The organism is Roseomonas sp. 18066 (genome assembly GCF_902706185.1).
Taxonomy (GTDB): domain Bacteria; phylum Pseudomonadota; class Alphaproteobacteria; order Acetobacterales; family Acetobacteraceae; genus Pseudoroseomonas.
Map to the genome: position 1 here is coordinate 1 of NZ_CACSJM010000007.1, position 54,704 is coordinate 54,704.

Sequence of the window (54,704 nt, forward strand, 5' to 3'; positions counted from 1 at the left end):
CCCTGATCGCCATCGCCCGCAAGCTGCTCACCATCCTCAATGCCATCCTCCAAAGCTCAACACCCTGGAGAACCACAACCTCCGCGAAGGAGCAGACCGCTTGACACCCAAGACAGTCGCTTCTTTTTTCTGTCAGTGCTGCCGCGCGCATCTGGTGAGGCGGGACACGGCACTGCAGCGAAGCGCGACCTTTAAGGGCGCGCTTTTTTTATAAAAATGGCGTCCCGCCGTGACGCCCGCGCGACGGTGCCGTCGAAGCGCAGGTCTGACCACGGCCGGTGATCAGAAAAAAGATGGGGGTCTGGGGGAATTCATTCCCCCAGCCTACCAATCCCTTAAGGCACCAACCCTTCCTTCAACCCGTGCACATGCTCGCAGATCGCCCCGGCCGTCGTGATCCAGACGGTATCGCGCTGGGCGGCGATGTGTTGCAGGGCTTCGCGGAGCGCGCGCAGGCGGTAGGGTTGGCCGACGATATAGGGGTGGAGCGCGATGCCCATCACCTGGGGGCGGTTGTCGCGCACCTGGCGGCGGCGTTCCTCGAAGTCGTTCAGGATCATGTTGGCGAATTGCTGGGCGCTGTCCTTGCGCGCCCCGATCGAGGGGATGTCGTTGATCTCCTGCGGGTAGGGGATCGACAGCAGGCGTCTTTCCTTGGTCTTCAGCCAGGTCGGCTGGTCGTCGTGGCACCAGTTGAGGGTGTAGCGGTAGCCGGCCTCGACCAGCAGCTCGGGCGTCGACAGGGTCTCGGCGATCCAGGGGGACAGCCAGCCGGCGGGGGGCTTGCCCTCGGCCTCGGTGATGGCGGCGGTGGCCTCGGCGATCAGGGTGCGCTCTTCCGCCTCGCTCATCAGCGACTGGCGTTCGCTGTTGCTGCGGCCATGGCCGGCGATCTCGTCGCCGCGGGCGCGGTGGGCGGCGACCAGGCTGGGGGCGTAGTCGTACATGGCGCTGTTCAGCAGCACGGTCGCCGGCAGCTTCAGCTCGTCCAGCATTTCCAGCATCCGCCAGGCGCCCACCCGGTTGCCGTAGTCGCGCCAGGCGTAGTTCAGCACGTCCGGCTGTGGCCCGCCCGGGGCCAGCGACATGCCGAGGCCTTCGCCGAAGGCGAAATGCTCAAGGTTGATGCCGAGATAGACCGCCAGCTTCTTTCCCGCCGGCCAGCCATAGGCCGCCCGGGAAGGCCAGGGGTGGTAGTCGTAGCGGCCATGGGTCGGCAGCATCGGCGGTCTCCTCGAGGTATCCGGTGCGGCGGCGAAGCAAGCGCCGGACCAGCCTGAACCAAGCTGGTTGCTGTGCGGTTCCCGCGGCGCCAGAAACCCGCTAGAAGCCGCTCATGTCCAAGCCCCCGCCGGCCGAGGCGGCGTCGGCGCGTGCCCTGCTCTCCGCCACCGCCCGTCAGGGCCGGTCGCGGCTGGCGCGCCCTATTCTGCTCGGCCTTGCCTCGATCGCCTGCGGCCTCGCCCAGGCCTGGTTCATCGCTGCCTTGCTATCGGCCCTGCTGGGCCATGGCGAGGCCGGCTGGCCGGAATTCTTCGCCGCCGCCAGCCTGGCGCTGCTGTCCATCGCGCTTGGCGTGGCGCAGGAGCGCGCCCAGGCCGCCGCCGGCGCCGCGGCGCGGGCCGATCTGCGCCGCCGCGCCTTCGACCGGCTGCTGGCGGCCGGCCCCGCGGATGACCGCCCGGTCGGCGAGCGCGCCGCCCTGGTGGTCGACCGCATCGAGGCGCTGGACGGTTATTTTTCCCGCTGGCTGCCGGCGGCGGTCCTCGCCGCGGCGGGGCCGCTGCTGATCGCCTGCGTGGTCGCGCTGGAAGACCCGCTGAGCGGGCTCATTCTTTTCGTGGCCGGCGCCATGGTGCCGGTGGGCATGGCGGTGACCGGCATCGGCGCGGCGCTGGCCAGCCGGCAGCAATTCGACGCGCTGCAGGCGCTGTCGGGCCGCTTCCTGGACCGGATGCGCGGGCTGCCCCAGCTGGTGCTGTTCCGCCGGCAGGAGGCCGAGGCCCAGGCGCTGGGCCAGGCCGCCGACGAGCTGCGCCGCCGCACCATGAAGGTGCTGCGGGTGGCGTTCCTGTCCGGCCTGACGCTGGAGGTGATCGCCGCCGCGGTGCTGGGGTGCCTCGCCTGGCGGCATGGCAACCTGCTGGTCGGCGGCCATCCCGACCCGGCCGCAGCACTTTTCTGCCTGCTGATGGTGCCGGGCTTCTTCGCGCCGCTGCGCGCCTTCTCGGCCGCCTATCACGAGCGGATGTCGGCCAATGGCGCCGCCGCGGCGCTCGCCCCGCTGCTGGCCGCCCCCGACTCGGAGCCCGGGCTGCAGCTCGCAGAGATCCCGCCGACGGTGGTGGTGACCTTCGAGCAGGTCGGGCTGACCTATGACCCCGCCCGCGGCCCGGCGCTCACCGATCTTTCCTTCCGCGTCATGCCCGGCGAGGCGCTGGTGCTGGCGGGGCCGTCCGGCTCGGGCAAGTCGTCGGTGCTGCGGCTGCTGATGGGCTTCTGCCGGCCGGATGGCGGGCGCATCGCGCTGAATGGTCGCGACGCGACGGCGCTGCGCCCCGAGGAGCTGCGCCGGCTGTCTTCCTATGTCGGGCAGAAGGCGCATCTGTTCCGCGACAGCATCCGGGCCAACATTGCTTTGGCCCGGCCGGAAGCCTCCGATGCCGAGGTCGAGGCCGCGGCCAAGGCGGCCCATGTCAGCGATTTCGCCGCCAGCCTGCCCGAGGGCCTCGACACGATGATCGGCGAGGGCGGCTACGGCCTGTCCGGCGGCCAGGCGCAGCGGGTGGCCATCGCCCGCGCCTTCCTGCGCAACCGCCCGCTGGTGCTGCTGGACGAGCCCACCGCGCATCTCGACCCGACGACGGAGGCCGAGCTGCTGGACAGCCTGCGCCGCCTCTGTGCCGGGCGCACCGCCGTCATCGCCACCCATTCCACCGCCTTGCGCGCCCGCTTCGGCCGGGTGCTGGAGCTGGAGAAGGGCCGCGCCGGCCTGCCGCGGATGGCCGGGGAATGAGCCGCATGATGCTGACCGACCTGACCCGCGTGCTCGGCCTGTGGCGCGAGCGCAGCACCTGGCTGTGGTCGGGCGCGATCGTCGCCGTGCTGGCGACGCTGGCGGGCGTGGCGCTGCTGGCCTTGGCCGGGCGCGGCGTCTCCGAAGGGCTGCGCACCGGGGCGCTGGCGGGGGTGGCCGTCGGCTCGCTGCTGCTGCTGCGGCCGCTTATTTTTCTGCGCCCGGCCTCGCGGTATTTCGAGCGGCTGGTGACCCATTCGGCCACCTTCCGCGCGCTGGCCGATACCCGCATCTGGTTCTTCCGGCGCCTCGCCGAGCGGCTGCCCGGCGGCATCGGCCATCGCGGCGCCGGCGACCTGCTGGGGCGCCTCGTCGCCGATGTCGAGGCGCTGGACGGTCTGTACCTGCGCGCCCTGGTCCCCGGCGTCGCGGCCCTGGCCGTGGTGGTGGCCGTCGCCGTGCTGCTCGGCTTCGCCGGTCCGGGAATCGCCGTGCTGGTGGCGCTGCCGCTGGCGCTGGCCCTGCTGCTGCCGCCGCTGCTGGCGCCGGGTGCTGCCCGCGCTGCCGGCGAGGTCGCCGAGGCGCAAGGCGCGCTGCGCAGCGCCGCCGTCGACCCGCTGCTGGGCATCGAGGATGTGCTGGCCGCCAATGCCGAGCCCCGCGTCGCCGCCCGCCTGGCCGCCAGCGGTGCCGCTCTGGCTGAAACACAGACAAGAATGTCGCGCCGGGCCGCCTGGGGTGGCGCCGCCGGCAGCCTGCTGGCCCAGTCGTCGCTCTTCGCCGCCCTCGGCTATGGCCTGGCCGGTGGCCCCGGCGCGGTTGGCGGCACGATCGTGGGCCTGTTCCTGGCGCTGGCCGCCGGCGAGGCCCTGGCCGGGCTGCCGCGCGCCGGTGCCGCCCTGGCCGCCGCCGGCGCCAGCGCGCGTCGCCTGTTCGACGCCGCCGACACCCCGCCGCCGGTCGCCGAGCCCACCACCCCGGCCGCAGCCCCGCGCGGCCATGCCCTGCGCGCCGAGGGCGTCCGCTTCGCCTGGGCCGCCGACCGCGAGCCGGTCTTTCTCGACCTGAATTTCGACCTGCCGGAAGGCGGGCGTCTGGCGCTGCTGGGGCCTTCGGGCGCCGGCAAGTCGACGCTGGCGGCGCTGCTGCTGAAGCTGGCGGCCCCCCAGGAAGGCCGGCTGCTGCTGGGCGGCGTCGATATCGCCACGCTGTCAGGCGATGCGGTGCGGGCGCGCATCGCCTGCCTGACCCAGGATGCGCGGCTGTTCGACGACAGCATCGCCGCCAACCTGCGGCTCGCAGCCCCCGAGGCCGATGACGCCGCGCTGTGGCAGGCGCTGGAGCGTGCCGGCGTCGCCGATGTCGTGCGCGTCCTGCCCGAGGGGCTGGACACCCGTTGCGGCGAGGGCGGCGCCCGCTTCTCCGGCGGGCAGGGGCGGCGCCTGGCCCTGGCCCGGGCCCTGCTGGCGCCCGCCGATATCCTGATCCTGGACGAGCCTGGCGCCGGCCTCGACCCCGAGGCCGAGCGCGCCTTCCTGGAAACGCTGGAAGCCGCCACCGAAGGCCGCAGCGTCATCCTGATCGCGCATCGCCTGCTGGGGGTGGAGCGGCCGACGCGGATCCTGCGGCTGATCGGCGGCCGCGCCATGGCGGCGATGGGCTGAATGGGCGCGGCGCTGGAAACGGCGCTGTTCGACGCGGCCTTCGCCGACCCGGCCAATGGCGCGGTGCTGGAGCGCCTTCGGGCGCTCGCCTTGCCGCAGGGTTTCCTGACCGCCGGCTGCCTGTTCCAGGCGGTGTGGAACCAGGTGGCCCGCCACCCGCCTGGCTGGGGCGTCAAGGATTACGACGTCTTCTACTATGACGCCGCGGACCTCTCCTTCGAGGCCGAGGATGCGGTGATCCGCCGCTGCGCCGAAGCCTTTGCGGGGCTCGGCGTGACGGTCGAGGTGAAGAACCAGGCCCGCGTCCATCTCTGGTACCGCGCCCGCTTCGGCGAGGACTATCCCGCGCTGGTCTCTGCCCGGGACGGCATCGACCGCTATCTGATCGACTGCACCTGCATCGGCATCGAGGCCGCGAGCGGCGCGCTCTACGCCCCCAGTGGGCTGGATGACGTCTTCGCCGGCGTGCTGCGGATCAATGCGCGCCACCCGCAGCCGGCGCAATTCTTCCGCAAGGCCGAGGACTATCGCCGCCGCTGGCCGCATCTGCGCATCGAGGCCTGATCAGGCGCCGAGTTTTTCGAATATCTGCCGCGACAGGGCCTGCAGCGCCGGTTCGGGCCTTTTGCTGAGCGCCTCGGCCATCTGCCCGAGGAAGCCGGGCGAGCCGGTGGCGGCGGCCTGGGTGAACCAGTCCAGCGCTGCCTCGGGCGTGGCGGCCAGCGTGCCCATGTTGAACTGCGCCCGGAAATCGCCCAGCGCCGCCGCGCGGGCATAGAGGGCATGGGCGCCGGCCGGGTCGCGCGGCGTCTCCCAGCCTTCTTCCAGATAGCGGCCGAGCACGGTCATCGACTTGGCATGGCCTTGCTCCGCCGAGGCGCGGAACCAGCGGAAAGCCTCGGCGCGCTGCCCGTCGCGGGCCAGCAGGCTGGCCAGGTTGTACTGCGCCCAGTCATAGCCGCGCTGCGCCCCCGCGGCGTAGATCGCCAGCGCCTTCGGCAGGTCGATGGGCGTGCCCCAGCCGAGCTCATGGCAGCGGCCGAGCATGGTTTCCGCCTTCACCGCCCCGGTGGTGGCCGCCGTCTTGAACCAGGCGAAGGCGGCGGCGGGGTCGGCGGGGACGCCACGGCCCTCGAGAAGAATTTGGCCGTAGAGGATCTGCGCTTCGACCATGCCGGCGCGGGCGGCGGCGGCGATCCAGCGGGCGGCCTCGTCGGGCGGGCCGGCGAAGGCGGCGGCCAGCTGCCCGGCGCTCGCCTCGCGCACCACGGCGGGGGCCAAAGGCGGCAGGGACGGCGCGGCGGGGGGACGGCGGCGGCGGAACATGCCGGCGGTTATGATGTTGCGATCCGCTCGCAACAAGAGCCGATCACACCGCCAGCAGCCCGCCCTGCTTGGCGCGGCCGGGCAGGGGGTGGCCGACCACCGCCTCCGCCAGGCGGCCGCATTCGGTCAGCGCCGCCAGGTCGAGGCCGGTCTCGATGCCGGATTCGGCGCAGAGCAGCGCCAGATCCTCGGTGCAGATATTCCCGGCCGCCCCGGCATGCTTGCCGAAGGGGCAGCCGCCGAGGCCGGCGATGGCGGCGTCGAAGCGGGCGACGCCGAGGCGCATCCCCTCCCAGGCATTGACCATGGCCATGCCGCGGGTGTCGTGCAGATGCAGCGACAGCTCCAGCTCCGGCCACTTGTCCCGCACCGCGCCGACGACCGACGCGATGCGACGGGGGGTGGCCCAGGCCATGGTGTCGGCGAGGGAAATGACCGGCGGCGCCAGGCCGACGCCGCCGGCCAAAGCGAGCACCGCGGCGACGCGGTCGATCACCGCCGCCACCGGCACCTCGCCCTGAAAATTGCAGCCGAAGGCGGCCATGATGGTGGCGCGCGCCAGCGGGATGCGGTGCTCGGCATAGAGCGCCATCAGCGCCGCGGCGGCGGCCAGGTCCTCCTCGCGGTCGCGATTCTGGTTGCGCTTGCCGAAGGCCCCGGAGGCCGAGACCGAGACGCTGCCATCGATCGTCAGATGCGGCGCCACCAGCGCGCGTAAGAACCCCTTGGCGTTGAGCCAGAGCGCGCCGAAGGCCACGCCGTCGACGTCGCGCAGCCCCTGGCAGACCAGCTCGGCATCGGCCATGCCGGGGACGCGGCGCGGATCGACGAAGGAGACGGTCTGGATCCGCTTCAGGCCGGTGCCGGCCAGCGCCTGGATCAGCCGCAGCTTGTCGGCGGTGGCGATCGGGCCCTTTTCGAACTGGAAGCCCTCGCGCGGGCCCTCTTCGCGGATCTCGATGCGGGGCGGCAGCTGGGTCATGCGTCGGGCTCCGCCTTGTCTGCGGGAAGGGTCAGGATGCCCTGCTCGGCCAGGGTTTTCTGTTCTTGCGCCCCAATGCCGATGCTGTCGAGCAGCGCCGCGCCGCCTTCGCCGATGGCGGGCGGCTGGCGGTTCAGGCGGATCTGCGCCGCCTCGAAATGCAGCGGCGTCATCGGCAGGGCCGCGGTGACGCCCTCCGCCAGCCGGGTGGCGCCCATGATGCCGCTGGCGGCCAGGTGCGGATCGTCGAACAGGTCCTCGGGATGGGCGACGGGGGCGCAGGGGATCAGCACCTCGGCGCCCAGCGCCTGCACCTCGGCCACCGTCATGCCGGCGAAGATCTTTTCCAGCTCCGGCATGATGCGGTCGCGCCCGGCGACGCGGCCGGCATTGGTCGCCAGCGTCGCATCGGCGGCGAGCTCCTGCAGGCCGAGGCGAGGGGCGAGGCGCTGCCAGTGCTGGTCGCTGGTGACGCCGACGAAGACCTGGCCGTCGCTGGCCTGGAAGACGTCGTAGATGCCCCAGGTGATGCGCCGCGCCGTCATCGGCGGCACGCGCTGGCCGGCGATGGCGCCGGCGGCCATGTGCTGGCCGACCATGAAGGCGACGCTTTCGAACAGCGCCGACTGCACCTTCTGGCCGAGGCCGGTCGCTTCCCGCTGCCGCAGCGCCGCCAGGATGCCGACCACGCCGAAGACGCCGCCCATGATGTCGACCACCGAGGTCCCGGCGCGCAGCGGCCGCCCCGGCAGGCCGGTCATGAAGGCCAGCCCCCCCTGCATCTGCACCACCTCGTCCAGCGCCGGCAGGTGCTCATAGGGGCCGGGCAGGTAGCCCTTCAGCGCGCAATAGACCAGGCGCGGGTTCTGCTCGCGGATCTGCTCCCAGCCGAGGCCGAGCCGCTCCATCGTGCCGGGGGCGAAGTTCTCGATCAGCACGTCGGCGGTGGGGATGAGCTTTTCCAGCACCGCCTTGCCGCGCGGGTCCTTCAGGTCGAGCGCCAGGCTGGTCTTGTTGCGGTTGTAGGTGGAGAAGAACCCGGTGCCGAAGCCGCCGAGGCGGCGGGTGCGGTCGCCCTCGGGCGGCTCGATGCGGATCACCTCGGCGCCGAGATCGGCCAGCACCACGCCGCAGCTCGGCCCCATCACCGTATGGCCGAAATCCAGCACGCGCAGCCCGGTCAGCGGCAGGGGGTTGGTTGACATCGGGACGTTCCGTCTGACAGAATTTCTTTTCGTCAGACAGAATGAGGGATATGGCCGATGGCCGTCAAGCCGGCAGCCCCGGAGGCAGGGGTGGGGGCGGTCGACCGCGCGCTGTCGATCCTGCTGGCCTTCCGCGCCGGCGAGGCGGCGCTGTCGCTGGCCGAGCTGGCCCGCCGCACCGGCCTGTACAAGAGCACGCTGCTGCGGCTGATGGCGTCCCTCGAGCGGGCGGGGATGCTGCTGCGGGAGGGAGCGGCGGCCGAATGGCGGCTGGGCCCGGCGCTGGTCGGCCTCGGCCTGCGCGCCGCCGCGTCCGAGTCGCTGCTGGAGGCGGTGCTGCTGCCCGTGCTGCGCCGCCTGGCGGAGGAAACCGGCGAAAGTGCGAGTTTCTACGTCCGCGACGGTGAAAATCGCCTTTGCCGCTTTCGGATCGAAGGGCGGCATGCGGTGCGCGACCACCTGCCGCCGGGCAGCCTGTTGCCGCTGGACCGGGGGGCGGCCGGCCATGTGCTGCGCGGCGCCGGGCTGACGGTGACGCTCGGCGAGCGCGACCCTGAGCTGGCGGCCATCGCCGCCCCGGTTTTCTCCGGCAACGGCGCGCTGCTGGGGGCGCTATGCCTCTCCGGCACGGCGACCCGCTTCGCCCGCAGCCAGGAGGCCCTGGCGGCGATCCTGACCCGGGCGCTGGCAGAGATCCGCGGGCTTTAGAGGGTCTTCGCCGGCGGCAGCACCTCGGTGATCAGATTCGAGGCGATCATGAAGGCGACGGTCGCGCGGTCGCGCAGCGTGACCCGCGTCTTGACGAAGCGCCCGTCGCGCACCGTCACGCAGACCGCCTCGCCGACCCGGACACCCGTTTCGGTCAGGGTTCCGGCAAGGGCGCGGCAGCGGGTGCTGCCCGGGCCGGAGGCGGGGCCGCCGGTCAGGATCTGGCTGGGCGGGCCGCCATTGACCTGGGCCGTGACGCTGCTGAGGTCGCGCAGGCGGCCGGTATTGGCGAAGGCGATGAGCTCGGCGGCGCTGTTCTCCAGCTCCTGCAGCGCCTGCGGATTGTCGGCGCCCTCCACGGTCAGCGTCAGGCCGCGGTCATAGACATAGACCGTGGCATGGCCGGGCAGGCCGCGGATGCCGACATAGCGCACCGAGGCGCCGAGCCCCGGCCGCCCGGCGGCCTCGTAGTCGACCGGCGCATCGGCGCGGCGCAGGAAGGGCAGCTCCTCGCGGAAGCCCTGCACCACGGCGAGCGGGCTGGGCCGGCCGGCGGGGGCGGCCGCGGCGATCCCGGTCTGCGGCGCCCCCGGCGCGGCGCAGGCGGCGAGGGTGAGCAGGAGGCAGGGCAGCAAGGCGCGCATCGGCGGTCGGTCCCGGAATGATCCGGCCCGCGGTTAGCCGCCCTGGCGCCGCGCGGCAAGGATCGACGGGATCACCCCTCGGCGCGCGCCGGCCGCCAGCCCAGCCGCGCCGTCCAGGGCGGCAGCACCGGCGCCAGCAGCCGGCCCCAAAGCCAGGCCGCCAGCATCGGCCCGGCGACGCCGATGGCGATGCCGAGCGCCACATGCAGCAGCGGGTCGCTGATGCCGAAGCCGCGCTGCAGCACCACCCGCAGCCCGCTGGCGGCCAGGATATGCATCAGGAAGATCGGCATCGAGGCGCGGCCGATCGCGAGCAGCCAGGGATGCGCGTGGCGGGTCAGCAGCATCGAGGCGCCGATGATGGCCAGGACGCAGGTGGCTGCGACCGCCAGCGTCTCCAGCCCGCGATCGGTGTAATGCAGCCCGAGCAGCCCGTGGAAATGCACCTGCAGCAGCACCGCCGTGGCCAGCGCCAGCAGCGTCACCTGCAGCGGCCGCGCCGAGAGCTGCGGCAGCACCCCCTGGGTCCAGACCCCCATGGCGAAGAAGACGAAATTGTCGGCCAGGAAGGCGACCTGCAGCTGCTCGGTGACAAAGGGCCGCAGCAGGTACAGCGCCAGGCCCAGCAGCGGCACCGCCAGCGACTGCCGCGCCCGCTGGTCGCGGTACAGCATCAGCCCCAGCAGCATCACCAGCGCCAGGGCGTAGAGAAACCAGAACTGCGCCCGCGGCGCCCAGAGCAGGGAGAAGACCTCGGCCCAGCTGGTGCGGCCATTGGTGGCGCCGGACAGCAGCACCTCGGCCGCGCCCTGCAGCAGCGACCAGATCAGGTAGGGCAGCACCAGCCGGTCCAGCTTGCCGCGGAAGGTGCCGGCCCGGCCATGCCGCGCCAGCGAGCCGTTGAAGAAGATGCCGGACAGGAAGAAGAACAGCGGCACGTGGAAGCTGTAGATGACGCTGTCCAGCAGGGTCAGGCCGGGCGAGGCGGCCAGGATGCCCGCCTTCTCCAGCCCGCGCAGCACATGGCCGGCGACCACCAGGGTGATGCCGATGGCCCGGGCATTGTCCGCCCAGAGACTGCGCTGCATGGGGCTGCGGTGCATGGGCCTCTCCCGGCGCTGGCGGGCGGGGCTTAGCGGCGGCGACGGCCCACCGCAACCCAGGCGTGCAGATTAGCGGGCGGGCTCGCGCTGGCCAATCAAGGGCGCGTGGGCCGGTGCCTCAGCGCCGCTCGCGCGACAGCCCGTCGGCCACCAGGCTGCAGCCGGCGACGGCGGCCAGGATGGCGAGGCCGGGCCAAAGGGCTGCCAGCGGCGCCTCGAACACCGCCTCCTGCGCATTGGCCAGCATATTGCCCCAGGAAGGGGCGGGCGGCTGGATGCCGAGGCCCAGGAAGCTGAGCACGCTTTCGGCCAGGATGGCGCCGGCCACCGCCAGCGCGCCGGCCACGGCCACCGGCGCGCGCAGCCCCGGCAGCACATGGCGCAGCAGCAGCCGCCGCTCGGAGACGCCGAGCGCGCGCGCGGCGCGGACATAGTCGCTGGCCAGGATGGTCAGGGCGCCGGCGCGGGCCAGCCGGGCCACGCCGACCCAGCCGAACAGCACCAGGATGGTGGTGATGCGGATCATGTCGGTCAGGGCCTCGCCGCGCGGCAGGCCGAAGGTCCCTGGGTCGATGGCGGCCAGCAGCACCAGGATGGGCAGCGCCGGCAGCGCCAGCAGCCCGTCGGCCAGCCGCATCAGCACCGCATCGACCCAGCCGCCGCGCCAGGCCGCCAGCAGCCCGATGCCCGTCCCCAGCAGCGTCGCCGCCACCGCCGCCGCCAGCCCGACACCCAGAGAAATCCGCGCCCCGTAGAACAGCCGCAGCAGCAGGTCGCGGCCGAGCTCGTCGGCGCCGAGCGGGAAGGCTGACCCCGGCGGCGCGTAGCGGGCGAACAGGTCGGGGGCGAGCGGGTCCCGCCCCAGCCAGGATGCCAGCCAGGGCGCGGCGGCGGCGGCCGCCGCCAGGAGAACGAGAAGAAGAAGGCCGAGGCGCAGCCGGGTCATCGCGCCTCGATCCGCGGGTCGAGCCAGAGCTGCGCCAGGTCGGCCGCCAGCGTCGCCAGCATGGTCACCAGCGCCACCAGCAGCAGCGCCAGCAGCGCCAGGTTGTAGTCGTTGCCCATCACCGCGTCGTAGAGCAGCTTGCCCATGCCCGGCCGGGCGAACAGCGTCTCGGTCACCAGCGCGCCGGAGACCAGGGCGCCGGCATCCAGCGCCAGCAGCGTCAGCAGCGGCACCCCGGCATTGGGCAGGGCATGGCGCCAGACCACCCGGGCCTCGCTGGCGCCGCGGGCGCGCACGCTGGTGATGAAGGGCTTCTGCAATTCGGCGCCGAGCGCGGCGGTGGCGTGGCGGGCATAGCCGGCGAGCTGGCCGAAGGCGATGGTCACCACCGGCAGCACCAGGAAGGGCAGGGCCGAATCGCCCGGCTCCGGCAGGCCGCCGGCCGGCAGCCAGCCGAGCTGCACCGCGAAGAAGATGATGAGCAGAATGCCCAGCCAGAAGCTGGGCACCGCCTGGCCGAGCAGCGCCAGCCCGTCGACGACCGCCGCCGTCCGCGGCCGCAGCGCCGCCAGCGCGCCCAGCGCCACGCCGATCACCGCGGCCAGCGCCACCGCCAGGCCCACCAGCACCAGGGTCGAGACCAGCGCCGGCGCCAGCACCGTCCAGACCGGCTGGGCGAACAGCCGCGAAAACCCCAGTTCTCCACGCAGCAATCCGCCGGCCCAGGCGCCGTAACGGGCGAGCAGCGGCTGGTCCAGCCCGTGCAGCGCCCGCAGCCGCTCGACATCCGCCGGGGTCAGCTTCGGATCGGCCATCATGGCCAGCGAGGCCGGGTCGCCCGGCATCAGCCCGATGGCGAACCAGGCCGCCAGCGACAGCAGGACGAGGGTCAGCGCGATCTGCGGCAGGCGCAGCAGCGCCAGCCTCAGCGCGCCCGCCACTCGGTCACCCACAGGGAAGAATAGTTCTGGTGGCCGGTCGGCCGCACCCCCTCCAGCCAGCGCGGCCAGACATGCGCGTCCGAGCGGTGCCAGAGCGGCAGCGCCGGCAGGTCGGTGGCGATGCGGCGCTGCAGCTCGGCCCACATCGGCCGGCGCTTCGCGGCATCGAGCTCGACCGGGATGGCCTCGATCAGCCGGTCGACCTCAGGGTTGGTGTAGCCGGTGTAGTTCTGGCCGGACCAGTTGCGCTCGGCGCGCGGGATCTCGTCGGAATGGAAGGTGCTGCGGGGGACGTTCTCCGGGCTGCTGACCCAGGCGAACATCGCCATGGCGTCGAAGCGGCGGCGGCTGACCGTCTCGGCGAAGAAGACGCGTGGCGGCTCGTTGCGGATCCGCGCCTCGACGCCGATCGTCCGCCACATGCCGGCCAGCACCTGCTGCACCGTCTCCCGCGCCCGGTTGCCGGCCGTGGTCATGAACTCGAAGGACAGTTTTTGCCCAGTCGCGTTGCGGCGAATGCCGTCCGGGCCCGCGGTCCAGCCGGCCTCCTCCAGCAGCGCCACGGCGCGGGCCGTGTCGAAGGGGTATTGCGGCACCTCGGCGGTGTAGATCGGGTCGCGCGGATGCACGCCGCCGGCGGCGACCTCCTGCCGGCCCTGGTACAGCCGCTCGACGATCTGCGCCCGGTCGGCGCCGTGCAGCAGCGCCTGGCGCACCCGGCGATCGGCCAGGATCGGGTTGTCCAGCTTCAGGTCGATATGCTCGTAGGTCAGGCCGGGGACATACTCCACCCGGAAGCGGTCGCCGGTGCGGCGCTGCAGCGCCACCGCCTGCTCCAGCGGCAGGCCGAGCTCGCCGGCCACCATGTCCAGCTGCCCGGCCAGCAGCTGCGCCTCCAGCGCCGCGCTGTTCTCCACCGTGCGGATGGCGATGCGCTCGAAGGCGGGGGCGGGGCCCGACCAATGCGCGTTGCGCTCCAGCGTCACGCCGGCGCCGGCCTGCACCGCGGTCACCCGGTAGGGGCCGTTCCATAGTCCGGGATTGGTGGTCTCGGTGTCATAGGCCGTGCGGCTGCGATAGGTCTTCGGGTCCGACTGCCAGCGCGGCCGCTCGATCCGCGACGGCAGCGGCTGGAAATCGCCCATGGCGGCGAAGTCATAGGTGACCTTGTCCAGCCGCAGCGTCACCGTGCGCGCATCGACCACGATCAGCTCATAGGCCGAGCGGTAGAATTCCGCCCCGCCGAAGCCGGTCTCGAAGCTGCGCCCGGCCTCCCAGGCGAAGCGCAGGTCGTCGGCCGAGACCGGGGTGCCATCGCCCCAGCGCTCGCCCGCGCGGATACGGTAGGTCAGGCGGATGCCATCCTTGCCGTCGGGCGTGCGCTCCAGCACCGCGTCGCCATTCTCCAGCGTCGGCAGCCGCTCGCAGGCCAGGCAGGTCAGCTTCCAGTCGGCGTCATAGGCGGTCAGCGGCCGGCGGGCGAAGCCCAGGATATAGGCCTTGGCCGCCATGGCCTCGATATTGGGGTGGAAGGTCGAGGGGTATTGCGCCAGCCCGATGGTCAGCCGGTCGCGCGGCGCCTGGGCCTGGGCAAGGGGCGCCAGGCCGAGAGCCAGGCCGGTGGCCAGAATTGCGCGACGCCAGGCATGACCCATCCAGCAAACCTCCCGCTTGCGGCAACCGCAGGCCGCGTTGCCCGCTTACCCGGATAGCGTCAGCGCCGAAGGAACGCCAAGCCCGAATGACCGCATCGCAACACAGGCGCTGGCTGCGCGCTGGCGTGGCCCTGGCCGGGCTGGTGCCCGTCAGCGCCGGACTGGCCGGGCTGGTGCTCGGCACCGCCATGCTGCCCGAGCCCGGCGGCCCGCCCGCCCCGGCGCTGGACAGCCACTATCGCTACCTGTCCGGCCTGCTGCTGGGCATTGGCCTGGCCTTCTGGTGGAGCCTGCCCCGCATCCAGCACCACGGCGCCCGCTTCCGGCTGCTGGGCTTCATCGTGTTCCTCGGCGGCATCGCCCGGCTGTTCGGGCTGCTCATCGACGGCAATCCGGGGGGCGGGATGCTGTTCGGGCTGGCGATGGAACTGGGGGTGACGCCCTTGCTCTGCCTTTGGCAGTGGAAGGTTAGTCAGATCAGTAGAGAAGAATGGGACAGGCCAGGGGAATGAATTCCCCTGGACCCCATCTTTTTTCTTTCGGACTGCCGTGTCCACGTGAAGACAGTACGTGAAACGGCCAATCCGAAGCGCGACCTGCGAGGGCGCGATATTATATTAAAACTGCGTCCCGCCGTGATGCCCTGGTGCCGTTGGTGTGGCAGCGCAGGTCACGTCACGGCCGGTGAACAGAAAAAAGATGGGGGTCTGGGGGAATTCATTCCCCCAGCCTGCCCGATCTCTTCGCTTCAGCCGGCTGCCTTGATCTCTTCCACGCTGCCGATCCCGCCGTGGTCCTTCGACCACCCCGTCGGGTTCTCCAGGAACTTGCGCACTTCCTTCAGGGCGCTTTCCGAGAAGTAGGGGCGTTCGCGGCAGACCTCGAGCACGTCCCACCAGGTGCAGAGGTGGATCAGGTTCAGGTTGATCTCCTTCAGGCGTTCCTGGCCGCCCGGGAAGACGCCGTAGAAGAACACCACGAAGGTGTCGTCGCAGATCGCGCCGGCGTCGCGCAGCGCCTGGGCGAAGCGGATCTTGGAGGCGCCGTCCGTGGTCAGGTCCTCGACCAGCAGGGTGCGCTTGCCTTCCGGCACGTCGCCTTCGATCTGGGCGTTGCGGCCGAAGCCCTTGGGCTTCTTCCGGACGTAGGACATCGGCGCCATCATCCGGTCGGCGATCCAGGCGGCGTAGGGGATGCCCGCGGTCTCGCCGCCGGTCACGGCCTCGATGGTCTCGTAGCCGATGTGGCGGCCGATCTTCTCCACCGCCAGGTCGCAGATGCGGTTGCGGGCGCGGGGGAAGGAGATGATCTTGCGGCAGTCGATATAGACCGGGCTTTTCCAGCCGGAGGTGAAGGTATAGGGCTCCTCGGGCCGGAAGTTGACGGCCTTGATCTCCAGCAGGATGCGGGCGGTGGTGAGCGCGGCGTCGCGGTCCCAATCGGAGGCGTGGGTCGAGGACATGGCAGGGTCTCCTTTGGTCGGGGTTGGTAACGCCGGGCGCGCGGCGCGTCCATGACGGAAGCGATTTCGTGCCCCGAGTCGCGCCTCTGGGTTCTGGCTGACCCGCGGGCCGGGACCGCCGCCCAGGCGCTGGGCATCGCCGAGCGGCTAGACCGCCCTTTCACCACCGTGCCGCTGGACTGGGGGCGGCTGGCCGGGCTGCCCTGGCCCTGGCCGACGCGGATCGGCCTGACCGGCGCGGCGCGGGCGCGGCTGGCGGCGCCCTGGCCGGACTTGGTGATCTCGGCGGGGCGGCGCTCGGTGCCGGTGGCGCGCTGGCTGGGGCGGCGCGGGGCGCGGCTGGTGCATTGCATGCGGCCCGGCACGGGGGCCGCGGATTTTTCCCTGCTGGTGCTGGGGCGGCATGATGCGCCGCGGCCGGCGGACAATGTCTTTCCCATCCTGGGCGCCTGCCACCGGGTCTCGGCGGCGGCGCTGGCCCGCGCCCGGGTCGAATGGGCCGAATTGGGCGACCTGCCGGGGCCGCGGGTGGCGCTGCTGCTGGGCGGCGCGGTGAAGGGGCGGGGCCAGGGGCTGGACCCGGCCTTGGCCCATGCGCTGGCGGCGCAGGCGGCGGGCTTCGGCGGCAGCGTCATGGCCACCACCTCCCGCCGCAGCGGCGCGGCTGCGACGGCCGCGGTGGCGGCGGCGCTGCAGGGGGTGCCGCACCGGCTGCATGGCTGGGGGGCCGCCGGGCCGAACCCCTATATGGGCTTCCTGGCCTGGGCGGATGCCATCGTGGTCACCGGCGATTCGGTCTCGATGCTGAGCGAGGCGCTGGCCACCGAGGCGGCGCTGTTCATCGCCGAGACCACCGACGCGCCGCGCCAGCGCCGGCTGTGGCAGAGCCTGTTCGACAATGGCCAGGCGCGGCCCTTCGGCGCCGCCGCCGCGCTGTTCGACCGCGCGCCGCTGGACGAGCCGGCCCGCGTCGCCGCCGCGATCCGGGCGCGCGGCTGGGCCTGAGCACGGCAGAAACTGCTGTCGGCGGCGGGAGAGGGGACCTTGCCCTGCTGGCGGGGCGCAGTACCTTCGCCGCCTGATTTGGATCGGAGGGAAGCCCGCATGTCGCGCAAGTACCGCATCGCCGTCGTGCCCGGAGATGGCATCGGCAAGGAGACCGTGCCGGAGGGCCTGCGCGTGCTCGACGCCGCCGCCCGCCGCTTCGGCTTCGAGCTCAGCCTCAGCCATTACGACTGGTCGTGCGAGACCTATGCCCAGACCGGCCGGATGATGCCGGAGGATGGCATCGACCAGCTGCGCGACAGCGACAGCATCTTCCTCGGCGCCGTGGGCTGGCCGGGCGTGCCGGACCATGTCTCGCTCTGGGGCCTGCTGATCCCGATCCGCCGCGAGTTCGACCAGTATATCAGCCTGCGCCCCTGCAAGCTGATGCCCGGCGCCAAGACGCCGCTGGCCAACCGCACCCCGGCCGAGATCGACTTCTACGTCGTCCGCGAGAACACCGAGGGCGAATATTCGGCCTCGGGCGGCAAGATGTTCGCCGGCACCGAGCGCGAATTCGTGACGCAGGATGCCGTCTTCACCCGCAAGGGCGTCGACCGCGTGTTGAAATACGCCTTCGAGCTGGCGCAGACCCGGCCGCGCAAGAAGGTGACCAGCGCGACCAAGTCGAACGGCATCATCCACACCATGCCGTATTGGGATGACCGCTTCGCCGAGATGGCGAAGAACTACCCGGGCATCACCACCGACCAGTTCCACATCGACATCCTCTGCGCGCATTTCGTGCAGCATCCGGACTGGTTCGACGTCGTCGTCGGCTCCAACCTGTTCGGCGATATTCTTTCGGATCTGGGCCCGGCGGTGGCCGGCTCGATCGGCATCGCGCCGTCCGCCAACATCAACCCTGAGAAGGCGCATCCCTCGATGTTCGAGCCGGTGCATGGCTCGGCCCCCGACATCGCCGGCAAGCACATCTGCAACCCGATCGGCCAGATCTGGTCGGGCGCCATGATGCTGGAGCATCTGGGCGAGAAGGAAGCCGCCGACGCCATCACCCGCAGCATCGAGACGCTGCTGGCCGAGGGCGGCCCGCGCACCCGCGACATGGGCGGCCAGGCTTCGACCTCGGATGTGGGCAAGGCCCTGGCCGAGGCGGTGGCGAATGGCGGCTGAGCCCGCCGGCTGAGTCGCCCTTGTCGTTCAAGGCCTTGGCGGGGAGGGGGAGAGCAACCTTGTACCCTTCCCCGGATGGGCCTATAAAACGGCGGGATGAGTTGCGAGTTATTCTCAATTGGCTCGCAACTGCAGGAGAATGCGGATGGGCAACGACTTCAGCCACATCACCCGCCGGTGCGAGCGGGCTGTGGTGACGGCGTACCGCGAGCTGCGGGAGACCGGGAACAACGACCTCTCGTCGTTCCGGGCCTGCACGGCGCTGTATCGAATTCACCACCCCGAGGCCTCGGTCAACGAGGCGCGGCGGCTGGTGTCCGAATGGATCGACCACCACGTGGTGCGGGGCGAGCAGGGGCCGACCGACGGCTGCGAATGCCCTTGAGCTGAGGCTTGGGGCGCGCCCTGCCGGCCGCCCTGGCACCAGCGACGACCGAACCGCCCGCGAGGGCGGTTTTTTCGTGGGCGGGTTCCCGTCAATGCCCCGGCGCCGGGCGCAGCAGAAAAGAACGCAGCCCGGTATCGGCCACCGCATCGGCCAGGGCGGCGAAGGGATAGACGGCGATCGACCAGGGCCCGGCCCCGGTGAAGGCCAGCAGCCCCGGATAGATGGCGAGGCGATAATACAGCAGCGCCCCCGCCACCGGCGCGGCGAGCAAAAAAATCCGGCCGATCAGATGGCCGAGCAGGATCGGCGCCAGGTGGTCGGCCAGCGCGAAGGCGGCGCGGTCCGGCGTCAGCCCGAGCTTGCGCTCCAGCACCACCAGCGTCTCCTGCAGCACCTGGGCGCCGAAGCCGTCGCGCGGCAGCTCGTCGCGCAGCTCGCGGTGCTGGGCGCGGATCAGCTGGAACAGCAGCAGCCGGGTCTGCGCCAGCGGCGGCAGCCGGGTGACCAGCCAGAAGCGCAGCTGCGGCCAGGCCAGGCGGGCCGCGGCCACCAGCCCATAGGCGGTCCAGGCGAGGGCGGCGAAGACCACCAGCCCGGTGCAGATCCGCTCGATCTCCGGCAGGCCCATGGCCACCGTGGTGCCATGCAGCAGCAGCAGCGCCGCCAGCAGCGCGAAGGACGGCCACAGCGCGCCGACGATCTGGTCGACCACCGCCGTGTCCAGCAGGGCGCGGGCCAGCGGGCCGGTCAGCCCCTTGCCGTTCTCGAAGGCCTCTTTTAATTGCCCGCCCCAGCGGGCGGCCAGCCAATCGCCCAGCTGCCGCCCGGCCGCCGCCGCTGCCGCCCCGGTCACCGCCCCGCCTGTCGCTGGTGCTTCCGCCATGCCGGCTCCTCGACCTTTCGGGGTAGTTTGCTAGCCTGTGCCATGAACGCAACCGGGCGGCCGATGGATCATCCTGCTTCGCTGCTGCTCGACCTGCCCGGCCTGTTCCTGGCCGTCTCCGCGGCCGCCCTGGCCCCGGTGGAGGAGGCGCTGCGCCGCCTGGCGCCGGACCCTGCGCATCCGCCGCCGCCGCCGGGCATGCCGCACCTGCTGGCCGAGGCGCTGGAGCAGCTGGGCCGCAGCCTGGCCGGGCCGGGCGGCTTCGGCGAGCCGCAGGCGGACCTGGCCGCCGCGGCGCTGGCCGCCGGCGACCACCCGGTGCCCGGCAGCGCCACCCTGCCGGAGCTGGAGGGCGAGGTGCTGGCCCGCCTGGCCGGCCCCGACACGGCGCCGCTCGGCGCGCTGGCGCTGGCGGTGGCGCGGCTGCGGCACGACCGGCTGCGGCGGGCGCAGCGCCTGGGCATCGCCCCCCCCTCGCCGGTGCTGCGGCGGCAGGGGGCGGTGGCGCGGCGGCTGCCCTCGGCGGCGACCGTCTTCGACGCCTTGCGCGGGCTGGTCGGCAACAACCTGCTGTTTGCGGACTTCCAGAAGCAGGCCGAGGAGGAGCGACGCCGCATGGGACGGGTGAATATCCTGATCGCCGGCAAGACCGGGGTGGGCAAGAGCACCCTGGTCAATGCCGTCTTCGGCGACCAGGTGGCGCTGACCGGCATGGGCCGCCCGGTCACCCAGGACATCGCCTGGTACGAGCCGCCGCAGCTGCCGCTGCGCCTCTGCGACACCAAGGGGCTGGAGATGGCGGATTTCGCCGCGACCCTCGGCGCGCTGGGGCAGGAGATCGAGAAGGGCAATGCCAGCGGCGACTTCGACCAGCGGCTGCATGTCCTGTGGCTCTGCATCGCCGAGCCCGGCGCGCGGGTCGAGCAGGGCGAGCGCGCCGTGGTCGAGCTCTGCGCCCGGCATGGCATCCCGGCGCTCGTCATCCTGACCAAGGCGATCGGCCCGCGCGCCTTCGAGGAGGCCGTCCGCCGCGAGATCCCCGGCCAGCGCGGCATCGTCCGGGTGCTGGCCGAGAACTGGGACGACCGCGCCCCCTTCGGCCTCGACGTCCTGATCCAGGCGACCGAGAGAATATTGCCCGAGGCGCGGCAGGCGGCCTTCATCGCGGCGCAGCGCGTCGATGTGGAGCGCAAGCGCAAGCGCGCCATGAAGATCGCCGGCGGGGCGGCGGCCTCGGCGGCGGCGGCGGCGGCGGTGCCGATCCCGCTGGCGGATGCCGCCGGCATCTTCGCCATCAATGTCGGCATGGTGGCCGGCATCGCGGTGGCCATGGGCGTCTCGATGGACCGCGACAGCATGATCGCCATGGCGGCGAGCCTGGCGGGCGCCCTGGCGACCTCGGCCGGCGGGCGGATGATCGCGGGCCAGGTGCTGAAGCTGGTGCCCGGCATCGGCAGCATCGCCGGCGGCGCCATCACCGCGGCCGTCGCCGGCAGCGCGACCTATGGCCTGGGCTACGGCTTCACCGAATATCTGTGCCGCTTCCATGCCGCCCAGGGCCATATGCCGGCCGGCGACGAGCTGCGCGACGGTTTTCGCCGGTTCTGGGAAAACTGGAAGGACAAGGAGAAGTCGCCGCCGCGCGGGTGAAGCCGTGCTAGGCTCGCTTCCCTGGGGCCTGGAAAGCATGGCGCCAGACGGAGGCTTCGGTGACGGTCGAGGTCCAGGATTCCGCGACGATCCTGCGCGCGGTGCTCTCGCTGGGGCGACGGCTGCGGGCGGCGCAGCCGGCCGGGGGCATCTCGCTGTCCGGCATGGCGCTGCTCGGCACGCTGAGCCGGCAGGGGCCGATGCCGGCGGCGCGCCTTGCCGAGGCGGAGGGGCTGCAGGCGCAGTCGCTGACCCGGCTGATCGCGGCGCTGGAGCGCGCCGCCTGCATCGCCCGCCGCCGCAGCGAGGCGGACCGGCGGGAAATCGTCATCACCCTGACCGAGCGCGGCAAGGCGGCGCTGGCCGAGGACCTGCAGGCGCGGCGGCTGTGGCTGGAGCGCGCCATGGCCGAGGCGCTGGGCGCGGCCGAGCGCGGCGCGCTGCAGCAGGCGGCGGGGGCGATGCTGAAGCTCGCCACCCACCGGTCGGCGACGCTGGCTCAGGAAAACAGCGCGTAGAACATCCGCGCCGCGGTGATCGCCAGGAAGACGGCGAAGGCACGCTTGAGCATCAGCGGCGGGATGGTATGCGCCAGGTGCACGCCCCAGGGCGTCGCCAGGATCGAGCTCGGCACGATCAGCGCGAAGCCGATCAGGTTGACGTAGCCGATCGAATAGGGCGGCAGGTCCGCCACCCCCCAGCCGCCATAGAGGAAGCCCAGCGTCGCCGGGATCGAGATGATCAGCCCGAAGACCGAGGCGGTGGCGACTGCCGAGCGGATCGGCGTGCCGAACATCGACAGGATCGGCACGCCGACCGTGCCGCCGCCGATCCCCATCATCGCCGAGACCGTGCCGATGAAGCCGCCGATGCCCCAGAGCCCGGGCCCGCGCGGCGTGGTGTCGCGGATTTTGAAGTCGACGCCGGTCAGGCCCATGTTCAGCGCCACCAGCAGCGCGATGGTGGCGAAGACCGCCGACAGCGCGTCGCCCTTCAGCCAGATCGCCAGGATGGTGCCCAGCACCACGCCGAGGATCATCGACGGCCAGATGGCCTTCAGCAGCGCCGTGTCGATGGCGCCCTTGGCATAATGCTTCCGCGCCGAGACGATCGAGGTCGGGATGATGGTGGCCAGGCTGGTGCCCACGGCCAGCTTCATCTGCACCGCCTCGGGGATGCCGAGGATGGGGAAGACGTTGAACAGCACCGGCACGATGACGATGCCGCCGCCGACGCCCAGCAGCCCGGCGAGGGTGCCCGACAGCAGGCCGGTCAGCGCCATGGCGAGCGCGAGCCCCGCGAGCCAGAGCGGGTCGGACATATGTTCCATGCAGGGGATACCTTGGCGGCGGGGTCTGGACGTTGCAGCTTTATGGTTCGCGGGCGGCGCCGCCGTTTCTGCTTACACCCCTGTCCCGGTTCCGTCAGCCCGTGCCCCTGTTGATCACCGATCCCTGGTTCTATGCCCTCGCCATCCCGGCGCTGCTGATCACCGGTATCAGCAAGGGCGGCTTCGCCTCCGGCGGCGGCAACCTGTCGGTGCCGGCCATGGCGCTGCTGCTGCCGGCGCCGCAGGCCGCCGCCATTTCGCTCCCCGTGCTTTGCGCCATGGATATCGCCGGCCTCCGCGCCTGGTGGGGCCGGTGGAGCAGGCGCGAGATGCTGGCCATCATCCCCGGCGGGCTGCTGGGCATCCTGCTCGGCAGCCTGGCCTTCGGCGCCATGAGCGACCGGATGACGAAACTCATGGTCGGCGTCATCGCCCTCGTCTTCCTGGCGCGCAGCCTGTGGCAGGCGCGGCGCGGCGCGGCGCCCACGGCCGCCAGCCCCAGCCGGTGGCGCGGCGGCTTCTGGTCCACCGTCTCCGGCTTCACCAGCACCATCGCCCATGCCGGCGGGCCGCCGCTCGCTGTCTATCTCTACCCGCTTCGGCTGGAGCGGGCGCAGCTGGCGGCCACCACCGTCGTCTTCTTCGGCGTGGTGAACTACGTGAAGCTTGTGCCCTATGCCCTGCTCGGGCAATTGAGCGCCACCAACCTGCTCACCAGCCTGGTGCTGCTGCCGCTGGCGCCGATCGGCGTGCGGCTTGGCGTCTGGCTGCACGGGCGCATCAGCGACAAGGTCTTTTATCAGTTGATCCATGTTCTTCTGGCGGTCACCGGGATCAAGCTCGTCGTGGATGGGCTGGGCCTGTGACCGTCTTCCCCGAAAGCCCCTTCCTCGGCGTGCTCGGCGGCATGGGGCCGCTGGCCAGCGCGCAATTCATGCTGCGGCTGACCCTGCTGACGCCGGCGGCGCGCGACCAGGACCACCTGCCGGCGCTGCTCTGGTCCGACCCGCGCATCCCCGACCGCAGCGCCGCGCGCCTGGCCGGTGGCGAGGACCCGCTGCCCTGGCTGGTGCGCGGCCTTCGCGGGCTGGAGGCGGCCGGCTGCGGCGCCATCGCCATCCCCTGCAACACCGCGCATGGCTGGTTCGAGGGCATGCAGGCGGCGACCTCGCTGCCGATCATCCACATCGTCGACGCCGCCGCCGACGACCTGCTGCGCCAGGGCATCGCTTCCGGCGTCATCGGCCTGATGGGCACGGCGGGGACGCTGGCCATGCGGCTGTACCAGGACCGGCTGGAGGCCCGCGGCTATACCTGCATCCAGCCGACCGAGGCCGAGATGGCGGCGCTGGTCTCGCCCGGCATCGCGCTGGTCAAGGCCAACCGCGTGGCCGAGGCCTATGCCCCGCTGGCCGAGGCGGCCTCGGCGCTGAAGGCGCGCGGCGCCGCGGCGGTGGTGCTGGGCTGCACCGAGATCCCGCTGGGCATCCAGGCCGGGCCGCAGGCCGAGATCGGCCTGCCGCTGGTCGACACCATCGACGCCCTGGCGCTGGCCGCGCTGCGCTGGGCGGGGCGGTAGGCGCTACGCCAGCAGGGCGAGGGCGTTCCGCGCCCCCATGCCCTTCGCCATCTCGGCGGCCGTCTTGCCCGTGGCGTCGCGCCGGGTCTTGTCGGCCCCGGCCTCCAGCAGCCGCTGCACCAGCAGGTCGCGGTTGAACATCGCCGCCACCATCAGCGCCGTGCGCCCGTCCGGCCCGGCGCCATCCGGCTGCGCGCCATGCTGCAGCAGGGCGTCGACGATGGCCGAGGCCTCCTTGAACACCGCGCCCGCCAGCGGCAGCTGCCCGTGGTCGTTCGCCTGGTTCGGATCGGCGCCTTTCGCCAGCAGCAGCCGCACGGCCGCCTCCCGCCCGTGATAGGCAGCCAGCATCAGCAGCCCGTCGCCGCGCGCGTTGCGGATATTCACCGGCAGCCCATGCGCCAGCGCATCCTCCAGCAGCTCGGTGTCGCCAGCCCGCGCCGCGTCGAACAGCTTCGTGGCCAGCGCCTGGAGGGCTTCGGGATCGTCCTGGGTCATCGCCTCGGGCTCCTGCGGTCGGTGCTGCAGGCTTGATGGCGCAAGGCGCCCCCCCTGGACAAGCCGGAACCACGGCGCGAGCTTGTGGGGACCTGTCCGCCAGGGAAGCGCTTCGACCAGGGCGCGGCCCGCACCGCCCTTTTCCGCGCCGTCGGCGCCGCCTGCACCGGGATCGCCCCATGACCGCTCTTCCGAACTCCCCCTGGCGCGACCGCGCCGGCAGCCGCTTCGCCCGCGAGAAGCAGCCGGCCCTGGCCAGCAAGGGCATGGTGGTGACCAACCACCCGGTGGCCTCCGCCGCCGGCGCCGAGATGCTGCTGGCCGGCGGCAACGCCATCGACGCCGCCATCGCAGCGCTCTTCACGCTGACCGTGGTCGAGCCGATGATGGTCGGCACCCTGGGCGGCGGCGTCGCCCATATCCGCCTGGCCGATGGCCGGCACCTGGTGCTGGATGGCCTGTCCACCGCGCCCGCGGCGGCGACGGCCGACATGTACCGCGCCCTCTCCGACACCCTGCCCGACTACCAGGAGACCGAGGGCCGCAAGAACGCGGTGGGCGTGCTCGCCATGGGCGTCCCCGGGGCGCTGGCCGGCTGGTGCCAGGCGCTGTCCGACCACGGCACCCTGCCGCTGGCCGAAGTGCTGCGCCCCGCCATCCGCGCGGCGTCCGAGGGGTTCCGCGTCACCGCCTACCTGACCGGCGCCATCACCGACGCGGCGACCGACCTGGCCCGCGACCCGGGCCTGGCCGCGACCTTCCTGGCCGATGGCACCCCGCCGCGGCCCGGCACCCTGCTGCGCCAGCCGCTGCTCGCTGACAGCCTGCGGATGATGGCCGACCAGGGCCCCTCCGTCCTCTATGGCGGCCAGATCGGCCGGGCGCTCGCCGAGCACATGGCCGCCAGCGGTGGCCTCATCACCCTGGCCGACCTCGAAGCCTACAGCGTGGTCGAGCGCGCCCCGATTGTCGGAAAATATCGCGGCTTCGAGGTGCTGGCCCCGCCGCCGCCCTCCTCCGCCGGCGTCCACATGACGCAGATGCTGAACCTGCTGGAGGGCTATGACCTCGGCGCCCTCGGCTCCGGCAGCACGGCCACCATCCACCTGCTCGCCGAGGCCCTGAAGATGGCCTTCGCCGACCGCGGCGTCGCCACCGCCGACCCGGCCTTCATCAAGGTCCCCGTCGACCGCCTGACCTCGAAGGACTACGCCGCCGAGCGCCGCGCCCTCCTCAAGCTCGACGCCGCCCAGGACTGGACCCCCGGCATCCCGCCGGCGGAATCGGCCAACACCACCCATGTCACGGTGGCCGACGCGGCGGGCAACATCGTGGCCAGCACCCAGACCATCAACAGCCTGTTCGGCGCCCGCTTCTCCATCCCCGGCACCGGGCTGATCGCCAACAACTACATGTTCAACTTCGACCCGCACCCGGGCAAGGCGCTGTCCGTCGCCCCGGGCAAGCGCGTCTTCACCTCCATGGCGCCCACCATCGTCCGCCGCGACGGCAAGCCGGTCTTCGCCCTCGGCCTGCCGGGGGGCCTGCGCATCTTCGGCTCGGCGATGCAGGCGGTGATCAACCTGATCGACCACGGCATGGAGCTGCAGGACGCCGTCGAGGCTCCCCGGGTGTGGACCAACGGCCATACCCTGGAGCTCGAGCCCACCATCGACCCCAGCCTGGACGCCGAGCTCTCGGCCCTTGGCCACAAGGTCCAGCGCATGAAGCATATCGGTGGCGGCATGGGCGCGGTGCGCTTCCACGACAACGGCATGATCGAGGGCGCGGCCTGCTGGCGCGCCGACGGCACGCCCGTCGGCATCTCGGGCGGGCTGGCCCGGGCGGACGTGCGCTTCGATCCTGAGGTCGGGCGCCGGTAAAAAAGGTCGGGGGAAGGAATTCCCCCGAACCCCCATCTTTTTTCTGTCTGTGCTGCCGCGCGCCAACATTCCACGCTAAGCAGCACACCGTCGGCTCCCCCCAACGCCGGGTGAGAAGAGCCGCACGGGAAGATCGCTGTGTCGACACGCCTGCGCCTGCCATCAGGCGCCTCCGGCGGCATCGCCCTGATGCTGCTGGGGGTGCTGTTCTTCGCCGTCAACGACACGCTCGGAAAGTGGCTCGTCGGCGCCTATTCGGTCGGCCAGCTGCTGCTGGTGCGCAGCATCTCCGGCCTCTGCGTCATGGCGCCCTTCAACCGCCGCCTCGGCCCCGCACCCTTCCTGCAGCCCGCGCGCCCCGGCATCCAATTCCTGCGCATCGCCTTCTCGACGCTGGAAACCTCGCTCTTCTTCTGGGCCCTGACCGAGCTGCCGCTCGCCGAGGTCATGACCTACTACATGGCCGGCCCGATCTACGTGACCGCCCTGTCGCCCTTCCTGCTCGGCGAGCAGGTCGGCTGGCGCCGCTGGACGGCCGTCGCCATCGGCTTCGGCGGCGTGGTGCTGGCGCTGCACCCCTCGCCGGACAGCATCAATTTCGGCGCGGTCTGCGCGCTCGTCGGTAGCTTCAGCTACGCCTGCTTCATGGTCGCCACCCGCAAGCTGGCCAGCACCCGCGGCGAGGTGCTGATGACCTACCAGCTCACCGCCGCGCTCATCTTCGGCGCCGTCTTCGTCGCCATCGAAGGCTGGGCGACGCCGACCCTGCTGGATCTGGTGCTGATGCTCTTCCTCGGCGTCGGCTCGCTGATCGGCAATCTCTGCGTCAACCAGTCGCTGCGCATCGCCCCCGCCTCGACCGTGGTGCCCTACCAGTACACCCTGATCCTGTGGGGCATGCTCTTCGGTTTTCTTTTCTTTGACGAGCTGCTGAGCCCGCTGACCATGGCCGGCGCCGCGATCATCGTCGGCGCCGGGCTTTTCATCTTCCTGCGGGAACAGCAGCTACGAAGAGCAAAAATAAAAATACAATAATTCATCGTAATCAAAAATATTCATTTAATACTTTGCGGAAGATATTCATTTAGAAAATTAATCGAAAATCCAAATGGAGACTCGAGTATATCTTTGTATTTGATATTATTGCCGTCTGCGACATAGAATGTTGAATGCTGATCTTTAATGAAGGCAGAGCATGCGAAGTCTGCTGGTAGAAAATTCGTGTGTCCGAATACTGTGAACCGGCCCTCGATTTGAAACTGAGCCAGATGCATTTGAGATCCCACGCAGCCGGCAATATGAGTCGCGCGTCGGCACATAATTATCTGCTCGAGAAAAGGCATCGCCTCAGGATTTATCGCCGAAAATCCATGATTTTCGTAGAAGGTACAAATTCTCTCCTGCTCCTCGACATTCCGTCTCAGGGATGATCGATTCAGAAATACTTTATCCGGAAATGAAAGTTTGGAGCGTGCATCCGCTGACTGAGAAATTTTCTCCCAGGTGGCAGAAATTTTTCTGGAGTACTTTCCAAACAGATGGATGGCCTGCATTGGGATGAGGAGATTTTTCACCCTGAGAACATCTCTGCCTGAGACTGAGATGAAGCGATTCCTAGGGATACTCAAGAGCTCGCTGATCGTCTGGAGAATGTTATTGGATTCAATGCCAGACATAAATATGGGCATGTCAGAAGGAAGTTCAGGCAGCGCCCAGAGACGCGATAGGCACTCCGTAATGCAGTGCCCGAATTCCCGGTGCGAATTACCAAGAAAGATGCCGGTGGGAATTTGATGTGTCGATGAAATTTTAATCGGCTTATCGCCAATATCAATTAGAGCTTCATTCGGATCGTCAAATATCTTTTTTGGAAAAATGAATTCTTTTTCTTTGCCGATGCCACAACGCTGGAGCAAGGAATCGGAAACAATCCTGCCGTCGCTATCCACGGCGATATAGCCCCTGTCGCTGGGGACGATTTGGGCGTCCGAGACAGAAATTACTTTAATATAGTCTTCTTCTAGAATCGATTTGTCGTTCTGGAAGTAACCGAAGCCGTTTGACCATATGGGGGCGTGGAAATCCGCTTCCTTAAAAACGTTCATCGAGGATCCAAAGATGTGACCTGCATCAAAATTAAGATCGTTTTGAATTAATAATCAAGTGAAATGTCGCCGCCTTGTTAAGGGGTGCCGTCACGCCGCCATCATCCGGTCGATCTTGTCGCGCAGCCGGTACCAGCCGCCGACGAACGGCAGGAACCACGGCGTGCCGCCATAGCCGGGCGGGGTGGGGAAGGGCAGGCCGTCCAGCGCGAAACGCTGGTTCGCCGCCCCCGCCAGCTTCAGCGCCACATTGTGCCCCAGCCAGCTTGCCATCGCGACGCCCGAGCCCTGGCAGCCGGCGGCATAGTGGATGCCCTCCTCCACGCCGATATGCGGCAGGAAGTCGAAGGTGAAGGCGACGTTGCCCGTCCAGGAATGCGTCAGCTTCACCGAGCCCAATTCGGGGAAGACCTCGCGCATCATCCGGTGCAGCACCGGCGCCGCCTGCTCTGGCGTCGTCGGCGAGAAGCTGGCCCGCCCGCCCCACAGCACCCGGTTGCTGTCCGGCGCCGGGCGGAAGTAGTTCAGCACCCGCTTGCTGTCGCCCACCATCCGCCGCCCCGGGAACAGCCGGTCGATCGTCTCGGCCGGCAGCTCTTCCGTCGCGATGATGTAGGAGCCCACCGGGATCATCCGCTTCGCCAGCCACGGCATCGCGCTGCCGCCATCCGGCTGCTTCGAATAGCCATTGGTGGTGACCAGCACCGCATCCGCCCGGATCTCGCCGCGCGAGGTGGCGAGACGGAAACCGGAACCCTCGCGCCGGATGCCCTGCACCCGCGTCTCGTCCACCAGCAACGCGCCAGCGCGCTCGGCGGCCTCGGCCAGGCCGCGAGCATATTTGCCGGGATGCAGGCTGCCGCTCGCCTCGGTCACCATGCCGCCGAAATAATGGTCGCTGCCCAGCGCCTCATGCTGCCGCTCGCGCGGCACCATGTAGACCGGCATGCCGGTTATCTCGGCCAGCTTCGGGGCGCGTGCCGCCTGCGCCGCGTAATGCCGCGGCGTATAGGCCGGGTTGAAGCGGCCGGAGCGGCGGTAGTCGCAGTCGATCCCCTCCCGCGCCAGCAGTTCTTCAAGGAAAGGAAAACTGGCGGCGGCGGCGGCGGTGATCGCCTGGATCTTCTCGGGCGCCAGCTTGCCGCCCAGCGTCTTGCCCAGGACCTTCAGCCCGCCCGAGACCATGCCGCCATTGCGCGACGAGGCGCCCCAGCCGATCCGCTCGGCATCCAGCACCACCGGCCGGTGCCCCAGCCGGCACAGCGTCAGCGCCGCCGACAGCCCGGCATAGCCGCCGCCGACGATCGCCACCGCCGCCTGCTCCGGCAGGCCGTTGCTCCGCGGCACCGGCTGCGCTGCCTCCCACCAATAGGGCGCGGTGCTGAAGCCGGGGGCGAAGAGCGGGTTCTCGGTCATGGCAGGCCCTGATGCGCGGATCGGGCGAAAGCCTCGCCCTGCCGCCCCCCTCTGACAAGGGGCCGGACAGGCCTGATCGGCGCCGCCGCGACCCGGATTGCCCATCGCTTGCCCATCCTGGTCAAACGGCTGGCGCATCCCCCCTGCTGCGGTGCAAAAAGCGGGGTCCAGGCGCCCCCCGGCCCCTGGACGCGGCGCGGCCGCGGAGGCAGGCTCCGGCCGCTTGAGCAGAGGGTAGGCGGGATAGTGGTCAAGGTTCTGGTGAAGTCGGGCGGCGAGGCGGCCGTGCCGGAGTGGCGCGAAGGCTTCCAGGCATATGACCCGCGGGTCAGCGCGCATTGGTGGGAAGACGCCAGCGTGGCGCCCGAGGCGGTCGACTACGTGGTGGTCTGGGAGCCCAAGGCCGGCTGGCTGAAGACCCTGCCGAACCTGAAGGTGGTGTTCTCCTCCGCCGCCGGCGTCGACCACATCACCTGCGACCCGGAATGGCCGCGCCACCTGCCGCTGGTGCGCATGGGCGGCGACGCCGTGGCCCAGCGCATGGGCGAGTACATCGTCTGGTCCTGCCTCTCGCTGCTGCGCGACACCCGCCACTATGCCGTCGGCCAGGCCAGCAAGACCTGGTCGGTGCGCGAGGGCTGCTTCACCGCCACCGAGCGCCGCGTCGGCATCATGGGGCTCGGCAACCTGGGCAGCCAGGCCGCGCGGATGCTGCAGGGCGTCGGCTTCCAGGTGCAGGGCTGGGCCCGCTCGCGCAAGGAGCTGCCGGGCGTGGTCAGCTTCGCCGGCGCGGCCGAGCTGCCGGCCTTCCTGGCCAGCACCGACATCCTGGTCTGCCTGCTGCCCTCGACCCCCGAGACCGCCGGGCTGATCGACGCGGATCTGCTGGCCCAGCTGCCCAAGGGCGCGGCGGTGGTCAATGCCGGCCGCGGTGCGCATCTCGTGGTGCCCGACCTGCTGGCCGCGCTCGATGCCAACCATCTGTCCGGCGCCGTGCTCGACGTCTTCGAGGTGGAGCCGCTGCAGGCCGAAAGCCCGCTCTGGTCGCACTCCAAGATCATCGTGACGCCGCACGCGGCCTCGCTGCCCAGCCGGCTGGACCGCGCCCGCTACGTCGCCACCGCCATCGCCGATTTCGAAGCGGGGCGGCCGCTGCCCAACCTCTTCGACCCAGAGCGAGGCTACTGATGGCACTGCCCCCGCCGCCCGTCCGCCCCGACCCCAGCCGCGAGTTCACCGAGCAGGAGCTGCGCGAGGACCTCGCCTGCGCCTATCGCCTGATGGCGCATTTCGGCATGACCGACCTGGTCTACACCCACCTCTCGGTCCGCATCCCGGGGGAGGGCCACCGCTTCCTGGTCAACCCCTACGGGCTGATGTTCGACGAGATCACCGCCTCCAGCCTGGTCGCGGTCGATGCCGAGGGCGAGCCGCTGCAGAACACCAGCTGGCCGGTGAACCCGGCCGGCTTCGTGATCCACTCGGCCGTGCACCGCGCCGTCGAACGCGCCCAATGCGTGATGCACACGCACACGCTGGCCGGCATGACGGTGGCCGCCCAGGCCGGCGGGCTGCTGCCGCTGAACCAGATGAACATGGAGCTGCACGACCGCGTGGCGATCCATGACTACGAAGGCATCGCCGCCGACGACAACCTCGACGAGCGCGAGCGCATCGTGGCCGACATGGGCGACAAGCCCTGCCTGATCCTGCGCAACCACGGCCTGCTGACCATCGGCCGCACGGTGGCCGAAGCCTTCTACTGGATGTACTACCTGGAACAGTCCTGCCGCATCCAGGTCGCCGCCCAGTCCACCGGCGTCGCGCTCTCCATGCCGCCGGCCGACATGGTGGCCCGCGTCCGCGCCCAGGCGAAGGACTCGCCGGTGAAGGGCTGGCTGCCGTGGCAGGCCCTGAAGCGGAAGATGGACCGGGAACAGCCGGGATATCGGGATTAAGGTTTGGGGCAGGCCAGGGGAATGAATTCCCCTGGACCCCTTCTTTTTTCTGTCAGACTGCCGTGTCCACGTGACGACAGTAAGTGAAACGGCCAATCCGCAGCGCGACCTCTGAGGTCGCGCTGTTTTTGTATGAAAACGGCGTCCCGCCGTGATGCCCGGGCGACGGTGCCGTTGAGGCGCAGGTCACCCCACGGCCGACAGATCAGAAAAAAGATGGGGGTCTGGGGGAATTCATTCCCCCAGCCTTCAAGGCCTGTCTTCAGAAACCTGCCCTTACTTCCGCTCGACGTTCCAGAACACCGGAACGGTGGCGGCGAGGATCCCCGACAGGTTGCTGCGCCAGGCCGACTTGGTGCGGAACTGGCCGGCGTTGATATAGGGCAGCACCTCGTAGGCGCGGGCGTGGACGGCCTCCAGAAGGGCGGCGCGCTTGGCGGCGTCGGCTTCTTCCCACCAGGCGCGGCGCAGCTCGTCCAGCTTGGCGTCGCAGGGCCAGCCGGTCAGGCCGCCTTCGCAGGGACTGGCCAGGTAGAAGTTGGACAGCGGGTTGCCGGCGTCCAGCGCGTTGGCGATGGTGACGAAGGCGTTCCAGCCGCCCTGGCTCGGCGCCTCGCGGCGGTTGCGGCGGACGGTGACGGTGGCCCAGTCCAGGGTCTGCACGTCCATGGTCAGGCCGGCGCGCTTGAACTGCTCGGCCAGCACCAGGGTGGAGCCGTGGTTCAGCGGGTTGTCGGCGCCGTCCAGGAAGACCACCGGCTGGTTGGTGTAGCCGGCTTCGCGCAGCAGGGCGCGGGCCTTGTCGACATCCGGGTTGCGCAGGCCGACGGCGCCGGCGGCGCTCTCGATCGGCGTGCCGCACATGAAGTAGGCCGGGCAGTAGGGCACCTGGTCCTCGGCCGGGATGCCCATGCCCTGCAGCACTTCCTTCTGGTCGATGGCGTGCAGCAGGGCCTGGCGCACGCGGGGGTCGTTGAAGGGCGGCTGGCTGTGGTTGAGGCGCAGCCAGACCATGCTGCCGATCGGGTTGATCAGGCCGACGGTGACGCCGCGGGAGCGCTGCAGCAGGGGCAGCAGGTCGGGGGCGGGGTGCTCGATGAAGTCGATCTCGCCATTGGTCAGCGCGCTGCCGGCGACGGCGGCGTCGGGCATGGCGACCCATTCCAGGCGGTCGATCTTCACCACCTTGCCGCCGGCCAGGCCGTCGGCGGGCTCGGGGCGGGGGCGGTAGTTCGGGTTGCGGCGATAGACCGTGCGGTCGCCGATGCGCCAGGCGCCGGGATCGAGGATGAAGGGGCCGGACCCGGTGGGGTCGGTGATGGCCGTCGTCGCCGGGGTCTGGGCGATGCGCTCGGGCATGACGAACAGGGCGCTGCCGGTGGCGCGGGCGAGCGATTCGGTGACCGGGCCGAAGGGGCGGGCCAGCTTCAGCTCGAAGGTCTTGTCGTCGACGACGTCGAGCGAGGCGGTGGCGGCGAGCAGCGCGCGGCCGACCACGTCGCGGGCGCCCCAGCGGCGGATTGAGGCCACGGCATCGGCCGCGCGCACCGGCTGGCCGTCATGGAAGGCGAGGCCTTCGCGCAGCGCGAAGCGGTGCGTCATGGCGTCGGCCGAGACGGTGTAGGCGCCGACCATCTGCGGCTGCGGCAGGCCCTTGCCGTCGAGGGCGAAGAGCTGGTCGTAGACCATGAAGCCGTGGTTGCGCACGAAGGCGGCGGTGGACACCACCGGGTCGATGCTGGTCAGCTCGTTGCTGAGCACGACGCGCAGCGTGCCGGTCGGCGCGGGCGTCGTCTGCGCTTGCGCCGCGGCGAAGGGCAGCGCGGCGGCGATGCCAACTGACAGGAGCGCGCGGCGCGACGCGGCGTGGAGGCGCTGGAGCACGGGGGGCATCCTTCTGGAGGGCGCTGATGGGCTGGGCGGGCGATTCCGCGCGGTTTCACCCTATCAGGGTCGTGAAGTTTGCAGCAGGGTGGCAGCAACTTACGGCGCGACAAAAGTGTTGGGCTGCAGGTTGCGGATTTTCGCGGCCGGGGCTATCCCGGCAAGGTATCGCAGGGCGCGCGGTCGCCTTCGCTGCACTGCGGTGGAATGCCGCCGCATTGGGCGCCTAAAGCACGGATTTGCCTGGGGCACAGGCAAGCCGGCTTTGTGCTGCGTTGCACAACTCTCACGACCGGTTGACGGGGCCAAGCGCGGCGTTGGACAGTCCCCTCCATCAGAGGGAGTTGGGGCTCATGAACATCGCCACGCCGCCGGCACGGATGGCCTGCTCCGAGGAAGAGTGGCGCGTGCGCTGCGACCTCGCGGCGCTGTATCGCCTGGTCGCGCATTTCCGCATGACCGACTTCATCTACACCCATATCAGCGCGCGCGTGCCGGGCCCTGACCACCACTTCCTGATCAACAAGTATGGCGTGCTGTTCGACGAGATGTGCGCCAGCGACCTCGTCAAGATCGACCTGCACGGCAATGTCGTGGAGGAGGATGGCGCCTCCAAGCCGGTCAACGCCGCCGGCTTCACCATCCACTCCGCCCTGCACATGGCCAAGGAAGACGCCTTCTGCGTCGTCCACACCCACACCGCCGCCGGCATCGCGGTTTCCGCGCAGAAGCACGGGCTGCTGCCGATCAGCCAGCATGCGCTGAAGTTCTACGGCCACCTCGCCTATCATGGCTATGAGGGCATCGCGCTCGACCTCGACGAGCGCGACCGGCTGGTGCACGACCTCGGTGCCCACAAGGCGATGATCCTGCAGAACCACGGCCTGCTGGTGGCCGGGCGCAGCATCCCCGAGGCCTTCAACCTGATCTATTATTTGGAGCGCGCCTGCCAGGCGCAGGTCGCGGCCCTGGCCGGCAGCGGCCTGGACCAGCTGGTGCTGCCGCCCGAGGAGGTGCGCCAGCGCACCGCGGCGCAGTTCAACGGCAATCCCGAGAAGTCGCTGGCGCATAGCGAATGGGCCTGGGCCTCGGCGCTGCGGCTGATCGAAGGCAGCAAGCTGGACTGGCGCGCATGACCGCCGACCTTCTGATCACCGGCGGCCGCATCTTCCGCGGCCTCGCCGGCGGCTATGCCGAGGCCATCGCCATCAAGGACGGCCGCGTGCTGGCCGTGGGCGATGCCGCGTCGGTGTCCGACGCTGCGGGCGCCGCCACCAAGCGCATCGACCTGGGCGGGCGCGTGGCCGCGCCCGCGCTGAACGAAGCGCATATGCACCTGCTCTCCTATGGCCTCGGCCTGAGCCAGGTGAACCTCCGCGCCGAGGAGGTCCGCACCCTCGACGAGGTGCTGTCGCGCATCTCGAAGGCTGCCAAGACCACGCCGAAGGGCCAGTGGATCCTCGGCCGCGGCTATGACCATGGCGAGCTCGATATCGGCCGCCACCCGCTGGCCGAGGAGCTGGACCGCGCGGCGCCCGACCATCCGGTCTTCATCACCCGCACCTGCGGCCATGTCGCCGTCGCCAACACCGCGGCGCTGCGGCTGGCCGGCGTCAACCACAACACCCCCGACCCTGAGGGTGGCGCCATCGAGCGCAAGAACGGCAAGCTCACCGGCCTCTTCGCCGAGCGCGCCATGCGCCTGGTGCGCGACAAGATGGCGCCGCCGTCGGAAGGCCAGATGGTCGACGCCATCGAGGCCGCCGGGCGCAACCTGGCGGCGCTGGGCTTCGCCTCGGCCTCCGACATGAATGTCGGCATGACCGGCGGCATGGCCGAGATCGACGCCTTCCGCCGCGCGGCCGCCGACGGGCGCCTGCTGCAGCGCATGTGGCAGGTGCTGGCCGGCAATCCGGAAGGCATCGCCGACGAGGCCTATGCCGCGGGGCTCCGCCCGAACTTCGCCCGCGGCGAGGATGCCGAGGAGCTGCTGGCCTGGGGCGCCGTCAAGGTGTTCGGCGATGGCTCCGCCGGTGGCCTGACCGCGGCCTTCTTCGACCCGTATCTCGAGAGCGCCGGCGGCGGCACGGGCATCTTCTGCTTCCCCGACGACAAGATGCATTCGCTGCTGGCGAAGTTCCACAAGCAGGGCTGGCAGCTCGACATCCACGCCATCGGCGACGCGGCGATCGAGCAGGTGCTGGTCGGCATGGAGCAGGCGAGCTCGGCCGAGATGCCGATCGACGGCCGCCGCCACCGCATCGAGCATTGCGGCTTCCTCAACCGCGACCAGCGCCGGCGCATGCTGAAGCACGGCATCATCCCGGTGCCGCAGCCGGTCTTCATGTATGAGTTCGGCGATCTCTACGTGAAGAACCTGGGCCTCGAGCGCACCGAGGTGGCCTATCCGATGCGCACCTGGCTGGAGGAAGGCCACCACCCGGTCGCCTCCTCGGACAGCCCGGTCTGCACGGTGGATCCCTTCATCAACCTCTATGCCATGGTCACCCGCAAGAGCAACCGCGGCACCGTGCTCGGCGCCGGCGAGACGCTGACGCCGGAGCAGGCGATGCATTGCTACACCTGGTGCGGCGCCCATGCGCAGTTCGCCGAAGGCGATCGCGGCACGCTGGAGCCGGGCATGCAGGCCGATATCACGGTCTTCTCGCGCGACCTTTTCGCCTGCGCGCCGGAAGAGATCCTGACCACCAAGGCCGACCTGACCTTCCGGGGCGGCCGCGCGATCTTCGATCGCCATGGCGAGGCTGCGGCCCTCGCGGGGGCTGCGGACTAACACAATGCTGCGTCATGTACTGCAACGCCTGCTGACCACCATCCCGGTGATGCTGGGCGTCCTTCTGATTGGCTTCCTGCTGATGCAGGTGGTGCCGACGGACCCTGCCATCGTCCGCGCCGGCCCCACCGCCACGGTCGAGCTGGTCAACGAGATCCGGCGCGAGCTCGGCCTCGACCAGCCGCTCTATGTCCAGTTCGGCATCTATCTGTGGAAGCTGCTGCAGGGTGACCTCGGCGTCTCCATCATCAACAACGTCGCGGTGACGCAGGAGCTGTCGGGCACCATCGGCCCGACGCTGGAGCTGATGTTCGCCTCGCTGTTCTGGTCGATCCCGATCGGCATCGCGCTGGGCACCATCGCCGCCTATTGGCGCGGCTCGGTGCTGGACCGCGCGGTCACCGCCTTCTCGGTGGCCGGCGGCTCGGTGCCGGTGTTCTTCCTCGGGCTGATGCTGATCTGGTATGTCGGCTTCCAGTGGCAGCTGCTGCCCTTCACCGGCCGCGGCGGCCCGCTCTGGACGCTGGAAGGCTGGCAGTCGGTGGCGCTGCCCGCGCTGACGCTCGGCGGCACCTTCATCGCCCCCGTCGCCCGCATGACCCGCACCGCGGTGCTGGAGGTGCTCAGCGCCGAGCATGTCCGCACCGCCCGCGCCAAGGGCCTGAGCGAAAGCGCGGTGGTGCTGCACCACGCGCTGCGCAACGCGCTGATCCCGGTGGTCACGCTGATCGGCCTGCAGATCGGCTTCCTGCTCGGTGGCGCGGTGGTCACGGAGACGGTGTTCTCCTGGCCGGGCGTCGGGCGGCTGGCGGTCGGCGCCATCCTGTCCTCGGACTTCCCGATGGCGCAGGGCACCATCATCGTGCTGTCGCTCGGCTTCATCCTCGTCAATCTGGTGGTCGATGTGCTCTATGTCGCGCTCGACCCGCGCATGCGGGGGCATTGAGCATGGCCAGCATCAATTCCGCGGCGGCGGCTGCCGCCACGCCGGTGGCGGCCTCGATGCCGAAGCGCCCGGGCATGCTGAAGCGCCTGCTGCGCGAGCCGGTGGCCGCCATCGCCTTCGTCCTGGTCGTGCTGCTGATCGGCGCGGCGGTCTTCGCGCCCTGGCTGGCGCCGACCGACCCCTTCGACAACGACCTGGCCAATGCCATGGCGGTGCCCGGCACCGACGGGCTGCTGCTCGGCGCCGACAGCCAGGGCCGCAACATGATCACCCGGCTGCTCCACGGCCTGCGCATCACCATGATGATGGGCATGGCCTCGGTGCTGCTGGGCGGCCTGGCCGGCGCCCTGGTCGGCTTCACCGCCGCCTTCTACAACCGCATCGACGGGCTGCTGATGCGGCTGATGGACGTGCTGCTGTCCTTCCCGGCCATCCTGTTCGGCCTGGCCATCGCCGCCATCTTCGGCCCCGGCGTGCCGGCGGTGGTGCTGGCGCTGTCGGTCGCGACCGTGCCGCTGATGGCGCGCATCGTCCGCGGCGCCGCGCTGGTCGTCATGCGGATGGACTATATCGAGGCGGCGCGCTCCACCGGCATGGGCGACGTGCGGCTGATCCTGCATCACCTGGCGCCTAACTGCCTGTCGCCGATCTTCGTCTTCGCGACCTTGCGCTTCGGCCAGGTGATCCTGCTGGGCTCGGCGCTGTCCTTCCTCGGCCTCGGCGCGCAGCCGCCGCTGGCCGAGCTCGGCGCCATGGCCTCCGAGGGCCGCAACTTCCTGTTCTTCGCCCCGCATATCGCGGTCATCCCCTGCGTGCTGATCTTCGTGGTGGTGCTGGCCTTCAACGTGCTGGGCGACGCGCTGCGCGACGCGCTGGATCCCCGCCTCCGCAGCTGATTTTTCTGTCGGTTTGGTCCGCCTGCCCGTGGACCGGACCCCTCCAGCTTTCCGGCGGTGCTTCCCCGAGCGCCGCCGGCACCAGGGTCAATAAGGCCCGGACGGTATTGCGCGGCCCGCGCGGGTGGGCCCGACCCTTCAGCTAGAACGGATCCCTCGGACGAGGGACCCGCAGGAGAGGCTTGATGAAGAAGACCCTGGCGGCAGCCCTGCTGTCGCTGGCCGCGGCTGTGCCCGCGGCCGATGCCCTGGCGCAGGCCGCCCCGCGCGACACCCTGGTCGTGCTGCGCGAATACGATGCCGACCGCTACGACCCGGCGCGCTCCACCGCGCGCAGCGCCGGCGAGGTCATCTACATGATGTCCGACACGCTGGTCTCGCTCGACTTCGACCAGAAGACCGTGCGCCCGGGCCTGGCCGAGAGCTGGACCGTCAGCCCGGACGGCAAGCTCTACACCTTCAAGCTGCGCCAGGACGTCACCTTCTGCGACGGCAAGAAGATGACCGCGGCCGACGTCGTCTACACCATCAACCGCTGGATCGCGCCCGAGACCCGCAGCCCGGTGCGCTGGCGCGCCGGCCCGGTGAAGGAGGTCCGCGCCGTCGACGCCTACACCGTCGAATACGAGCTGACCGAGCCCTTCGGCGAGCTGCTCTACCAGCTGACGCTGTTCTTCGCCTCCGTCGTCGATCGCGACAATGTCGAGAAGCTGGGCGCCAATTTCGGCGTGCAGGGCTTCAACGGCACCGGCCCCTATTGCTGGGCCAGCTGGACGCCGCGCCAGGACATGGTGCTGACGCGCCACCCGAACTACACCTGGGGCCCGCCGATCTACCAGAACCGCACGCCGCAGATCGGCCGCGTGATCTGGCGCATCATCCCCGAGGCGAACACCCGCCTCGCCGCGCTGCAGACCGGCCAGGGCGACATCACCCAGTATGTGCCGCCCTTCGCCGTGGCGCAGCTGCAGCGGGTGCCGACCGTCAAGGTGGTGACCCAGCCGAACTATTTCTGGGACTTCTTCCTGGGCTTCAAGGTCGACAAGCCGGTCGTCAACGACCCCGTCATCCGCCGCGCCATCAACATGGCGATCAACCGCGAGGCGATGGTCAAGGCGGTGTTCTTCGGCGCGGCGCAGCCGGCCGACGGCTATCTGAACCCGAACACGCTGGGCTACGACGCCGAGGCGGCCAAGCTGGTGCCGGGCTATGACCTCGAGGCGGCGAAGAAGCTGCTCGACGAGGCCGGCTGGGTGGCGGGGCCCGATGGCATCCGCTTCAAGGATGGCGAGCGCGCCTCCTTCAACGTCTATGGCATCCAGAACGCCGAATGGCGCCGCATGACCGAGGCGATGCAGGCCGACCTGCGCCGCGCCGGCATCGAGCTGCGCATCCAGCTGTGGGATGCCACGGTGGCCTGGGGCAAGCTGGCGACGCAGGAATTCGACAGCTTCGTCATGTCCTATCCGTATATCTCGGCGACCGACGGCTTCGCGCTCTACTTCGACGGCGCCAACCGGCCGACGCCGAACCGGATGAACTGGAACGACGCGCGCACCAACGAGCTGCTGGCCGCCGCCAAGACCAGCCTGACGCCCGAGGCCCGTGCCGCCGCCATCGGCGAGGCGCAGCGCATCATCGCGCAGAACAACGTCTGGTTCCCGATCGCGCGGGAGAGCCTCTACGTGGCCTCGGCCCAGCGGGTCGAGGGCGCGCGGGCGCACGGCATCTACGGGGCGGGCCTCTACAAGGGCCTCGACCTGCGGCTGACGCGCTAAGCTAGAACAAGAAGAAGGAAGGGCAGGGACATGGCCACCACCGTCATCCGCAACGCAGACCTGGTGATCGCCTGGGATGCGACCGAGAAGCAGCACCTCTATCTCACGGATGCGGAGGTGGCCTATCGCGATGGCCAGATCACCTTCGTCGGCCGCGGCTATGACGGCCCGGCGGACGAGGTGATCGACGGGAAGGGCATGATGGTCATGCCCGGCCTGGTGAACATCCACTGCCACCCTTCGTCGGAGCCGATGAACAAGGGGCTGATCGACGAGATCGGCTCCCCCGGCCTGTATAATTCTTCGCTCTACGAATACATGCCGATCTTCCGCGCGGATGCGGAGGCGGTGCCCTCCTGCGTCCGCGTCGCCCTGTCGGAGCTGCTGCTCTCCGGCGTGACGACGGTCGCCGACCTGTCCATGGCGCATCCCGGCTGGCTCGACCTGCTGGGCGAGAGCGGCATGCGGGTCTGCATCGCGCCGATGTTCCGCTCGGCGCGCTGGGCCACCAAGAACGGCCACACGGTCGAATATGCCTGGGACGAGGCCGCCGGCGAGAAGTCGATGACCGAGGCCTTCAGCCTGATCGAGCGCGCCGAGCAGCACCCCTCGGGCCGCCTGTTCGGCATGGTGGTCCCGGCGCAGATCGACACCTGCTCCGAGACCCTGCTGCGCGAAAGCTTCCAGGAAGCCACGAAGAAGAACCTCTCCTGGCAGATCCACGCGGCGCAGAGCGTGCACGAGTTCCACGAGATCACCCGCCGCAGCGGCTTCACGCCGATCGGCTGGCTCGACAGCATGGACCTGCTCTCCGAGCGCTCCATCATCGGCCACGGCATTTTTCTCGACGATCACCCGCGGACCAAGTGGCACACCGAGAACGACCTGGACCGCCTCGCGGCCACGGGCACGACGGTGGCGCATTGCCCGACGGTCTTCGCCCGCCGCGGCATCGCCATGCGGTCCTTCGGCCGCTACCGCAAGCGCGGCGTCAACATGGGCGTCGGCACGGATACCTACCCGCACAACATGCTGGATGAGCTGCGGCTGGTCTCCTACCTGGCGCGGACCCAGTCCGAGGACCCGCGCAGCCTGACCTCGACCGACCTGTTCGACGCTGCCACCATCGGCGGCGCGACGGCGCTGAACCGCGACGATATCGGCCGGCTTGCCCCCGGCTGCCGCGCGGATTTCGTCATGGTCGATGTGACGCATCCGCAGATGCGCCCCTCCCGCGACCCGATGCGCAGCCTGATCTACGCCGCCGGCGACCGGGCGATCCGCTCGGTGCATGTCGACGGCCAGGCGGTCGTGCGCGACGGCAAGGTGCTGACCATGGACTACGAAGGTGCCGCGGCGCACCTCGATGAAGCCCAGAAGCGGATCATCGCGCGGGCGCCGCAGCAGGACTGGGCGCATCGCCCGGTCGACAAGATTTCCCCTCCCACTTTCCGATGGGCGTGATGCAGCCGGATCTTCTGCGTATCGAAGGCCTTCGCACGGTCTTCAAAACCTCCTCCGGCCTGGTGCGTGCCGTGGACGGCATCGATCTTTCGGTCCCCCGCGGCCGGACGCTGGGCATCGTCGGCGAGAGCGGCTGCGGCAAGTCGATGCTGTCGCTCTCGATCATGCGGCTGGTGCCGCCGCCGGGCAAAACCACCGAAGGCCGCGTGCTGCTGGAGGGCCGCGACCTGCTGCAGCTCTCCACCAGCGAGATGCGGCGGGTGCGCGGCGGCCAGATCGCCATGATCTTCCAGGAGCCGATGACCTCGCTGAACCCGGTGCACAGCATCGGCCGCCAGCTGGTCGAGGCGATGAAGGTGCATTCCGGCCATCTTTCGGCCAGCGACCTGCGCGACAAGGGCATCGCCGCGCTGAAGCGCGTCCGCATCCCCTCGCCCGAGCGGCGCTTCGACGAGTATCCGCACCAGCTCTCGGGCGGCATGCGCCAGCGCGTCATGATCGCCATGGCGCTGGCCTGCGAGCCGCGGCTGCTGATCGCCGACGAGCCGACCACGGCGCTCGACGTCACCGTGCAGGCGCAGATCCTCGACCTGCTGCGCGAGCTGCAGGCGGAGACGGGGATGTCGATCATCCTGATCACCCATGACCTGGGCGTGGTCGCCGAGATGGCCGACGAGGTGGCGGTGATGTATGCCGGCCGCGTCGTCGAGCGCACCACGGCGCGCGAATTGTTCGACGACCCGCAGCACCCCTACACGCTGGGGCTGCTCGGCTCGGTGCCGCGGCTCGACGAGGAGCGCGACCGGCTGCTGGCGATCGACGGCTCGGTCCCGCCGCCCTTCGCCTTCCCGCCCGGCTGCCGCTTCAACCCGCGCTGCCCCTTCGCGATCGGGCCCTGCCGCAGCGACCTGCCGCCGCTGCGCGAGATCGTGCCCGGCCACGAGGCCGCCTGCCTGCGCGCGCCGGTCGAAAACTCGCTGGCGATGGAGTTCCCGGCATGAGCACCCCCCTGCTGGAAGTGACCGGCCTGCAGAAGCACTACCCGGTCAAGAAGGGCATCGTGCTGCAGAAGCAGGTCGGCGCGGTGAAGGCGGTCGACGGCGTCTCCTTCACCGTCAACCGCGGCGAGACCCTGGCGCTGGTGGGCGAGAGCGGCTGCGGCAAGTCGACCACGGCGCGGCTGGTGCTGCGGCTGATCGAGCCCACGGCCGGCACCATCCGCTTCGACGGCCAGGACGTCACCAAGGTCACCGGCGGCGCCATGCGGGCGATGCGCCGGCGCATGCAGATCGTCTTCCAGGACCCCTATGCCTCGCTGAACCCGCGGCTGACCGTGGGCGACGCCATCGCCGAGCCGATGGCGGTGCATGGCGTCGGCAATGCCGCCAGCCGCGCCGCCAAGGTGCAGGAGCTGCTGCGGCTGGTCGGCCTGCAGCCCTTCCATGCCGACCGCTACCCGCATGAATTCTCCGGCGGCCAGCGCCAGCGCATCGGCATCGCCCGCGCGCTGTCGGTGGAGCCGGAGCTGGTGGTCTGCGACGAGCCGGTCTCGGCGCTGGACGTCTCGATCCAGGCGCAGGTGGTCAACCTGATGAAGGACCTGCAGGCGCGGCTCGGCCTGTCTTATCTTTTCATCGCGCATGACCTGGCGGTCGTGAAGCACATGGCCGACCGCATCGCCGTCATGTATCTGGGCGCGGTGATGGAGATCGGCACCAAGCGCGCGCTCTTCGCCAATCCGCGGCATCCCTACACGCGGGCGCTGCTGGCGGCGATCCCGCATCCCGATCCGGCGCGGCGCGGGCGGGTGACGCCGCTGGGCGGCGACGTGCCCAGCCCGATGGCGGTGCCGCCGGGCTGCCGCTTCCACACCCGCTGCCCCTTCGCGCAGGAGCGCTGCCGCATCGAGGTGCCGCAGCTGCGCCCGCTCGGCGAGGGCCAGCAGGTGGCCTGCCACTTCTCCGAGACGCTGCCGGATGCCGGGCTCGACTATACCGGCGGCCTGACCGAGGCGGCGACGCGGCGCCTGGCGCTGTACGACGCGGCGCGCCGCAAGGCGGCGGCCTGACAGGCGCGGGCCGGGGGGATCGCCCCGGCCCGGCTCAGCCGGCGGTGAAGACCGTCAGCGGGAAGGCCGCGCCGCCGGCCAGCCCGTCCAGCTGCTCCGCCGACATCTCGCCCTGGCGCGACAGGATCCAGCTCTGCACCGCGCGGCGGTCGATGCCATAGCCGGCGGCGCGGGCATGCAGGATGGCCTCGTCCAGGGTGACGCCGGGGCGGGTCATGGCGGCGCGCAGCGCCAGCTGGCCCTCGAGCTCGGCCAGCAGGCGGTCGATCTCGGCATGGCTCACTTGTTGAACATCGGCTGATCCAGCAGGTCGCCGCCGGACAGCCGGTCGAGCTCCTCGGCCGAGAGCTCGCCCTCGCGCGCCGCCAGGAAACGCTGCGCCTCCTCGGCGTCGATGGCATAGCCGGCGGCCTGGGCGGCGGCGACGCCCTGGGCCAGGGTCAGGCCGGGGGCCGAGAGGCTGGCCTGCAGCGAGGGGTTCTGCGGCAGCTCCTGCAGCAGGCGTTGCAGCTCGGTCATGGCGGGGCTCCTGGGGCTGGCGGGAAGGCAGGCGGCCTCGAAGAAGGCGCGGGCGCTGGCAGGCTCGATCGCGCAGCGCAGGGCAGGCCGCGCCGGCGCCGGCGCGGCGCCCGGCGCGGGGCGCGCGGGCAGGCGGGTCAGCAGGCGGTCGTTGCGGGCGGCGATCATGAGCGCAGCCTAGCCAGGGCGGGGCCGGATGTCCCCGCCGCGCCGTCTCAATCACGCGACGTTCTGTCTCGCATCCAGCATCTCCAGCACGGCGGCGGCGGCGGCGGCGCTGGGCTTGCCCTCGGCCGGTCGCAACAGGCCGAGGACGCGGGCGAAGCCTTCGCGCTGCGCCGCGGCGGCGGCCGGGTCGGTCAGCAGTTGCGTCAGGCAGGCCGAGAGCAGCGCCGGGGTGCAGCGCTCCTGCAGGAATTCCGGAATGACCGGGGCATCGGCCAGCAGGTTCACCAGGCTGACGTGCTGCACCTTGACCAGCCGGCGGACGATGGCGGCGGTGATCGGATTGACCCGGTAGCCGACGGCCATCGGCACGCCGGCCAGCGCCACCTCGAGCGACGAGGTGCCCGACTTGATCAGCCCGGCGCCGTTCTCCCGGGCCGCGGCATAGGCGTCGAATTTCTCGCCGATCTCCTCGACCAGGATCGGCGCCGGGTGCCAGCTGGCCGCCGCGGCGCGCACCGCCTCGGCGACCGGGCCGGCGATGGGGACAACGGGGCGCAGGCCGGGCACGGCGGCCTCTGTCAGGCGCAGCGCTTCGCCGAAGACCGGCAGCAGGCGGCCGACCTCGCTGCGGCGGCTGCCGGGCATGACCAGCACCACGCGCTCCTCCGGCGCCAGCCCGTGGCGGGCGCGGAAACGGGCGGCATCGCCCTGGTCGGCGCCCGATTCCAGGATGGAATGGCCGACGAAGCGCACCGGGATGCCGGCCCCCTCGAAGAAGGGCGCCTCGAAAGGCAGCAGCGCCAGGATGCGGTCGACCTGGGTCGCGATCTTCTTCACCCGGCCCTGGCGCCAGGCCCAGACCTGGGGGGCGACGTAATGCAGCACCGGGATGCCGAGCGGCTTCGCCCGCGTCGCCACCCGCAGCGTGAAGCCCGGGCTGTCGATGGTGACGATCAGCGCCGGGCGCCGGGCCGCGATATCGGCCACCGTCTGGTCCAGCCGCCGCGACAGGTTTCTGATGTTCGGCAGGACCTCGAGCAGGCCCATCAAAGCGAGCTCGCGCATCGGGAAGAGGCTGGCAAAGCCGTGCTCGGCCATGCGCTCGCCGCCGATGCCGGCGAATTCCAGCCCGGGGCGCGCCTCGCGCAGCGCCGCGATCAGCCGGGCGCCCAGCGCGTCGCCCGAGGCCTCGCCGGCCACCAGATAGACCAGGGTCATGCGAAGGCCGCCGGCTGGGCCGCGCCGAAGCGCTGCTGCGGCCAGTCGCGGTGGTTGAAGACGGCGCCGTCGCGGCGGACGCTTTCGATGCGGGCGGGGTCGAGCTCGGCGAAGACCCATTGCGCCGCGTCGAGCCTGCCTTCCGTCACCACGCCATCCTTGGCGAAGCCGCGATCGACCGGGCCATAGACGCCGGCGAGGCCTCGGTTGACGTCGAGCGCCGCCGACCAGGGCGCCTCGCCCACGGTCGCGCAGATGGCGACGAAGCACTGGTTCTCCAGCGCCCGCGCCTGGGCCGAGATGCGGATGCGGTTGAAGCCGTGCAGCGTGTCGGTGCAGCTGGGCACCAGCACCAGCCAGGCGCCGGCCTCGACCTGGCGGCGGACATGCTCGGGGAATTCGCTGTCATAGCAGACCGAGATGCCGATGCGGCCCCAGGGGGTGTCGAAGACCGCGGGCGCGGCGCCGGGGGAGACGCCCCAGCGCTCGGCCTCGAAGCGGGTCATGGCGTGCTTGTCCTGGAAGGCCAGGCGGCCCTCCGGGTCGATCAGCGGCGCCCGGTTGATGATTTTTCCGTCGCCGCTGCGCATGGCGAGCGTGCCGGGCTGCAGCCACAGCCCATGGCGGCGGGCGGCGGCGCGCATTTCCTCGAGGATCGCGGGGGCGGCATCGACCATGGCGGAGAGCTCCTCCGCCTCCTCCGCAGGCGCCTTGCCCACCAGCGCGGCGCCGAGCTCGACCGAGGCGTATTCCGGCAGCACCGCCAGATCCACCCCCTGGGCGCGGGCCTCGGCCAGCCAGCGGTCCAGCTTCTTCCCCCAGTCAGGGATGCTGGCGGGACGCTCCACGGGATATTGCAGCAGGCCGAGGCGCAGCGGGCGGGTCATGCGAGGGCCTTATGCCAGAAGTCGAGGCGGTGCTCTTTTTCGGATGCCTCGCCGGGACCCTTCCAGGACATGCGGCAGGAGACGCCCTCCAGCGGCGCGTAGCCGCGCTTGGCCCAGAAGCCGTTCAGCGGGGTGTAATCGGCCGGCTTGCGCGGATCGGCCGGGTCGCGGGCGACGGCGCAGAAGGTGGTGCGGGACAGGCCCAGGCTGGCGGCATGCGCCTCGCGCCGGCGGAAGAATTCCACGCCCGCGCCGCGGCCACGATAGGGGCTCAGAAGAACGCTCTCGCCGAAATAGCAGTAGGCGGCGGGGTCGAGGGCAGCGGCGGTGAAGGCGTTCCGCACCGTGGCATGGGTCCCGGCCATGGGCTCGCAGGTGGCGGCGCCGACCGGGGTGTCGCCGTCGAAGCAGGTGATCACCGCGGCGCCCGGCGAGGCGGCATAGGTCGCCAGGTAGCGCTGCTCATAGGCTTCGTCGCCCGCGTAGAGATAGGGCCAGTCGCGGAAGACGGCGATGCGCAGCCGGGCCAGGTGCGGCAGCCAGGGCTGCAGGCCATCGCCGCGCAGCGTCTCGAAGCGGAGGGGGGAGGGCGCCATGGCCTCCCCGATAGCGCAATCCGGGGAGGCTTGCGAGCGGGTCAGTCGGGCTGGTTGCGGGCGCGCCAGCGGTGGATCTCGGCGATGGCGGTGGCGCTGTCGATGATGTCGGCGTAGCGGCGGCCGACATCGCGCAGGTTCACCGCGTGGCTTTCGGGGTCGTGGTCGCCGACGCAGTCCTCGGCGACGAAGGTGCGGAAGCCCAGCGAGAAGCAGTCGTTGACGCTGGCGCGGACGCAGCCGCTGGTGATGCAGCCGGCGACGATGACGCTGTCGACGCGCTCGCGGGTCAGGATGGCGGCGGCGGGGGTGGCGAAGAAGATCGAGGGGGCGGATTTCACCAGCACCACGTCCGGGTTTTCCGCGGCGATGCGCGGGTCGAGTTCGGCCTCCGGCGAGCCGGGGGCGAAGTCCTTGACGGCCGCGATCTTCCAATGGGGTGCGGCGCGGGGGCTGTCATAGGCGTTGACGCAGGCGATGACGGGCAGGCCGGCGGCCTTGGCGGCGCGGATCAGGGGGATGGTGTTCTGCACCGCGCGGTCGACCATGGCGGCGCCGCCCATGGGAAAGGCCGGGTCGGTGAAGCCGCGCTGGAAGTCGACGACGACCAGCCCCGGCTTCGCCCCGAAGCCCAGGGTGATCGCCCCATACCCCCGTTGCGCATAGACATCCGCTGCCATTCCGGCACCCCGCTGTTAAGGAATAGAAAGAAGATGGGGGTCTGGGGGAATTCTTTCCCCCAGCCTTTGTCTTATGCTTTTTCCAGGTTCCAGAAGAACTGCACGGGCGACAGCACCATGCCCTTCAGGTTGTTGCGGAAGGCCATAGGCTGTTCGACCAGTCCGCCGGGCACATAGGGCACGGTCTCGAAGGCGCGTTTTTCCATCTCCGCCGCGATGGATTTCTGCCGGTCGGTGTCGGCGGTCGCGAGCCACTGGTCGCGCAGCCCTTCCAGGGTCGGGTCTTCCGGCCAGCCGAACCAGGCGGTCGCCCCGTTCGCCCGCACCAGCGGGTGCAGCGCCGGGTTGAGCGTGTCGGCGCAGGACCAGAGGGTGTGGAAGACCGACCAGCCGCCCTGGTCGGGGCCGCCGCGGTTGGCGCGCTTGCCGATGAAGCTGGCCCAGTCGGTGGAGATGAGCTCGACATTCATGCCCAGCTTCTGCAGCAGGGCCTGGGTGACGAGGGACTGGTTGTAGGCGATGGGCTGGTCGGCCGGCGCCAGCAGCACGACTTTCTCGTTGGCGTAGCCGGCGGCCTTCAGCATCGCCTTGGCGGCTTCCAGGTCGCCCTTCATGGCCTCCGCCCCGCCGGCGCCTGAGGACATGGGCGAGCCCGGCGTGAAGAAGGTCTTTGCCTGCCTGTAGTAGTCGGGGCTGCCGACGACGGCCTGCATATAGTCGTCCTGCTTCACCGCCATCATCACCGCGCGGCGGATGCCCGGGTTGTTGAAGGGCGGCTGCAGGTGGTTGAAGCGCATCAGCAGGAACAGGCCGAGCGGCACGTTCTGGATGGTGATGTTGCGGTCGCGCTTGAGGACGGGCAGCAGGTCGACGGGCGGCTGCTCGTACCAGTCGACCTCGCCCTGGACGAGCGCGCCGACGGCGGCGGCGGGCTCGGTCAGCGCCAGCCATTCGATGCGGTCGATCTTGGCCACCTTGCCGCCGGCGGCCCAGGAGGGGGTTTCCTCGCGCGGGACGTATTTGTCGAAGCGGGTGTAGATGGCGTTCTGCCCCGGCACCCATTCGCGCTGCTGGAAGGCCCAGGGGCCGGAGCCGATGGCTTCGGCGATCGGCTTGGAGGCGTCCGCCGAGGCGATCCGCTCCGGCATGATGAAGGGCACGTTGGACGAGAGTTTTCCCAGCGCATCCGGCAGCAGGGGAAACGGCTTCTTCAGGTTGATCCGGAAGGTGCGGGCGTCGACCGCCGCATAGCTTTCGACAAACGTCGCAAAAGTCTGGCCGAAGGCGTCGCGCTTCGACCAGCGCTGGATCGAGGCGATGCAATCCGCCGCCCCCACCCGCTGGCCGTCATGGAAGGCCAGCCCGTCGCGCAGGTGGAAGGTCCAGGACAGCTGGTCGGGTGCCGTCTCCCAGGCCTGCACCATCTGCGGGCGGATCTGGAAATTGGCGTCGGTGGCGAAGAGCGTGTCGTAGATCAGGTAGCCATGGTTGCGGATGACGTAGCTGGTGGCGACGATCGGGTCGAGCGAGGGCAGCGGCGTCGAGGGGATGAAGCGCAGCGTCGCGCTGCGGCTGGCGGCCGTGCCCTGGGCGCGGGCGAAATGCGGGGTGGCGAGGCCCCCCGCGGCGGCAAGGCCGGCTGCCCCGGCAAGCAGGTGGCGACGGTGAAGCGTCATCGGGGAACTCCTCGGCGGGCCGGCGACGGCCAGGGCTCGTGATGGTTCAGCAAGGAATGGGTAGCAAAAATCAGGCCGGGCAGGGTGGCGATGGCGCGGTTTCGCGCCGCGGTCGTCTCAGGACGGTAGAATTTATACAATCTATTCGTCAACAATGTCGGCGGGGCTGACAGCGCCCCCGGCGGCCGATACACCGCCGCCCCAGGACAGAACGCCCGCCCAGGCCGCCCAAGGCCCGACAGGAGACCGCATGACCACCCTGAAGCACCGCACCGTCTCGGCCGCGCTGCTGGAGGAAATCCGACGCCGCGTGCTGGACGGCAGCTATCCGGCCGGCAGCCAGCTGCGCCAGGACATGCTGGCCGAGGAATTCGGCGTCAGCCGGATCCCGGTGCGCGAGGCGCTGTTCCAGCTGGAGGCGGAGGGCTTCGTCCGCATCTCGCCGCACAAGGGCGCGACGGTCGCCGCCCTGTCGATCGCCGAGCTGGAGGAGGCCTTCGAGCTGCGCGCGCTGCTGGAGCCGCGGCTGCTGCGGCATTCGGCGCCGGCGCTGACCGAGGCCGATTTCACGCGGATCGAGACGGTGCTGGCCGATTATTCCCAGGCGCTGGCGGCGCGCGACACGGCGCGCTGGGGCGAGCTGAACACGGTGCTGCACCTGGCGCTGTACAGCCGCGCCGGCAAGCCGCGCACCGAGGCGCTGGTGGCCAGCCTGCTGCAGGAATGCGACCGCTACACCCGGCTGCAGCTGTCGACCGAGCCCGCCAGCCTGCAGCGTGCCGACAGCGAGCACCGGGAGCTGGTGCGGCTGTGCCGCGCCGGCCAGGCGCGGGAGGCCGGGCTGCTGCTGAAGGCGCATGTCGAGCATGTCGGGCGGGCGTTGGCGGTGTTCCTGCGCGAGCAGGGGAAGGTGTCGGGCTGACCGGCCTTCGGGTGGATCGGCTGACGCCGAGTTCATCCCGGCGCGATGGCGCCGTCAGCAGGGGTGGTGCAGAAGCGGGGCATGTCCATGGCCTCCGCTGCTCCCTCCGCCCGTCCTGGCCCCGCGCCGCTGATCGCCGGCGACCTGCTGCCGCCGATCGCCCTGCCGGATGCCGAAGGCCAGGCCTTCGACCTGTTCCACCAGAGCCTGGCCGGGCTGCATCTGCTGCTGATCCTGGGCCGGGCGCCCGGGGCCGAGCGCCTCGCCGCCATCGAGGCCGCGGCCAGCGCGCGCCAGGGCCGCGTGGTCGTGATCACCGGCGCCAGGCCCGACGGCGCCCGGCGCGGCAGCGGCCCGGTGCGGCTGTTCGACCCGGAGCGCCGCTTCTTCGCCGCGCTGGGTGTCGCCGACAACGCCGTCGCCGTGCTGTCGCCGCGCGGCCGGCTGGCCTTCCTGCGCGGCGGCGAAGGCGCGCTGGAGATGGCGCTGGACCTGCTGCCCGAAGCGCCGCCGGCACCGACGGAAATCCGCCGCACGGGCGCGCCGGCGCTGCTGATCCCCGGCGTGCTGGAGCCCGATTTCTGCGCGACCCTGATCGCGCATTGGAAGAAAGGCGAGAAGACGCGTGACCGCGTCGCCTCCGCCGAAGGCGCGGCCGGGGCGGCGCAGCAGATCAAGCGGCGCAGCGATGTCTGGCTGGACGATGCCGCGCTCTACGCCACCTATCGCCAGCGGCTGGAGCGGCGCGTGCTGCCGGAGCTGTGGCGCGCCTATCGCTTCCGCGCCGCCAGCTTCGAGGCGCCGCGCATCGGCTGCTACGCGGCCGAGGACCGGGGCGGCTTCGGCGCGCATCGCGACAACCGCACCCCCTTCACCGCGCATCGCCGCTTCGCCATGAGCCTGAACCTGAACACGGGGGCCTATCGCGGCGGCGCGCTGCGCTTCGCCGAGTTCGGGCCCGAGCTCTACGAGCCCGAGGCCGGCGGCGCCGTGCTGTTCTGCTGCGACCTGATGCACGAGGCGCTGCCGGTGACCGAGGGCGAGCGCTTCGCCATCTTCACCTTCCTGACCGATGCCGAGGGCGCGCGGCAGGAGCAGGCGCTGATCGCCCAGCGCCAGGCCGCCGGCGAGCGCGGCGTGGCGGTGCGTTAGTCGAGGAAGTCTTTCTTCAGCTGCTCCAGGCCGCGGTTGCGGGCGACGAGGTGCTTCACCGCGCAATCGGCCGAGGCCAGGGACTGGGCATTGCCGTCGCCGAAGACCGTCTCCAGCAGGCGGCAATCGGCGGCGACATAGCTTTCCCAGGCGGATTGCCCGTCCTCCAGCAGCTTCGCCGCCGCCGGATAGTCGGTGCCCAAGGGGCCGGGGCGCGCCAGCCTGGCGCGCAGGGCGCCGAGCAGGCGGGCCTGCTGCGCCATCGCCTGCTCCTCGGCCTCGCCATAGCATTGCGCGGATTCGAGGCCGCCCTGCGCGGCGCGCAGGCAGCGCGACAGAGCGACATCGGGCGCCGGCGGCGTCGCGGCCGCGGCCGGCAGGGCGGCCGCGATCAACAGCGGGATGGCACGGATGGCAAAGCGGATCATGGGCGGCGGGCTCGTCGGTGGATCGGGCGCGCAGTCCAGGCCCGCGGCGCCACGCCGGCAAGGCCGGCGGCCATCACCTCCGCGTGCGAGAAATCACTCGGCGTAGATCATCTTCCGCGTCATGCCGCCATCGGACAGGAATTCGGCGCCGGTGACGAAGCCCGCCTCGGGGCCGGTCAGGAAGGCGACAAGGGAAGAAATGTCTTCGGCTTTCCCGACGCGGCCGGCGGGGTGCTGCGCGTGGTCCTTGGCGCTGAGCGCGCTGGCCTGGACGTCGATCCACCCCGGGCTGACGCAGTTGACGCGGATCGCCGGGCCGAGGCTGACCGCCAGCGCATGGGTCAGCGCCAGCAGCCCGCCCTTGCTGGCCGAATAGGATTCGGTGTTGGGCTCCGACTGATGCGCGCGGCTGGAGGCGATGGTGACGATGCTGCCCTTCGCCGCCGCCAGCATTCTTTCGGACGCCTTGGCCAGCAGGAAGGCGCTGGTCAGGTTGATGTCGAGCACGCGGCGCCATTCGGCGAGGCTGAGTTCCGCGATCGGCTTGCGGATCATGATGCCGGCATTGCAGACCAGCGCGTCCAGCCTGCCTTCTTCCCGTTCGATGCCGGCGACCAGGGCGTTCACGGCTTCCTCGTCGCCCATGTCGGCGATGACGTGGCGGCTGCCGCTATCCCCCGGCTTGATGTCGGCGGTGACGACGCGCCAGCCGTCGCGCTTCAGCCGGGCGGCGATGCCGGCGCCGATGCCCTGCGCCGCGCCGGTCACCAGGGCCACTCTTTGGTCGGATGCTGTGCTGCTCATGATGCCGGGAATAATGCGTGCGGCGCCCGGCCGCACGCATCACGTTTTCAGTCGATGGTGACGCCGGCCTCGCGGATCAGCGTCGCCATGCTCTCGCGCTGCTGCTTCAGGAAATCCCCGAAAGGCGCGGGGTCGCTGCCGACGGCCAGCGCCCCCATGGTCTCCAGCCGCTGCGCCACGGCCGGGTCGCGCAGCGCCGCCAGCACCGCCTGGTGCAGCACCTGCCGCACCGGGTCCGGCGTGCCGGCCGGCGCGTAGAAGCCGTTCCACTCGTTCAGCTCATAGCCGGCGAAACCCTGCTCGGCGATGGTCGGCACCTCGGGCAGGGCGGCGATGCGGGTCGCCGTGGTGACGCCATAGGGTGTGACCTCGCCGGTGCGCGCCAGCACCGCCGAGGACGAGACGGTGCCGAAGACGAAGGCCAGGTTGCCCGCCAGCAGGTCCTGCAGCGCGACGCCGCCGCCGCGATAGGGGACATGCACCATCTCGATGCCGGCGCGCTTCAGGAAGGCCACCGCCGCCAGATGCGCCGCCGTGGCATTGCCCGAGGAGCCATAGGCCAGCTGGCCCGGCTTCGCCTTCGCCTCGGCGATGAAGGCGGCCAGCGTCTTCGCCGTCGCGCCCTTCGGCCCGATCATGATCTGCGGCAGCAGCGTCACCTGGCTGATCGGCGCGAAGGCGGTGGCGTAGTCGAAAGGCAGCCGCGGCAGCACCGCCGGGTTCGACACATGCGCCAGCGCGTCCAGCATGACGGTATGGCCGTCGGCGGGGGCGCGGGCGACCTCGGCCGCGCCGATCGAGCCGCCGGCGCCGGGCCGGTTCTCCACCACCACCGGCTGGCCCAGGAAGGCGGCCATGGGCGGCGCCAGCAGGCGGGCCGTGATGTCGGCGCCGCCGCCCGGGGCATAGGGGGCGACCATGCGCACCGGCCGGGTCGGGCGCCAGTCGGCGGCGCGCGCGGCACCCGGCATCGCCAGCGGAACGAGACCGGAAGCCAAGGCCGGAAGGGCGCGGCGGGTAACGGAAGGCATGCGCGATCCTCGATCAACGACGTGATATTGCGGGAGCGTATTTCTTTCCTCTGGTCCTGTATAGGACTGATCGGCTGCAGGGGCTGGAGAATCTTTCCCCGATATGCTTCGCTGCGGCATCCCATGAACGATGCCGCCGTCCTCGCCACCGACCCCCGCCTGCCGCTGCATGCGCGGCTGCGCGATGCGCTCGCCCGCCGCCTCGCCGCCGGCGAATGGCCGCCCGGCACGGCGCTGCCCGCCGAAAGCCGCTTGGCGCTGGAATATGGCGTGGCGCTGGCGACCATGCGCCGGGCGCTCGGCCATCTCGGCCAGGAAGGTCTGGTCGAGCGCCGCCAGGGCCGCGGCACCTTCAGCCGCCAGGCCCGCGCGGCCACCAGCATGCTGCGCTTCTTCCTGCTCAGCCACGCGGATGAAGGCAGCGGCGCCATCCTGCCGGAAAGCCGCGTCGTCGCCGGCGGCCCCGGGCCCTTGCCCGACGAGGTCGCCGCCCGCCTCGGCCGCGCCCCCGGCAGCCCGGGCCTGGGGCTGGAGCGGCTGCGCTACTGGGGCGGCGAAGCGCTGCTGTCGGAGACCATCCACCTGCCGCTGCCCGAGGCCGCCCCGCTGCTCGACCTGCCGCTCGAGGATTATGGCGCGCTGCTCTACCCGTTGATGGCCGCCCGCTGCGGGTTGTCAGTGGTGCGGGTGGAGGACGAGGTCTCGGTCGGCCGCGCCAGCGCGCCGGTGGCCTTCGCCCTTGGCCTGCCGGTCGGCGAGCCGGTCATCCTGGTCAGCCGCATCGCCTTCGACGCCGCTGGCCGCCCGATCGAGACCCGCATCGCCCGCGGCCGCGCCGACCGTTTCCGCTACCGCGCGAGCGCCACATGACCCCGATCTTCGACGCGCACTTCCATACGTTTGACCCGCGCTTCCCCGCCCCAGGCAACGACGGCTATCAACCCCCCGTCTTCGACGTCGCCCAGTACCGCGCCGCCACCGAGAAGCTGGGCGTCACCGGCGGCGTGCTGGTCGCCGCCTCCACCCATGGGCTGGACCCGGCGCCGCTGCTGGCGGCATTGGAAGAACTCGGCCCCGGCTTCGTCGCCGTGGCCGCCGCCGACCCGCGCATGACCGATGCCGAGCTGCGCGCGCTGGCCCGCCGGCGGGTGCGCGGCATCCGCTTCAACCTGTATCGCGGCATGAGCGACGGGGTGGCAGAATCCCTCGACCTCGCCGACCGCGCCCATGCCGCCGCCGGCCTGCACGCCCAGCTCTATGCGGATTTCTCGAC

54 protein-coding genes (1 of these 54 running past the window's edge) are annotated in these 54,704 nt (G+C 70.8%); 28 read left to right on the top strand and 26 right to left on the bottom strand.

What is annotated here, in order from left to right; translation table 11 throughout:
• Positions 1-335: 335 nt before the first annotated feature.
• Complete coding sequence (locus tag GVN67_RS02495; protein WP_159992691.1) at positions 336-1,223, bottom strand: polysaccharide deacetylase family protein; 888 nt, start codon at positions 1,221-1,223, stop codon at positions 336-338.
• 113 nt (positions 1,224-1,336) lie between these two features.
• Here GVN67_RS02495 and cydD point away from each other — a divergent pair, with 113 nt between their 5' ends.
• From cydD to GVN67_RS02510, 3 genes are read left to right on the top strand one after another with little or no spacing between them, the layout of a single operon-like run.
• Positions 1,337-3,016 (top strand): thiol reductant ABC exporter subunit CydD, encoded by a 1,680-nt coding sequence (cydD, locus tag GVN67_RS02500; protein WP_159992692.1) that lies wholly within the window; start codon positions 1,337-1,339, stop codon positions 3,014-3,016.
• Complete coding sequence (cydC, locus tag GVN67_RS02505) at positions 3,013-4,680, top strand: thiol reductant ABC exporter subunit CydC (RefSeq protein WP_159992693.1); 1,668 nt, start codon at positions 3,013-3,015, stop codon at positions 4,678-4,680. Before cydD ends, cydC begins: the two co-directional genes overlap by 4 nt.
• A complete protein-coding gene (locus GVN67_RS02510) occupies positions 4,681-5,244 on the top strand; it encodes a nucleotidyltransferase family protein (protein WP_159992694.1) in 564 nt (187 codons plus the stop codon).
• Here GVN67_RS02510 and GVN67_RS02515 read toward each other — a convergent pair whose 3' ends face one another.
• The 3 genes from GVN67_RS02515 to GVN67_RS02525 are packed head-to-tail and all read right to left on the bottom strand — an operon-like array spanning position 5,245 to position 8,193.
• Positions 5,245-6,006 carry a tetratricopeptide repeat protein gene (locus tag GVN67_RS02515; protein ID WP_159992695.1) on the bottom strand — a complete coding sequence of 254 codons (762 nt, stop codon included), beginning with the start codon at positions 6,004-6,006 and terminating at the stop codon, positions 5,245-5,247.
• Positions 6,007-6,049: 43 nt separating this feature from the next.
• Positions 6,050-6,988: a hydroxymethylglutaryl-CoA lyase gene (locus GVN67_RS02520; RefSeq protein WP_159992696.1), complete on the bottom strand. Its 939-nt coding sequence runs from the start codon at positions 6,986-6,988 to the stop codon at positions 6,050-6,052.
• Complete coding sequence (locus GVN67_RS02525) at positions 6,985-8,193, bottom strand: CaiB/BaiF CoA-transferase family protein (protein WP_159992697.1); 1,209 nt, start codon at positions 8,191-8,193, stop codon at positions 6,985-6,987. Before GVN67_RS02525 ends, GVN67_RS02520 begins: the two co-directional genes overlap by 4 nt.
• Before the next feature lie 57 nt (positions 8,194-8,250).
• Between GVN67_RS02525 and GVN67_RS02530 the strand changes: the two genes are divergently transcribed.
• Entirely contained in the window at positions 8,251-8,901 is a 651-nt protein-coding gene (locus GVN67_RS02530; RefSeq protein ID WP_159992698.1) for an IclR family transcriptional regulator, read from the top strand.
• Here GVN67_RS02530 and GVN67_RS02535 read toward each other — a convergent pair.
• The 5 genes from GVN67_RS02535 to GVN67_RS02555 form a co-directional block, all read right to left on the bottom strand.
• The gene (locus tag GVN67_RS02535) at positions 8,898-9,545 is read right to left on the bottom strand and encodes a hypothetical protein (RefSeq protein WP_159992699.1); all 648 of its coding nucleotides are present in this window, start codon (positions 9,543-9,545) and stop codon (positions 8,898-8,900) included. The genes GVN67_RS02530 and GVN67_RS02535 overlap by 4 nt on opposite strands.
• A 71-nt stretch (positions 9,546-9,616) precedes the next feature.
• Positions 9,617-10,648 (bottom strand): acyltransferase family protein, encoded by a 1,032-nt coding sequence (locus tag GVN67_RS02540; RefSeq protein ID WP_159992700.1) that lies wholly within the window; start codon positions 10,646-10,648, stop codon positions 9,617-9,619.
• Positions 10,649-10,766: 118 nt separating this feature from the next.
• Positions 10,767-11,594 (bottom strand): ABC transporter permease, encoded by an 828-nt coding sequence (locus tag GVN67_RS02545; protein ID WP_159992701.1) that lies wholly within the window; start codon positions 11,592-11,594, stop codon positions 10,767-10,769.
• Positions 11,591-12,535 (bottom strand): ABC transporter permease, encoded by a 945-nt coding sequence (locus GVN67_RS02550; protein WP_159992702.1) that lies wholly within the window; start codon positions 12,533-12,535, stop codon positions 11,591-11,593. The genes GVN67_RS02545 and GVN67_RS02550 overlap by 4 nt, the downstream gene beginning before the upstream one ends.
• Positions 12,520-14,190 (bottom strand): peptide ABC transporter substrate-binding protein, encoded by a 1,671-nt coding sequence (locus GVN67_RS02555; RefSeq protein ID WP_159992703.1) that lies wholly within the window; start codon positions 14,188-14,190, stop codon positions 12,520-12,522. Before GVN67_RS02555 ends, GVN67_RS02550 begins: the two co-directional genes overlap by 16 nt.
• A gap of 86 nt (positions 14,191-14,276) precedes the next feature.
• Between GVN67_RS02555 and GVN67_RS02560 the strand changes: the two genes are divergently transcribed.
• Positions 14,277-14,702 carry a DUF4345 domain-containing protein gene (locus GVN67_RS02560; protein ID WP_159992704.1) on the top strand — a complete coding sequence of 142 codons (426 nt, stop codon included), beginning with the start codon at positions 14,277-14,279 and terminating at the stop codon, positions 14,700-14,702.
• Between the two features lie 236 nt (positions 14,703-14,938).
• Here GVN67_RS02560 and GVN67_RS02565 read toward each other — a convergent pair whose 3' ends face one another.
• The gene (locus GVN67_RS02565; RefSeq protein WP_159992705.1) at positions 14,939-15,652 is read right to left on the bottom strand and encodes an orotate phosphoribosyltransferase; all 714 of its coding nucleotides are present in this window, start codon (positions 15,650-15,652) and stop codon (positions 14,939-14,941) included.
• Between the two features lie 51 nt (positions 15,653-15,703).
• Here GVN67_RS02565 and GVN67_RS02570 point away from each other — a divergent pair, with 51 nt between their 5' ends.
• The 3 genes from GVN67_RS02570 to GVN67_RS02580 all read left to right on the top strand — a co-directional run bounded on the left by GVN67_RS02570 (position 15,704) and on the right by GVN67_RS02580 (position 18,215).
• Positions 15,704-16,657 (top strand): mitochondrial fission ELM1 family protein, encoded by a 954-nt coding sequence (locus tag GVN67_RS02570; RefSeq protein WP_159992706.1) that lies wholly within the window; start codon positions 15,704-15,706, stop codon positions 16,655-16,657.
• 99 nt (positions 16,658-16,756) lie between these two features.
• Positions 16,757-17,830, top strand: coding sequence for a tartrate dehydrogenase (locus GVN67_RS02575; RefSeq protein WP_159992707.1), 1,074 nt, complete (start codon positions 16,757-16,759; stop codon positions 17,828-17,830).
• Positions 17,831-17,975: 145 nt separating this feature from the next.
• The gene (locus tag GVN67_RS02580) at positions 17,976-18,215 is read left to right on the top strand and encodes a hypothetical protein (protein ID WP_159992708.1); all 240 of its coding nucleotides are present in this window, start codon (positions 17,976-17,978) and stop codon (positions 18,213-18,215) included.
• Between the two features lie 91 nt (positions 18,216-18,306).
• On the opposite strand, the gene GVN67_RS02585 is transcribed toward GVN67_RS02580, so the two are convergent.
• On the bottom strand, positions 18,307-19,101 hold the full coding sequence (locus tag GVN67_RS02585) for a hypothetical protein (RefSeq protein WP_159992709.1): 795 nt from the start codon (positions 19,099-19,101) through the stop codon (positions 18,307-18,309).
• Positions 19,102-19,164: 63 nt separating this feature from the next.
• Between GVN67_RS02585 and GVN67_RS02590 the strand changes: the two genes are divergently transcribed.
• A complete protein-coding gene (locus GVN67_RS02590; RefSeq protein WP_159992710.1) occupies positions 19,165-20,751 on the top strand; it encodes a YcjF family protein in 1,587 nt (528 codons plus the stop codon).
• A gap of 59 nt (positions 20,752-20,810) precedes the next feature.
• A complete protein-coding gene (locus GVN67_RS02595; RefSeq protein WP_159992711.1) occupies positions 20,811-21,269 on the top strand; it encodes a MarR family transcriptional regulator in 459 nt (152 codons plus the stop codon).
• Here GVN67_RS02595 and GVN67_RS02600 read toward each other — a convergent pair.
• Positions 21,251-22,081, bottom strand: a complete 831-nt coding sequence (locus tag GVN67_RS02600) for a sulfite exporter TauE/SafE family protein (protein ID WP_159992712.1) — start codon at positions 22,079-22,081, stop codon at positions 21,251-21,253. The two genes, GVN67_RS02595 and GVN67_RS02600, sit on opposite strands and share 19 nt — an antisense overlap.
• Positions 22,082-22,182: 101 nt before the next feature.
• Between GVN67_RS02600 and GVN67_RS02605 the strand changes: the two genes are divergently transcribed.
• Both GVN67_RS02605 and GVN67_RS02610 read left to right on the top strand, forming a co-directional pair.
• Complete coding sequence (locus GVN67_RS02605) at positions 22,183-22,947, top strand: sulfite exporter TauE/SafE family protein (RefSeq protein ID WP_235034908.1); 765 nt, start codon at positions 22,183-22,185, stop codon at positions 22,945-22,947.
• Positions 22,944-23,660 carry an aspartate/glutamate racemase family protein gene (locus GVN67_RS02610; protein ID WP_235034909.1) on the top strand — a complete coding sequence of 239 codons (717 nt, stop codon included), beginning with the start codon at positions 22,944-22,946 and terminating at the stop codon, positions 23,658-23,660. The genes GVN67_RS02605 and GVN67_RS02610 overlap by 4 nt, the downstream gene beginning before the upstream one ends.
• A 3-nt stretch (positions 23,661-23,663) precedes the next feature.
• Here GVN67_RS02610 and GVN67_RS02615 read toward each other — a convergent pair whose 3' ends face one another.
• Positions 23,664-24,158, bottom strand: a complete 495-nt coding sequence (locus tag GVN67_RS02615) for an ankyrin repeat domain-containing protein (RefSeq protein WP_159992713.1) — start codon at positions 24,156-24,158, stop codon at positions 23,664-23,666.
• Positions 24,159-24,337: 179 nt separating this feature from the next.
• Between GVN67_RS02615 and ggt the strand changes: the two genes are divergently transcribed.
• The gene (ggt, locus tag GVN67_RS02620; protein WP_159992714.1) at positions 24,338-26,041 is read left to right on the top strand and encodes a gamma-glutamyltransferase; all 1,704 of its coding nucleotides are present in this window, start codon (positions 24,338-24,340) and stop codon (positions 26,039-26,041) included.
• 138 nt (positions 26,042-26,179) lie between these two features.
• Entirely contained in the window at positions 26,180-27,076 is an 897-nt protein-coding gene (locus GVN67_RS02625) for a DMT family transporter (RefSeq protein ID WP_235034910.1), read from the top strand.
• 20 nt (positions 27,077-27,096) lie between these two features.
• On the opposite strand, the gene GVN67_RS02630 is transcribed toward GVN67_RS02625, so the two are convergent.
• A complete protein-coding gene (locus GVN67_RS02630) occupies positions 27,097-28,146 on the bottom strand; it encodes a DUF563 domain-containing protein (protein ID WP_159992715.1) in 1,050 nt (349 codons plus the stop codon).
• Between the two features lie 90 nt (positions 28,147-28,236).
• Entirely contained in the window at positions 28,237-29,562 is a 1,326-nt protein-coding gene (locus GVN67_RS02635) for an FAD-binding oxidoreductase (protein ID WP_159992716.1), read from the bottom strand.
• Between the two features lie 246 nt (positions 29,563-29,808).
• On the opposite strand from GVN67_RS02635, the gene GVN67_RS02640 reads away from it, so the two are divergent.
• Positions 29,809-30,750: a glyoxylate/hydroxypyruvate reductase A gene (locus GVN67_RS02640; RefSeq protein ID WP_159992717.1), complete on the top strand. Its 942-nt coding sequence runs from the start codon at positions 29,809-29,811 to the stop codon at positions 30,748-30,750.
• Complete coding sequence (locus GVN67_RS02645) at positions 30,750-31,520, top strand: class II aldolase/adducin family protein (protein ID WP_159992718.1); 771 nt, start codon at positions 30,750-30,752, stop codon at positions 31,518-31,520. Before GVN67_RS02640 ends, GVN67_RS02645 begins: the two co-directional genes overlap by 1 nt.
• 276 nt (positions 31,521-31,796) lie before the next feature.
• Here GVN67_RS02645 and GVN67_RS02650 read toward each other — a convergent pair whose 3' ends face one another.
• Entirely contained in the window at positions 31,797-33,404 is a 1,608-nt protein-coding gene (locus GVN67_RS02650) for an ABC transporter substrate-binding protein (RefSeq protein WP_235034911.1), read from the bottom strand.
• A 353-nt stretch (positions 33,405-33,757) separates the two neighbouring features.
• Between GVN67_RS02650 and GVN67_RS02655 the strand changes: the two genes are divergently transcribed.
• From GVN67_RS02655 to GVN67_RS02690, 8 genes are all read left to right on the top strand, one after another.
• On the top strand, positions 33,758-34,540 hold the full coding sequence (locus GVN67_RS02655; RefSeq protein WP_159992720.1) for a class II aldolase/adducin family protein: 783 nt from the start codon (positions 33,758-33,760) through the stop codon (positions 34,538-34,540).
• Positions 34,537-36,198: an amidohydrolase gene (locus GVN67_RS02660; protein ID WP_159992721.1), complete on the top strand. Its 1,662-nt coding sequence runs from the start codon at positions 34,537-34,539 to the stop codon at positions 36,196-36,198. The genes GVN67_RS02655 and GVN67_RS02660 overlap by 4 nt, the downstream gene beginning before the upstream one ends.
• A 4-nt stretch (positions 36,199-36,202) precedes the next feature.
• Positions 36,203-37,144: an ABC transporter permease gene (locus GVN67_RS02665; RefSeq protein ID WP_159992722.1), complete on the top strand. Its 942-nt coding sequence runs from the start codon at positions 36,203-36,205 to the stop codon at positions 37,142-37,144.
• Between the two features lie 2 nt (positions 37,145-37,146).
• Complete coding sequence (locus GVN67_RS02670; RefSeq protein ID WP_159992723.1) at positions 37,147-38,040, top strand: ABC transporter permease; 894 nt, start codon at positions 37,147-37,149, stop codon at positions 38,038-38,040.
• 185 nt (positions 38,041-38,225) lie between these two features.
• A complete protein-coding gene (locus GVN67_RS02675) occupies positions 38,226-39,818 on the top strand; it encodes an ABC transporter substrate-binding protein (RefSeq protein ID WP_159992724.1) in 1,593 nt (530 codons plus the stop codon).
• A gap of 30 nt (positions 39,819-39,848) precedes the next feature.
• Positions 39,849-41,282, top strand: coding sequence for an amidohydrolase family protein (locus GVN67_RS02680; protein ID WP_159992725.1), 1,434 nt, complete (start codon positions 39,849-39,851; stop codon positions 41,280-41,282).
• A complete protein-coding gene (locus tag GVN67_RS02685) occupies positions 41,282-42,283 on the top strand; it encodes an ABC transporter ATP-binding protein (RefSeq protein ID WP_159992726.1) in 1,002 nt (333 codons plus the stop codon). The genes GVN67_RS02680 and GVN67_RS02685 overlap by 1 nt, the downstream gene beginning before the upstream one ends.
• On the top strand, positions 42,280-43,350 hold the full coding sequence (locus GVN67_RS02690; protein WP_159992727.1) for an ABC transporter ATP-binding protein: 1,071 nt from the start codon (positions 42,280-42,282) through the stop codon (positions 43,348-43,350). Before GVN67_RS02685 ends, GVN67_RS02690 begins: the two co-directional genes overlap by 4 nt.
• Positions 43,351-43,384: 34 nt before the next feature.
• Here the strand turns inward: GVN67_RS02690 and GVN67_RS02695 are convergent, their stop codons facing one another.
• The 7 genes from GVN67_RS02695 to GVN67_RS02725 all read right to left on the bottom strand — a co-directional run bounded on the left by GVN67_RS02695 (position 43,385) and on the right by GVN67_RS02725 (position 49,094).
• Positions 43,385-43,633 (bottom strand): hypothetical protein, encoded by a 249-nt coding sequence (locus tag GVN67_RS02695; RefSeq protein WP_159992728.1) that lies wholly within the window; start codon positions 43,631-43,633, stop codon positions 43,385-43,387.
• Complete coding sequence (locus tag GVN67_RS30420) at positions 43,630-44,037, bottom strand: Nif11-like leader peptide family RiPP precursor (protein ID WP_159992729.1); 408 nt, start codon at positions 44,035-44,037, stop codon at positions 43,630-43,632. The genes GVN67_RS02695 and GVN67_RS30420 overlap by 4 nt, the downstream gene beginning before the upstream one ends.
• A gap of 51 nt (positions 44,038-44,088) precedes the next feature.
• On the bottom strand, positions 44,089-45,255 hold the full coding sequence (gene lpxB, locus GVN67_RS02705; RefSeq protein WP_159992730.1) for a lipid-A-disaccharide synthase: 1,167 nt from the start codon (positions 45,253-45,255) through the stop codon (positions 44,089-44,091).
• On the bottom strand, positions 45,252-46,142 hold the full coding sequence (locus tag GVN67_RS02710; protein ID WP_159992731.1) for a carbon-nitrogen hydrolase family protein: 891 nt from the start codon (positions 46,140-46,142) through the stop codon (positions 45,252-45,254). The genes lpxB and GVN67_RS02710 overlap by 4 nt, the downstream gene beginning before the upstream one ends.
• Positions 46,139-46,738 (bottom strand): GNAT family N-acetyltransferase, encoded by a 600-nt coding sequence (locus tag GVN67_RS30295; protein ID WP_200845098.1) that lies wholly within the window; start codon positions 46,736-46,738, stop codon positions 46,139-46,141. Before GVN67_RS30295 ends, GVN67_RS02710 begins: the two co-directional genes overlap by 4 nt.
• A 41-nt stretch (positions 46,739-46,779) precedes the next feature.
• Positions 46,780-47,418 (bottom strand): isochorismatase family protein, encoded by a 639-nt coding sequence (locus GVN67_RS02720; RefSeq protein ID WP_159992732.1) that lies wholly within the window; start codon positions 47,416-47,418, stop codon positions 46,780-46,782.
• Positions 47,419-47,489: 71 nt separating this feature from the next.
• Positions 47,490-49,094, bottom strand: a complete 1,605-nt coding sequence (locus GVN67_RS02725; protein ID WP_159992733.1) for an ABC transporter substrate-binding protein — start codon at positions 49,092-49,094, stop codon at positions 47,490-47,492.
• Positions 49,095-49,344: 250 nt separating this feature from the next.
• Between GVN67_RS02725 and GVN67_RS02730 the strand changes: the two genes are divergently transcribed.
• Together GVN67_RS02730 and GVN67_RS02735 are read left to right on the top strand one after the other, a co-directional pair.
• A complete protein-coding gene (locus GVN67_RS02730; protein ID WP_159992734.1) occupies positions 49,345-50,016 on the top strand; it encodes a GntR family transcriptional regulator in 672 nt (223 codons plus the stop codon).
• 81 nt (positions 50,017-50,097) lie between these two features.
• A complete protein-coding gene (locus GVN67_RS02735) occupies positions 50,098-51,168 on the top strand; it encodes a 2OG-Fe(II) oxygenase family protein (RefSeq protein WP_159992735.1) in 1,071 nt (356 codons plus the stop codon).
• Here GVN67_RS02735 and GVN67_RS02740 read toward each other — a convergent pair.
• From GVN67_RS02740 to GVN67_RS02750, 3 genes are all read right to left on the bottom strand, one after another.
• Entirely contained in the window at positions 51,165-51,596 is a 432-nt protein-coding gene (locus GVN67_RS02740) for a lysozyme inhibitor LprI family protein (protein WP_159992736.1), read from the bottom strand. The genes GVN67_RS02735 and GVN67_RS02740 overlap by 4 nt on opposite strands.
• A 93-nt stretch (positions 51,597-51,689) precedes the next feature.
• The gene (locus GVN67_RS02745) at positions 51,690-52,400 is read right to left on the bottom strand and encodes an SDR family oxidoreductase (protein ID WP_159992737.1); all 711 of its coding nucleotides are present in this window, start codon (positions 52,398-52,400) and stop codon (positions 51,690-51,692) included.
• A gap of 47 nt (positions 52,401-52,447) precedes the next feature.
• The gene (locus tag GVN67_RS02750) at positions 52,448-53,431 is read right to left on the bottom strand and encodes a tripartite tricarboxylate transporter substrate binding protein (protein ID WP_159992738.1); all 984 of its coding nucleotides are present in this window, start codon (positions 53,429-53,431) and stop codon (positions 52,448-52,450) included.
• Positions 53,432-53,554: 123 nt separating this feature from the next.
• Here GVN67_RS02750 and GVN67_RS02755 point away from each other — a divergent pair, with 123 nt between their 5' ends.
• Together GVN67_RS02755 and GVN67_RS02760 are read left to right on the top strand one after the other, a co-directional pair.
• Positions 53,555-54,301 (top strand): GntR family transcriptional regulator, encoded by a 747-nt coding sequence (locus GVN67_RS02755; protein ID WP_159992739.1) that lies wholly within the window; start codon positions 53,555-53,557, stop codon positions 54,299-54,301.
• A protein-coding gene (locus GVN67_RS02760; RefSeq protein ID WP_159992740.1) for an amidohydrolase family protein crosses the window boundary here: on the top strand, positions 54,298-54,704 show its 5' portion. It continues 331 nt past the right edge of the window; the window shows 407 of its 738 coding nt (coding positions 1-407); its start codon is at positions 54,298-54,300; its stop codon lies beyond the right edge, outside the window. The genes GVN67_RS02755 and GVN67_RS02760 overlap by 4 nt, the downstream gene beginning before the upstream one ends.

Excerpts from the sequence above, each read along its gene's own strand:
- GVN67_RS02590 (WP_159992710.1), top strand. The coding sequence starts at position 19,165 with ATGGATCATCCTGCTTCGCTGCTGCTCGACCTGCCCGGCCTGTTCCTG.
- GVN67_RS02630 (WP_159992715.1), bottom strand. The coding sequence starts at position 28,146 with ATGAACGTTTTTAAGGAAGCGGATTTCCACGCCCCCATATGGTCAAAC.
- GVN67_RS02495 (WP_159992691.1), bottom strand. The coding sequence starts at position 1,223 with ATGCTGCCGACCCATGGCCGCTACGACTACCACCCCTGGCCTTCCCGG.
- GVN67_RS02665 (WP_159992722.1), top strand. The coding sequence starts at position 36,203 with ATGCTGCGTCATGTACTGCAACGCCTGCTGACCACCATCCCGGTGATG.
- GVN67_RS02555 (WP_159992703.1), bottom strand. The coding sequence starts at position 14,190 with ATGGGTCATGCCTGGCGTCGCGCAATTCTGGCCACCGGCCTGGCTCTC.
- GVN67_RS02635 (WP_159992716.1), bottom strand. The coding sequence starts at position 29,562 with ATGACCGAGAACCCGCTCTTCGCCCCCGGCTTCAGCACCGCGCCCTAT.
- GVN67_RS02680 (WP_159992725.1), top strand. The coding sequence starts at position 39,849 with ATGGCCACCACCGTCATCCGCAACGCAGACCTGGTGATCGCCTGGGAT.
- GVN67_RS02645 (WP_159992718.1), top strand. The coding sequence starts at position 30,750 with ATGGCACTGCCCCCGCCGCCCGTCCGCCCCGACCCCAGCCGCGAGTTC.
- GVN67_RS02545 (WP_159992701.1), bottom strand. The coding sequence starts at position 11,594 with ATGACCCGGCTGCGCCTCGGCCTTCTTCTTCTCGTTCTCCTGGCGGCG.
- GVN67_RS02515 (WP_159992695.1), bottom strand. The coding sequence starts at position 6,006 with ATGTTCCGCCGCCGCCGTCCCCCCGCCGCGCCGTCCCTGCCGCCTTTG.
- GVN67_RS02530 (WP_159992698.1), top strand. The coding sequence starts at position 8,251 with ATGGCCGTCAAGCCGGCAGCCCCGGAGGCAGGGGTGGGGGCGGTCGAC.
- GVN67_RS02720 (WP_159992732.1), bottom strand. The coding sequence starts at position 47,418 with ATGGCAGCGGATGTCTATGCGCAACGGGGGTATGGGGCGATCACCCTG.
- GVN67_RS02750 (WP_159992738.1), bottom strand. The coding sequence starts at position 53,431 with ATGCCTTCCGTTACCCGCCGCGCCCTTCCGGCCTTGGCTTCCGGTCTC.
- GVN67_RS02535 (WP_159992699.1), bottom strand. The coding sequence starts at position 9,545 with ATGCGCGCCTTGCTGCCCTGCCTCCTGCTCACCCTCGCCGCCTGCGCC.
- cydC (WP_159992693.1), top strand. The coding sequence starts at position 3,013 with ATGAGCCGCATGATGCTGACCGACCTGACCCGCGTGCTCGGCCTGTGG.
- GVN67_RS02615 (WP_159992713.1), bottom strand. The coding sequence starts at position 24,158 with ATGACCCAGGACGATCCCGAAGCCCTCCAGGCGCTGGCCACGAAGCTG.
- GVN67_RS02585 (WP_159992709.1), bottom strand. The coding sequence starts at position 19,101 with ATGGCGGAAGCACCAGCGACAGGCGGGGCGGTGACCGGGGCGGCAGCG.
- lpxB (WP_159992730.1), bottom strand. The coding sequence starts at position 45,255 with ATGACCCTGGTCTATCTGGTGGCCGGCGAGGCCTCGGGCGACGCGCTG.
- GVN67_RS02675 (WP_159992724.1), top strand. The coding sequence starts at position 38,226 with ATGAAGAAGACCCTGGCGGCAGCCCTGCTGTCGCTGGCCGCGGCTGTG.
- GVN67_RS02655 (WP_159992720.1), top strand. The coding sequence starts at position 33,758 with ATGAACATCGCCACGCCGCCGGCACGGATGGCCTGCTCCGAGGAAGAG.
- GVN67_RS02745 (WP_159992737.1), bottom strand. The coding sequence starts at position 52,400 with ATGAGCAGCACAGCATCCGACCAAAGAGTGGCCCTGGTGACCGGCGCG.
- GVN67_RS02730 (WP_159992734.1), top strand. The coding sequence starts at position 49,345 with ATGACCACCCTGAAGCACCGCACCGTCTCGGCCGCGCTGCTGGAGGAA.
- GVN67_RS02735 (WP_159992735.1), top strand. The coding sequence starts at position 50,098 with ATGTCCATGGCCTCCGCTGCTCCCTCCGCCCGTCCTGGCCCCGCGCCG.
- GVN67_RS30420 (WP_159992729.1), bottom strand. The coding sequence starts at position 44,037 with ATGATCGCCGCCCGCAACGACCGCCTGCTGACCCGCCTGCCCGCGCGC.
- GVN67_RS02755 (WP_159992739.1), top strand. The coding sequence starts at position 53,555 with ATGAACGATGCCGCCGTCCTCGCCACCGACCCCCGCCTGCCGCTGCAT.
- GVN67_RS02525 (WP_159992697.1), bottom strand. The coding sequence starts at position 8,193 with ATGTCAACCAACCCCCTGCCGCTGACCGGGCTGCGCGTGCTGGATTTC.
- GVN67_RS02580 (WP_159992708.1), top strand. The coding sequence starts at position 17,976 with ATGGGCAACGACTTCAGCCACATCACCCGCCGGTGCGAGCGGGCTGTG.
- GVN67_RS02670 (WP_159992723.1), top strand. The coding sequence starts at position 37,147 with ATGGCCAGCATCAATTCCGCGGCGGCGGCTGCCGCCACGCCGGTGGCG.
- ggt (WP_159992714.1), top strand. The coding sequence starts at position 24,338 with ATGACCGCTCTTCCGAACTCCCCCTGGCGCGACCGCGCCGGCAGCCGC.
- GVN67_RS02540 (WP_159992700.1), bottom strand. The coding sequence starts at position 10,648 with ATGCACCGCAGCCCCATGCAGCGCAGTCTCTGGGCGGACAATGCCCGG.
- GVN67_RS02660 (WP_159992721.1), top strand. The coding sequence starts at position 34,537 with ATGACCGCCGACCTTCTGATCACCGGCGGCCGCATCTTCCGCGGCCTC.
- GVN67_RS02690 (WP_159992727.1), top strand. The coding sequence starts at position 42,280 with ATGAGCACCCCCCTGCTGGAAGTGACCGGCCTGCAGAAGCACTACCCG.
- cydD (WP_159992692.1), top strand. The coding sequence starts at position 1,337 with ATGTCCAAGCCCCCGCCGGCCGAGGCGGCGTCGGCGCGTGCCCTGCTC.
- GVN67_RS02520 (WP_159992696.1), bottom strand. The coding sequence starts at position 6,988 with ATGACCCAGCTGCCGCCCCGCATCGAGATCCGCGAAGAGGGCCCGCGC.
- GVN67_RS02710 (WP_159992731.1), bottom strand. The coding sequence starts at position 46,142 with ATGACCCGCCCGCTGCGCCTCGGCCTGCTGCAATATCCCGTGGAGCGT.
- GVN67_RS02565 (WP_159992705.1), bottom strand. The coding sequence starts at position 15,652 with ATGTCCTCGACCCACGCCTCCGATTGGGACCGCGACGCCGCGCTCACC.
- GVN67_RS02510 (WP_159992694.1), top strand. The coding sequence starts at position 4,681 with ATGGGCGCGGCGCTGGAAACGGCGCTGTTCGACGCGGCCTTCGCCGAC.
- GVN67_RS02575 (WP_159992707.1), top strand. The coding sequence starts at position 16,757 with ATGTCGCGCAAGTACCGCATCGCCGTCGTGCCCGGAGATGGCATCGGC.
- GVN67_RS02560 (WP_159992704.1), top strand. The coding sequence starts at position 14,277 with ATGACCGCATCGCAACACAGGCGCTGGCTGCGCGCTGGCGTGGCCCTG.
- GVN67_RS02740 (WP_159992736.1), bottom strand. The coding sequence starts at position 51,596 with ATGATCCGCTTTGCCATCCGTGCCATCCCGCTGTTGATCGCGGCCGCC.
- GVN67_RS30295 (WP_200845098.1), bottom strand. The coding sequence starts at position 46,738 with ATGGCGCCCTCCCCCCTCCGCTTCGAGACGCTGCGCGGCGATGGCCTG.
- GVN67_RS02685 (WP_159992726.1), top strand. The coding sequence starts at position 41,282 with ATGCAGCCGGATCTTCTGCGTATCGAAGGCCTTCGCACGGTCTTCAAA.
- GVN67_RS02600 (WP_159992712.1), bottom strand. The coding sequence starts at position 22,081 with ATGGAACATATGTCCGACCCGCTCTGGCTCGCGGGGCTCGCGCTCGCC.
- GVN67_RS02725 (WP_159992733.1), bottom strand. The coding sequence starts at position 49,094 with ATGACGCTTCACCGTCGCCACCTGCTTGCCGGGGCAGCCGGCCTTGCC.
- GVN67_RS02570 (WP_159992706.1), top strand. The coding sequence starts at position 15,704 with ATGACGGAAGCGATTTCGTGCCCCGAGTCGCGCCTCTGGGTTCTGGCT.